This window comes from Maritimibacter alexandrii, from assembly GCF_005871115.1.
Classification (GTDB): Bacteria; Pseudomonadota; Alphaproteobacteria; order Rhodobacterales; family Rhodobacteraceae; genus Maritimibacter; species Maritimibacter alkaliphilus.
In genome coordinates this window covers 1-57,671 of record NZ_SWKQ01000020.1, presented here as the reverse complement: position 1 = coordinate 57,671, position 57,671 = coordinate 1, and the positions used below count along the sequence as shown (strand labels likewise).

Genomic DNA, 57,671 nt, shown 5'->3' with positions numbered 1-57,671 from the left:
GATCAGGTGCTCAAGGCCTATGCCTATGAGATTTCCAAGACGCTTTCGGTCTTCGTCGGCCTCATCATCACGAACTGCATCGTGATGGGCCGCGCCGAGGCGTTTGCGATGAAGAACCCGCCGATCGCCTCCTTCGTCGATGGCGTCGGCAACGGGCTGGGCTACGGCCTGATCCTGATGATGGTCGGCTTCATCCGCGAACTGCTGGGGTCGGGCAGCCTGTTCGGCGTCACCATCCTGCCGACCGTGAACAACGGCGGCTGGTATGTGCCCAACGGCCTTCTCCTCCTGCCGCCCTCGGCCTTCTTCGTGATCGGTCTTCTGATCTGGGGCTTCCGGTCGTGGAAACCCGAGCAGGTGGAAGAGCGTGAGTACCGCATTCAGACGGTGGAGGCGCACTGATGGAAGCCCTGCTTTCCCTCGCCGTAAAGGCCATCTTCGTCGAGAACATGGCGCTCGCCTTCTTCCTCGGCATGTGCACCTTCCTCGCCGTGTCGAAAAAGATCTCGACCGCCATCGGTCTGGGCATCTCGGTCACGCTGGTTCAGGCCATCACCGTGCCCGCGAACAACCTGATCCTGACCTACCTGCTCGCCCCCGGCGCACTGGCATGGGCGGGGTTCCCGGACGTGGACCTCACCTTCCTCGGCCTCATCAGCTACATCGGCGTCATCGCGGCCATCGTGCAGATCCTCGAAATGGTGCTCGATAAATATTTCCCGCCGCTCTACAACGCTCTGGGCATCTTCCTTCCGCTCATCACGGTGAACTGCGCCATCCTCGGCGGGTCGCTGTTCATGGTGGAACGCGACTACAGCTTCTCCGAGGCGAGCGTCTACGGCGTGTCCTCGGGCCTCGGCTGGGCGCTGGCGATCACCGCCATGGCGGGCGTTCGCGAGAAGCTGAAATACTCCGACATCCCGGACGGGCTTCAGGGTCTTGGCATCACCTTCATCAGCGCGGGGCTCATGGCCATGGCCTTCATGTCCTTCTCCGGCGTGAAACTCTGAGGGGGCAGGCGATATGGAAACCTTCGGACTTGGCGTCGCGCTGTTTTCGGTAATCGTCCTCGCGCTCGTGTCGCTCATCATGGCGGCGCGCTCGCGGCTCGTATCCACCGGCAACGTCAACATCACCATCAACGGCGAACGCACGATTTCCGTGCCGGCCGGTGGCAAGTTGCTCCAGACCCTCGCAGCGGAAAAGCTGTTCGTCCCGTCGGCCTGTGGCGGCGGCGGCACCTGTGCCCAGTGCCGGGTGCGCATCCACGAAGGCGGCGGGTCGATCCTGCCGACCGAGGAAAGCCATATCACGAAACGTGAGGCGGCGTGCGGCGACCGCCTGTCCTGTCAGGTGGCCGTGAAGCAGGACATGCAAGTCGAAGTCCCCGAAGAGGTGTTCGGGGTGAAGAAGTGGGAGTGCACGGTGCGCTCCAACGACAACGTCGCGACCTTCATCAAGAATCTCGTGCTGGAACTGCCCGAAGGCGAAGACGTGAACTTCCGCGCCGGTGGCTACATCCAGATCGAAGCGCCCGCGCATCACGTCAAATACACCGATTTCGACGTGGCCGAGGAATACCGCGAGGACTGGGACAAGTTCGACATCTGGCAGTATGAATCGACCTGCGACGAGCCGATCGAGCGGGCGTATTCCATGGCGAACTACCCGGACGAAAAGGGCCTCATCATGCTCAACGTCCGTATCGCGACCCCGCCGCCGCGCACCCAAGGCATCCCGCCGGGCAAGATGTCGTCCTACATCTTCAACCTGAAGCCGGGCGACAAGGTGACGATCTCCGGCCCGTTCGGCGAGTTCTTCGCCCGCGATACGCCCAAGGAAATGGTGTTCGTCGGCGGCGGTGCGGGCATGGCGCCCATGCGCAGCCACATCTTCGACCAGCTCAAGCGGCTGGAGAACCGCGACCGCAAGATCACCTTCTGGTACGGTGCGCGGTCCAAGCGCGAGATGTTCTTTGTCGAAGATTTCGACCAGCTCGCCCAAGAATTCGACAACTTCGAATGGCACGTGGCCCTGTCCGATGCGCTGCCGGAGGATGACTGGGGCGGCTACACCGGGTTCATTCACAACGTGCTCTTTGAGGAATACCTCAAGAACCACCCGGCGCCGGAAGACTGCGAATACTACATGTGCGGCCCGCCCATCATGAACCAGTCGGTCATCAACATGCTCTTGGAGCTTGGGGTGGACCGCGAGGATATCATGCTCGACGATTTCGGCGGTTGACCGACGCCTGTCACACACGAAACGCCGCCCAACACCGGGCGGCGTTTTCCGTTCGTGCGCCACAGCCGCCTGTGCCGCGCATCCTTGAACAGCGGCGGCTCTGGCCTTTGTCGCCGCACACCCTTAGGGTCACCACCGACGGCGCCCATTTGTTGCGCCCGGACGAGCCAGGCCGCCGACGGCCCAGCCAGCACTCCACACGAAAAGAAAGGGTCGCCCCGATGGCAAACCCAGCAAGCCGTATTCCCCGCCTCATGTCCGTGACCGCGAAAACGTGGATCACGCCGAACATGATCCGCGTCACCTGCGCCGCCGACTGGATCAAGACGATGGAAGCCGGGATCGAAGGCGCACATTTCAAACTGTTCATGCCCAAGCCGGGCCAGACACCCGACGCATTCCAGCGTCAGCTCGAAGATGGCCCGCGCCCTGACGTGCGGACCTACACGATTCGCTTCATCCGCGTGGATGCGGGCGAGATCGACATCGACTTCGTCGACCACGGCGACAGCGGCCCGGCCTCGGCTTGGGCACGGCGGTGCGAACCGGGTGACGTGGCCGCATTCGCCGGGCCGGGCCCGGTGAAGATCAAGGAATTCCACGCCGATACCTATGTCGTCGCCGCCGATATGTCGGCCATCCCCGTTGCCGCTGCGACGCTCGAAGCGATGCCGCGCGACGCCAAGGGCACCGCGTTCTTCGAGATCACGAGCCAGGACGACCGGCAGGAGATCGACGCGCCCGAGGGGATCGACCTCAACTGGCTTATCCACCCGGACCCGAGCGCGCCGCTGACCCAGAGCATCGACCGCATCGGCGCGATGCCCGCGTTTCACGGCACCGTTCAGACCTGCATCGCGGGCGAGAGCGGCATGATAAAAGCCCTGCGGGAAGAGATCGTGAACCGGCGCGGCGTGCCCAAGGGCGACGCTTATATCTCGGGCTACTGGAAGATCGGCCTCATCGAAGATGAGCACCAGCAGGTCAAGCGGGCCGAAGCCGCGGGCTGACCGCGCGCCCTCAGGTCAGATCGGTGGTCAGGTTGAAGCCCTCGGCGCGAAGCTGGGCGACAATTTCTTCGACGTGCAGCTTGTCACGCGCCTCGATCACCACTTCCAGTTCCGCTTGTTTCAGGGCGACGCTTTGGAACATGCGCTGGTGAATGACCTCGACCACATTTGCGCCTGCATCGCCGATCATGCGGGAAATGACGGCGAGTTGGCCGGGCGTGTCGTCGATCTCGAACGTGAGCCGCGCGATGCGCCCGTCGCGCACAAGCCCGCGCAGGATGAGCGTCGACAGGATGCGGCTGTCGATGTTGCCGCCGCAGACCACCAGCCCGACCTTTTTGCCCTGAAGCTCGCCCGCCAGTTTCTGCACCACCGCAAGTCCCGCGCCCGCAGCGCCCTCGGCCACGATTTTTTCGTGGGACAAGAGGTCGAACACCGCCGCCTCGATCTGCTCCTCGGTGACGCTTTCGATCCGGTCGACCCTGCGCCGGATGACCTCGACGTTCGCGGGCGAGGGGGCTTTGACCGCGATCCCTTCGGCCAGTGACGCGCCCTTGAAATGGGGGGCCGTGCCGTCGATGGCCGATTTCACCGCGTCGAACAGCTCCGCCTGCGCGCCGATCACCTGCACGTCCGGCTTGATCGCCTTGGCCGCCGTGGCAATCCCCGCGATCAGCCCGCCGCCGCCGATGGGCACCACGATCACGTCGAGGTCGGGTTCCTGTTCCAGCATTTCGCAGGCCACGGTGCCTTGGCCCGCCACCACCACCGGGTCGTCGAAGGGATGGATCAGCACAAGCCCGTCCCGCGCCATCATCTCGCGCGTGGCCTCCATTGCCTCCTCGAAGGTCTTACCGTGCAGCTCGACCGTCGCGCCGAAATCCTGCGTGCGCTTGATCTTGTTGAAGGGCGTGCCATGCGGCATCACGATCACCGAGGCAATCCCCAGCCGCGTCGCGTGATAGGCCACGCCCTGCGCGTGGTTGCCCGCACTGCACGCGATCACCCCGGCCCTGCGTTCTTCGTCCGTCAGGCTCAGAAGCTTCGCCAGCGCCCCGCGTGCCTTGAAGGCGTTGGTGTGTTGCAGGTTCTCGAGCTTCAGATGTAGGTCGATGCCAAGCTGGAGCGACAGGCGCGTGGCGGGCACGGTCGGCGTGAGCAGGGTGGCATCCGCAATCGCGGCGCGGGCGGTGAGAACATCGTCATAGGTGAGGGTCATGCGGGCCTCCGGATCAAGGCACCCGTCTGAACCCGCCCGCGCGCCGGGTCAAGCCACGTCCGAGCAAAAGAAAACGGCAGCCCCCGGTCAGGGACTGCGGCGCGTGTTCATAAAGTCCGGTCTCAGAAGTGGACCGACAGGCCCATCTGACCCACGTTCTGCGGCGGCGCGAACTTGGTCAGGTTGATGCCTTTCACGGCCTTCTTGTACTCGTCCAGCGTCGGTGTGCGGCCAAGGATGGCGGACAGCACCACGACCGGGGTCGAGGCCAGCAGGCTCTCGCCCTTCTTGTCCTCGGCATCGGCCACGACACGGCCCTGGAACAGGCGGGTCGAGGTGGCGAGCACGGTGTCGCCCTTCGCGGCCTTTTCCTGGTTCCCCATGCACAGGTTACAGCCCGGGCGTTCGAGGTAGAGGATGTTCTCATACTCGGTGCGCGCAGTGGCTTTCGGGGCCAGATCGTCGAACTCGAAGCCCGAGTATTTCTGGAGGATCTCCCAGTCGCCCTCTTCCTTGAGCTCGTCGATGATATTGTAGGTCGGGGCCGACAGCACCAGCGGCGCCTTGAACTCGACCTTGCCGGTTTCCTCTTCGAGGTTCTTGAGCATGTGGGCCACGATCTTCACGTCGCCCTTGTGCACCATGCACGAGCCGACAAAGCCCAGATCGACCTTCTTTTCCGCCCCGTAGTAGGAGATCGGGCGAATGGTGTCGTGGGTGTAACGCTTGGACACGTCCGCGTTGTAGACGTCCGGGTCCGCGATCATCGGCTCGACGATGGCGTCGAGGTCCACGACCACTTCGGCAAAGTATTTGGCGTTGTCGTCGGGCTTCAGCGCAGGCTTGGTGCCCGAACGGATTTCTTCGATCCGGCGCTCGGCGATCCCGATCAGCTTGGCGAGCATGCCGTTTTCATGCTCCATGCCCTTGTCGATCATGATCTGGATGCGGTCGCGCGCAATCTCAAGCGACTCGATCAGCGTCTCGTCTTCGGAGATACAGATCGACGCCTTCGCCTTCATCTCGGCGGTCCAGTCGGTGAAGGTGAACGCCTGGTCGGCCAGAAGCGTGCCGATGTGAACCTCGATGATCCGGCCTTGGAAGACGTTGTCGCCGCACTGTTTCAGCATCTGCTGCTGGGTGGCGTGGACCACGTCGCGGAAGTCCATGTGATCGGCCATTTCGCCTTTGAACGTGACCTTGACCGACTCCGGGATCGGCATCGCCGCCTCGCCGGTGGCAAGCGCCAGCGCCACGGTGCCCGAGTCAGCCCCGAACGCTACACCTTTGGACATGCGGGTGTGGCTGTCGCCGCCGATGATGATCGACCAGTCGTCCACGGTGATGTCGTTCAGCACCTTGTGGATCACGTCCGTCATCGCGTGGTATTCGCCCTTGGGGTCACGCGCGGTGACAAGGCCGAATTTGTTCATGAACGCCATCAGGCGCGGGGTGTTGGCCTGCGCCTTGGCATCCCACACCGACGCGGTGTGACAGCCCGACTGATAGGCCCCATCGACCGAGGGCGACAGGACGGTAGCCGCCATGGCCTCCAGTTCCTGCGAGGTCATGAGGCCGGTGGTGTCCTGCGAGCCGACGATGTTCACCTTCACCCGCACGTCCGATCCGGCGTGAAGCGGCTTGCCCGGCGTGGTGCCGCGCGCATTGGCGTTGAAGATCTTTTCGACGGCGGTCAGACCCTGACCTTCGTGCGACACCTCTTTCGACGGCGCGAACACCTCGGGCATCTCGACGCCCAGCGTTTCGGCCGCGAAGGATTGCAGCATCTTGCCGAAGACGATGGCATAGCTGCTGCCCGCCTTCATGAATTCGACCTTCTGCGGTGTGAAGGCCGAGGAGATGTCGACCAGCTCGTTCCCGTCCGCATCGCGCAGCTTGCGGTTCTTGGTGTCGATCTTCAGCACCGTGCCGGTCTCGACCGAGTACTTCTGTTCGAGCACCGGGTTCCCGTCATTGTTCAGGATCGGCTTGCCGTCGGCGTCCACCTTCTTGACCCAGTTCTTGAGGTCGAGGCCGATGCCACCCGTCACGCCCACGGTCGTCAGGAAGATCGGGGAAATGCCGTTGGTGCCCGCGACGACGGGGGCGTAGTTCACGAACGGCACGTAAGGAGAGGCTTGCTTGCCGGTCCAGAGCGCCACGTTGTTCACGCCGGACATGCGCGACGACCCCACGCCCATCGTGCCTTTCTCGGCGATCAGCATCACACGCTTGCCGGGGTGCTGAAGCTTGAGTTCCTCGATGTGCTTCTGCGCGGCCTCGTCGATCATGCACTTGCCGTGCAGTTCCCGGTCGGACCTCGAGTGCGCCTGATTGCCGGGCGAGAGAAGGTCGGTCGAAATGTCACCCTCGGCAGCGACGTAGGTGACGACTTCGATCTCGTCCTCGATGTCGGGCAGCTTGGTGAAGAATTCGGCATTGGCGTAGCTGTGCAGGATGTCGGTCGCCACGGCGTTCCCGGCTTCATGCGCCTCTTTCAGGCGGGCGGTGTCGGCTTCATATAGGAACACCTGCGTTTTCAGGACTTCGGCGGCCTGCGCGGCGATGTCCGCGTCGTCGCCCAGGGCGAGGTCCAGCAGAACCTCGACCGAGGGGCCGCCCTTCATGTGCGACAAGAGCTCGAACGCGAATTCCGGGGTGATCTCGGCCACCTTGGCTTCGCCCAGAATGATCTTCTTGAGGAACGCCGCTTTCACGCCAGCCGCCGCCGTGGTGCCGGGGAGCGTGTTGTAGATGAAGAAATTGAGCGAATCCGCGCGGTGTTCGTGACCTTCGTCCTCGATCTGCGCGATGATTTCGGCAGCCAATTCCGCGCTGTCGATGGGCTTGGGGTGCAGGCCCTGTGCCTTGCGGGTTTCGATTTCTTCAAGGTAGCTGGCGTAATGGCTCATAAAGGTATCCGCTGGTTGGCTGACGGGTTTCAGTGGGCGAGGCGATCGTCGTCGAACTGCGCGAGTCCTTAGCAGATCGCATTTGTATGCGGTCGTATACATTTCGGATTTCCGGCGCAAGTCCCTTGCACGCGGACCAGTGCCTGCCCCGCGTTCACGCCGCGACCCGTGTGGGCTTTAATTGTGCGGAACTAAACCCGTCCGTCGGGTCAGGCAGCCACCGACCGGCGCGATACCACAGCGTTCCATGCGAGCAGAGCGACGATGACCGCCGCCCCCGTGGCCTCGACCCTGAGGTCGGGCCAGAACACCGCGATGATCGCCGGGGCGAGCGCCACGCGCTGCCAAATCGGGATCGGGGCGAAGAGGAACCCTTCGAGCATCGCCGCAAAGGCCGTCAGGGCCACGATGGCCAGCGCACCATTCCAGATCACGAGGGGCAGGGGGCCGCCCACGATGATGACCTCGTTGAACACCATGAACATGGGGATGAGGTATAGCCCCTTGGCATATTTCCACGCCTGAAAGCTGGTCTCCATCGGTGTGGACCCCGCGATGGCCGCACCCGCGAACCCCGCGAGCGCCACGGGGGGCGTCACGTTACTGTCCTGTGAATACCAGAACACGACGAGGTGGGCGATCAGGATCGGCACGCCGAACTCTTCGGTCAGGGCGGGACCGACGAGGATGATAAGCACGATATAGGCCGCCGTGACCGGCAGACCCATGCCGAGGATCAGGCTCGCGATGATGACGAGGAGCAGGGCGAGGATCATGTTGCCGCCCGAGAACGCCAGCATCATGGCCGAGAATTTCAGCCCCAGCCCGGTCAGACCCACGACCCCCACGATGATCCCTGCCACGGCGCAGGCCATGGACACGGCGACGGCGTTGCGCGCGCCCAGTTCCAATGCCCGAAGCGTCATGTCCCATCCGCGTCCGAGCAGGGCGATGAATCCGTCGAACGAGGGCGAATGACGGAAGAAATCCCACAACGCCCGCGCCACGGCGGCCAGCGCGACCGAGACGACGGCGAAGTAGCCGACCCTGAGCGGCGAATATCCGGCGGTCAGGAAATAGACCAGCACGACCAGTGGGAGCAGGAAATGCCAGCCCTCTTTCAACACGTCGCGCACGCGCGGCAGATCGGCGGCGGGGATACCCTTGAGCCCCAGCTTCACGGCGGCGATATGGACCAGCAGATAGACCGATCCGAAATAGAGCAGGGCCGGAAAGATCGAGACCAGAACGATCTCGATATACGGAACCTGCGTGAACTCGCTCATCAGGAACGCGCCCGCGCCCATGAGCGGCGGCATGATCTGCCCGCCGGTCGAAGCCGCGGCTTCGATCCCGCCTGCCTGCGCGGGGCGGTAGCCGAGCCGTTTCATGAGCGGAATGGTAAAGGCCCCCGTGGTCACCACGTTGGCGATGGCCGAGCCCGAGATCGACCCCATCCCGGCGGAGGCGATGACGGCAGCCTTGGCGGGACCGCCGCGCTGGCGGCCCGTCGCGGCATAGGCGAGGTCGATGAAGAACTTGCCCGCGCCCGTGACCTCCAGAAGCGCGCCGAACAGCACGAAGATGAAGATGAAGGTGGCCGCGACCCCCAGCGGGATACCGAACAGCCCCTCGGCCCCAAGGGTCAACTGGCTTGCCAGTCGGTCGATGGAATAGCCGCGATGATTGAGGATGCCGGGCATGAAATCGGCAAGCCACGGCAACTCGCCCCGCACACCTGCGAAGGAATAGACGATGAAGACCGCGCCGATGATGGTCAGCACGCCGCCCACGGCGCGGCGCGCGGCCTCCAGCACCACGAGGACCGAGATGATGCCCACGACCACGTCGATCTGGCGCGGGATGATCGCGTTGGCGATGATGTCGATATGCGCGGGCACCCAATAGCCGACCAGCACGCCGCACAGGATCAGAGGCCCGTCGATCAGCCAACCGACCACGCCGCGCGGGCGGTGCTTGCCGAAGACCGGGTAAATCAGGAAACACAGGACGAGGATGAAACCCAGATGGATCGGGCGCTGATAGAACAGCCCGAGCGGCTGGATACCCGCCGCGTAAAGCTGGAACAGCGACAGCGCGATCCCGACGACGGTGATCGCCTTCAACACGATCCAGGGTTGTTTCAGGTCCGGCGTCGTGGCCTCGGTCGTGTCCGTCATCGTGCCTCGTCAGGGGTCAGCGCGATGCGCACCCGTTCATGTTCTGCCAGTGCGGAGAGCGAGATTTCGCGGTCGCCGATCCGTAGGCGGTGGTCCACCTTCATCGAACCGGGGCGCAGGATATAGGCGTTGCCGGGAACCGGCTCGTCCAGATCCTCGATCCAATAGCCGCCTTGCCCGTCCGCGATTTGCGTGCCGCGACCGGGGATATGGTCAAGCCCGGCGGCGAAATCGGGCAGGTGGGAGCGGTCCAGCACCATCCTCCCTTCGCGGTTCACGTAGCAATCCGACACTTCGAACCCCTGCACGGAATGGCGCCACAACACGCACCAGCCGTCGCCGGGGGCGACCTGTGCTTCCGTCAGAACCTCTCCGGTGCCCGCAAGCGATGCGGTGAGCGTCCCGGCGGCAGCGGTCATGGAAAAAGAGGAGAGGAGGAGCGCCAGAAGCGCCCCTCCAGAGTGCGCCGTCACGGGCGCAGCTTTTCCGGAATCTCGGCGCCCGCTTCTTCGTAGTAGCGGATCGCACCGGGATGCAGCGGGATCGGCGTGGCCGACAGGGTGAACTCGACCGTGGTCTGGTTCGCCGCCGGGTGGACCGCCTGCATGTCCGCGATATTGTCGAACATCGCCTTGGTGATCGCATAGGCCAGATCGTCGGACATTTCCGACGAGGCGACCAGCACGTTCGGCACGCCCAGAACGGTCGTGTCTTCGTCCACGCCTTCGTAGATGCCGCCCGCAAGGGTGGTCTTGGCGAAGAGCGGCTGGATTTCCTGCGCCGCCGCGATCTGTTCGTCCGTCAATTCGATCACGACGATGTCCTGCGTCGTGGCGAGGTTGAGGATGGACGAGGTCGGGGCACCCACGCTCCAGAAGCCCGCGTCGATGTCGCCGTTTGCCAGCGCGTCGGCGGTTTCGTTGAAGTTCAGGCGCTGCTCGTCGATGTCGTCATAGGTGATTCCGGCGGCGGTCAGCACCTGCTCGGCGTTCACCTCGGTCCCGGACCCCGGCGCACCGATGGACACGCGCTTGCCCTTGAGATCGTCGAGCGACGTGATCCCGCTGTCGGCCAGCGTCACGATCTGGATCATGTTGGCGTAAAGCGACGCGACGCCGCGCACCATTTCAAGCTGCTGCCCTTCGAAGCGGCCGGTCCCGGTCTGCGCCTGATACACCGTGTCGGCCAGACCGATGGCGAGGTCCGCGTCACCCGTGGCGACAAGCCCCATGTTTTCGACCGAAGCGCCGGTGACTTCCGCCGTCGCGGTGTAGCCTTCGACATGGTTGTTGATGACTTCGGCCAGACCGCCGCCCATCGGGTAATACACGCCGCCGGTGCCGCCGGTCGCGACCGACAAAGGCGTCTGCGCCATGACGGGGGCAGCAAAAAGCATCGCAGAGGCCAGAGTGGCCTTGAACATATTCATGGATTTCCTCCCAGTTGGTGGGTCTCGTTCGGACCCGTCGTTCCGCAAGTCGGTTATTCCGACCGGACAGATGCATGAAAACCCGAGCGCGGGGCGGGCGTCAACACAAGTGGTTGCGGTAACGGAAATGAATGGGCGTCGGGGCGTGGTCCGGCGCCCTCGTCGGCACCGGGCGACCGCGCTGTTTTCACTCCTGAAGACGCCGGTGCCGGAAGGCCGGACACGGGCGTATCTGGCCCAGATCGTACCCGACCGGATCGTGTTTCGGACCAACGGCGACCTGACCCGGTTTCACCTCCGCACCTTGACGCGGGGGCCGGAAGGTGGCGACTACGGCACGGAGCTTTGCGCCAAATCTGAGGACACACATGAAATTCGCGACAATCGAACACGACGGCCAACTGCGTTTCGGGCTGGTCGAAGGCGACGCCATTCACCTTGCACCGGAAGGCGACCGCCTGCGCGCGCATCTGGACGGCGACCTCGCGGCACTAGCGACGCGTCTGCGGGGCGAGCCGGCCCTGTCGCTTGCGGGCGTGACCTATGCGCCGGTCGTTCCCGATGCGCAGCAGGTGCTTTGTATCGGCCTGAACTACAAGGATCACAGGGCCGAGACGAAAGGCGAAGTCGGCACGACATACCCCGACAACCCCATCGTTTTCATGCGGTTCGCGACATCTTTGGCCGCGAACGGGGAATCGCTCCCGATCCCCAAGGTGTCCGAGGTGGTCGATTACGAGGCGGAGCTGGCCGTCATCATCGGCAGGGGCGGGCGCTACATCGAAAAAGCCGACGCCATGAGCCACGTGGCGGGCTACGCGCCGTTCAACGATATTTCGATGCGCGACTGGCAGATGAAGGGCGAACAGTGGGGGCCGGGCAAGAACTTTCCAAAATCCGGGCCGTTCGGACCCGTCATGGTGACGCCTGACGAGGTCGGCGATCTGGGTGAGACGGGCATCCGCCTTATCCTCGACGGCGAGGTGCTTCAGGAAAGCTGGATCAAGCACCTGATCTTCGACATCCCGACGCTCATCTCCTATTGCTCGAATTTCGTGGAGTTGAGGCCGGGGGATGTGATCGTCACCGGCACGCCGGGCGGTGTCGGTTTCGTGCGCAAACCGCCGATCTTGCTGGCGCCCGGCAAGACCTGCGTGGTCGAGATCGACGGGATCGGTCGGCTGGAAAACACCTTCCACGCGGAATAAGCTTTGGGGCTGTCGAACGGGTCGGCTGTGGGCCCGTCCTGCGGGGTATCGGTGGGTCCGAATGCCGAGCGGCCCAATGCGGGCGGAGGCGCATGTGGGCGACGCCATTGCACAGCGAACGCTCTGCCGAATAAACCACCGCCCGATCCCCCGAAACCCAACGAAAAAGCGCGACCCCGAGGGGCCGCGCTTTCGGTTTGGCAGCATGCTGGATCACTGGCGGATCGCGCCGCTCCAGATGTATTCGTCCGGCGTCGGTTTGCGCGAGATGAAGCCATATTTGGCGAGGTATTCGTTCTCCGCATCCCACGCCTCGGCGTCGAACCCCGTCATGAACGGCGCGATTTCGCGGGTGTCGAGGTATTCCGGCGGCAGTTGCGTCTGGGCCTTGTCGACCGCACGCACCGCATCCGGGTTCGCGTTGGCATAGTCGTTGGCTTTCTGCATCGCCATGATGAAGCGGTTCATCAGATCCGCGTTCTCATCGGCCCAGTTCTTGTTGGCGGCGAACAGCACCGCAGGGAACCCGAAGGTCGAGTTGTCGAAAACCTCTTTCAACTCGCGCAGACCCTTCTGGACGGACAGGTTGTAAAACAGACCGATGGGCAGGCCCGCATCGACCGACCCGGCTTCGATGGCCTGAAGCACGCCGGGGAAGGGCAGGTTGACCAGTTCCACGTCGTCACGGGTCATGCCGTTCTGCTCCAGCGTCCGGATAAGCGCCGAACCTTGCGGGCTGGCGATGCCCGGCAGGCCGATCTTCTTGCCCTTCAGGTCCGCGATGGACTGGATGTCGCTGTCGGCGGGCACCATCAGGCCGTAGGTGGCGATGGGGTTCTGATCCTGCGCGTTGACCACCGCGACGATCGGAAGCCCGTTGGCGACGGCCGCCGTCAGGGGCACCGCGCCGGTCATGGCGACGTGACGATCCCCGTTCATGAGCTGGGCGATGGCGCCGTCCGGGCTGGCCCCGATCGCGATGTCCAACTCGATGTTCTGCTCGGCGAAATAGCCCTGCTCCATGCCGATGAAGAGGGCTTCGAATTGGCCGACCGGCGAGCGTTCGACCTTGACGATGTCCTGTGCCGCCGCAGGCAGCGCGAGGGCGCTGGCCAGCGCCACGGCCATGCCGCGTGAGGCTTGGGTGAGTTTGGTGATGATGGTCATGTGTTCCTCCCTGAAATACGCCGATCCGACCCAGAGCGGCGCGTCTTTAGCGCATGATGTGGTCCATCACGCGGTTTCTGTATTCGAAGAATTTCGGGTCCGACTTGGTCCTGATCTGGTCGCGATCCGGGCCGAGATCGACGTCCACCGTATCCACGATGGTCGACGGTTTGCCCGACAGCACCACAACCCGGTCCGCCAAATACACCGCCTCGTCGATGTCGTGGGTCACGACGATCACGCTGATCTTCAGCCGCCTGCGAAGGTCGAGCACAAGATCCTCGAGCCCCATTTTCGTCTGCGCGTCGAGCGAGCCGAAAGGCTCGTCCATCAACAGAATATGCGCGTCATAGGCCAGCGCGCGCGCAATCGCGACACGCTGCTGCATGCCGCCCGACAGTTCCCACGGATATTGATGCGCCGCGTTTTCGAGTCCCACGTCCGCCAGACATTTGCGCGCGCGTTCCTCGCGTTCCGCCTTGGGCACGCCGCGCCCCTGAAGCGGAAAGGCCACGTTGTCCAGCGTGCGCATCCACGGCATCAGCGACCCGCGATAATCCTGAAACACGACCCCGATCTCGGCCAGCGGCTCGGTCAGCACCTTGCCCCCGACCCGAACCTCGCCCGAGGTCGCGGGCATCAGGCCGGACAGGCAGCGAAGCAGCGTCGTCTTGCCCGCGCCGGACGGGCCGACGATGCAGACGAAATCCCCCGGATCGACATGCATGTCGAGTTTCTCGATCACCTTCACCGGCCCATAGCTTTTGGACAGGCCATTCACCTGCATGGGTTGCGCGAGAGAGGTGGTCATGTTGCTTCCGTCCATTGTCGTCATCCCGTCTGCGCCCCGGCCTCGCGGAAATACCAGCGAAGCGTCACGCGCTCGATTTGCAGAAACACCGCGCTCAAGACGTAGCCGAGCACGCCGATCAGGATCGTGCCCGCCCAAGTCTCGACCATGGCGAAACGCTGCTTGTTTTCGTTGATGTAGAAGCCAAGGCCCGCCGAGGCCCCGAAGAATTCCGAGATCACCATGAGCACCAGCGCCACGGCGATGGCGACCCGAATGCCGGCCATGATCTGCGGCAGCGACGCCATGAGCAGCACGCGCCGATAGGTCAGCCCGCGCGGAATGCGAAACGCGCGCGCCGTGTCCGACAACTCCTCGGGCATCCCGCGCACGCCGTCGATGGTGTTGAGCAGGATGGGCCAGAGACAGGTGAAGGCGATGATGAAAATCTTGGGCGCGGCGCCGATCCCCAGCGCGATGATGACGATGGGCACGATGGCGGCGGGGGGCACGGACCGCAGGAAATTGAGCATCGGCATCGCCGCCTGCCGCACCTTGGCGTGATCGCCGATGTAAAGCCCGGTGCCGACCCCGATCAGGATCGCGAGGGCAAGGCCCACGGCCATGTTGGACAGGCTGACGAACATATACCCCAAAAGCGGCCCGTCCGTCAGATCGCGCCACAGCACGGCGAGGATTTTGGACAAGGGCGGAAAGTAGAACGATGTGGACGAGGCCGACAGCACATACCACGCCACGACCGCCAGAACCGGCAGCCACCACGCCATGAGGAAACCCCGGAAAGCGTGGGCGCGAAGGGCGGCTTTTTGGGGAGATTTCGCCATCTTCACCGCTCCAGATGCCACGGCAGCAGCCGCCTTTCCAAAAGCTCCCACCCAAGGGTCAGGAGCACGCCCAGAAGCCCCGCGTAGATCACATAGGCAAAGGCCTCCGGCACCCGGTTGGCGATGCGGCTCAGGTTGATCTGATAGCCCAGACCGTCGATCGGCAGGATCACCTCGGTGCCGACCGCGACGAGGATCGAAACCGTCGTCGCGATGCGCAGTCCGGTCGCGATATAGGGCAGGGCCGAGGGCAGGATGACCCGGAAGAACCGCAGACCGAAAGGAATGCGAAAGATCCGCACGGTATCGAGGATCGTCGGGTCCAGCCGCCGTGCGCCATAGACGGTCTGCACGAGGATCGGGAAGAAACAGGCGATGGCGATGGCCAGCACCTTCATCTGCGAATTCGCCCCGATGATAAGGACGAACAGCGGCAGAAGCGCCACCACTGGAAAGGCCCGCCCGAAGTCGAGGATCTTGCGCGTGGACAGCTCGAACGCCGGGAAGATACCGATGAGCAGGCCAAGGGGAATGGCCACGACCGCCGCAGCGACCGCACCCAGAAAACCGTCCCGCAGGGTGGCCCAGAGCGCGCCCTTGAAGGCCGGGGTGCTCCACAGCGCGACCATCTCGCGCGCGACGTCCGGCACCGGGGGCAGGACGTCAGGGTTGAACACCCCGGTCACGCTCCCAAGCGCCCAGACGAAGATCACGCCAATGACGACGGCGGCTTGTCGGAATGCCAAGCTCAAGACGTCCTCCCATCGCTTGTGCCTAACTATTTGGTCGGGCGTTCAAGCAGTTTCAGCTAACGGCAAGCGGCACGGGTCTGTCAATGCCGCAGGCCACCTTGGATGAGGGGGGCGCACGCATCGCGCCCGTCCAGCGTCGTTCAGTAACCGATGGTAAACCGCTCGCCGGTGTGCTCCGGCTTTTCCAGTTCGTCGACAAGGGCGAGCGCGAAATCCTCGAACGAGATCGAGGTGGGCGCGCCGTCCTTCATCAGCATGTCGTCCTTGCCGTAACGAAACGTCCCGGTCCGCTCGCCGGGAACGAACATTCGCGGCGGCGAAAGGTACGTCCAATCAAGGCCTTCCGAGGCTTTGAGCTGGTCGAGCAGATAGCCGCCCCGGATCGAATTCGGTTTGGCGACATCAGGAAAACCCGGCTGTTCGACTTCGATCACCCCGTCCGGGTGCATCAGGCTGCCCGCGCCCCCGACGACGAGGTAGCGTTTCACGCCCGACGCCTTGATGGCGGGCAACAGCACGTCCGGGTCCAGGTCCACGAAGCGAACCGACGAAATCACTGCGTCGTGTCCCGCGATCTTGTCGGCAAGGTCGCTGCCGTCCCCGGACACCGCCACCGCGCTGACGCCGGGCAGGTCCGCGACGTTGTCGGGATTGCGCACCAGCGCCGTCACCTCGTGTCCGCGATCCACCAGTTCCTTCAAGACCCGCGACCCGGCCTTGCCGCTCGCGCCGATCAGGGCAACTTTCATCTCATCCTCCATCCATTCGCTGTGCCGGTATCGGTCAAAGACCGAAGACCCGTCGCGCATTGTCCTCGCCGATCCGTTTGCGTTCATCCGGTGTCAGGTCGAGGGCCGCGAACTTGGCGACCTCCTCGTCCTGCCGTTCCATCGGGTAATCGGCCGCGAACATCACCTTGTCCGCGCCGAGCACCTCGATCGCCGCGCGCATCGGCGCGTTGAAATTCATTCCGCTGGTGGCGACCGTCACGTGGTCGCGAAAGTAGTCGCTGGGCTTGCGGGCGAGCGGTTTGTCCCCGGTCACCCCCATCTCGAACGGATAGCGATTGTCGATCCGGTCGAGCATGAAGGGGATCATTTCGCCCAGATGCCCCAGAACGACCCTGAGCTTCGGGAACCTATCGAACACGCCCGCCGCGATCATGTGCAGCAGGTGCGTGCCGGTTTCGACGGCATAGGCCCAGCCGACCGTGAACCCGGTCATCGCCATCAGGCCGTCCTCGATCCCCGCGGCTGGTTCGCGCGGGTGCAGATAGACGGGCACGTCCAGCGCCTCGGCGGCCTCCAGCAGCGGCCAGAACGACGGGTCGTCGAGATACAGGTCGTTGGTGTGGGAATTGACGATCAGACCGTTCAGGCCGAGCGTCGTGATCGCCCGGTCGAGTTCCTTGGACCCCTCACGCGCGGCCTGTGGCGGCGCGGCGGCAAGACCGCCGAACCGGGCGGGGTGGGCGGCAATCGCCTCGGCCAGCCGGTCGTTGGTCAGCCGGGACAGCGCCAAGGCGGTGTCCGGGTCGAACTTCTGCACGCCGGGTGCGGCAAGGGCGAGGATCTGGACCGCGACACCATCGGCATCCATCCGGGCCACCCGGCCCTCACCGATGTCGAGCAGATCGTCCATGAACGGCCCGGCGATGGGCCCGGACTTCATGCTCGGGACGCCGCCTGCGATCCGCGACAGCTCGGCCACGACCTCAGGAATCATGAAGCCTTCTTCGACCGAGATGAGGCCCGGTTTTCGATCCGCCATTTGTCCTCCCTGGGGCCCTGTTCTCGCGCCCTCGGATCGAACGCTAGGTCAGCGAAATTCCCGACGCAAGAAATTAATTGGTCGCCTAACCAAATAAAAATTCCCGCCGGAAAGCCCTGAGAAACAGGGGTAATCGGGGGAACGTCTTGACATAATTGGTCAAATGACCAAACAAAATGGGGTAACGCCGGCCTCAGTCATGGGGTGGGATCAGGCACGGATCGCGAGGCACCGATGCGGAAAATCCACGCTGACCAGACGTTCCGTCCCCCTTTGCGGTCCTGCGACTGACACGGCGATTCGCGGGTCTCGCGCCCGGCGCTATCGAAACCTGAACCGGAGGACGACATGACACCCGACGACATCCAGACCATCACGCAGGGCTTCATGAAAAAGATCATGTGGGTCGTGGTGACCGAGCCGGTGGGGCCGGAGGACGAGATTCAGGCGATGATGGCCGAACATCTGCGCCATCAGGTCGAGCTCGAGAACCGGGGCGTCCTGTTCGCGGCCGGACCGCTTTTCGATGGCGACGGACCGCCGGTCGCGGGCATGTTCATCCTGCGCGCCGAGGACGAGGCCGCGGCCCGCGCCATCGCGGACCTCGACCCGATGCACCGCGCCGGTCTGCGCAGATACACGCTTCGGCGCTGGATGATGAACGAAGGGCGCATTACCGTCACCGTGAACCTGTCCAACAGCACGCCGGAGCTTCCCTGATGTCCCAGTCCAGACCCGTCATTCACGTCATCCTCGCCAGTGTCCGCGAAGTCCGGCTGGGGGCCGCAATCGCGGATTGGGTGATGACGCAGGCCCGGACACAGACCGGACTGTCGGTCGAACTGGTCGACCTCAGGGATCATCCCCTGCCGTTGTTCGACGAGCCGCACCATCCGCGCAGCGGCAAGTACACGCGGGAGACGACGAAAAACTGGTCCGCGAAGGTGAGCGAGGCCGACGGGTTCGTTTTCATCACGCCGGAATACAACCACGCCTATCCCGCGAGCCTCAAGAACGCGCTCGACCACCTGAGCGCCGAATGGTCTGGCAAGCCGGTCGGCTTCGTCAGCTACGGGGGCGTCGCGGCAGGCACCCGTGCGGTCGAGGCGCTGTTGCCGGTGATCGCCTGTTTCGAGATGAAGCCGATCATGCAGCAGGTGAACATCCCCTTCGTCGGCGCCGCCGTCGTCGACGGGGTGTTCAGGGCGGGCGATGTGCAGGTGCAGGCGGCCGAGGCGATGTTCGCTTCCTTGGGCAAGGCGCTGGGTGCGGCCTCAGACTGAGGCGACGAGGGCTTTCGCGGCTTCGGCCAGCGTGGCGTCGGTCAGGTCTGCAAGATCCAGAACCCGCTCCGGTTCGGCCTCGCGCCGGATGCGCTTGTAGCGCGGGTCGTAATGCGTCTGGACCAGATCGGCAGCCAGCCCCGCCCAGTTCCCGTCTTGGGCCAGCTCGTGCCAGCCCCCCACGACCTCGCGCCCGTGGTATTTCACCAGCCGGTCGAGCGTTCGCGCCAAGCGGTCGGCGTCGTCCACGATATCCGGGTAGCTCGTCACCAGATGCTCGGCGCGGGCGGCGATCGGGGCGGTGACCTCGACATAGGGCGAGGCGAGCATGGCCTTCCACAACGCGGGCGGCACCAGAAGATCGCCGACCTTGCTGCTTTCGGCCTCCACGAAGGTCACACGCTTCGGGTCCAGCCGGGTCAGCGCCATGGCGATCCCGCTTTCGAACGCCTTCTGGCTGGGCTGTTCCTCACCCACCATCCCGAACAGCGACCCGCGATGCGAGGCGAGGCCTTCGAGGTCCAGTACCTGACCGCCCGCCGCCGCGATATGATGCAGAAGCCGGGTCTTGGCCGTGCCCGTGCCACCGTCGATCAGCATCAGCCGATGGGGCAGGGGCGCGCGATGCAGCATGTCCACCACAAGCCGCCGATAGGTGCGGTATCCACCCTCGATCACATCGGCGCGCCAGCCGATCTGGCTGAGGATCGACGCGAAAGAATTGGACCGCTGCCCGCCGCGCCAGCAATAGACCAAGGGCTTCCAACCGCCTTCGCGGTCGGCCAGCGGCCCCTGAATGTGGGCCGCGGCATTGCGCGCGACCAGCGCCGCGCCGATCTTGCGGGCCTTGAACGGGTCTTCCTGCACATAGATCGTGCCGACCTGCGCGCGTTCCTCGTCGTTCAGCACCGGCAGGCTGATGGCGCCGGGGATGCGGTCTTCGGCGTATTCCGAGGGCGAGCGCGCGTCGATGATGTCGTCGAACCCTAGGGCTGCGAGGTCTGAAAGCGAGGTGATCCTGACGGACATGGGGTCTCCGGTCCTGACGCGGGCGCGTCGCACGGATGTAACGGATCGCGCCGCGCAAGGCCAGCCGCCGCACTTGCCTTTGCAGCGCCGCCGGAGGACAAAATCGGGCATGAGCGCCGACGCCCCCATCCTGATCTATTGCCGCTGGGAGGCCGCGGGCGGGATCGAACGTGTCAGCCTGCGGCTTCGCGATTTCCTGAGCCGCAACGGCGTGGCGGCCGAACTGGTCTCGCGCGAGGGGCATCCGGTCTTCGGGGCGGAGGTGCGCCAGCTCGCCGAAACCGATCTTGGCGGACGAACGCTCGTTTTCTCACGCAAGCGCGACCTCCTGCACATCGGCTGGCGCGGCCTCGGCGCGCGGCTCGTCTACTGGCGGCATGTGCCGGTGATTGGGTCTTTAACGAACCGACTGGTGGATACGGTGTTCATCGTGGCGATGAGCTGGCGGGCACCCGTCCTGTGCGTGTGCGATGAATTGGCCGAGCACCTTGCCCGACTGCCCCTTCTGCGCCGCGCCGCGCTTACCGTCGCCTATGCCCCGGTCGCGCCGGATGTGCCCGCCGCCGCGCCAATCCGGCGGACGGATCAGCCGAAACACCTTCTCTATGTCGGACGTCCCGGTGCGCAGAAACGGCTCGACAAGGTGCTTGCCGTGGTGGCCGAAGCGCGGGATGCCGGGCATCCGGTTCGACTGCACGTCCACGGCTACGCGCCGCCGAAGGATGAGCCGGATGACGTGACCTTCGCCCCCCTGGGGTCCGACCCGCAGGCGTCGTTCGCGGATGCCGACGCCCTGATCGTCTGGTCGGAATACGAGGGCTTCCCGACCGTCATGGTCGAAGCCGCCCGCTCGGGCCTGCCGATCATCGCGAATGCCTTCGCCACCGGGCTCAGGGACTTCGAGCGGCGGATCGGTCCGACCGCGCGGATCGAGGACCGGCCCGAGGCCCTGATGCGGGCCTTTACGCGCCTGCCACGCGGGTCGTATGATCTGAGCGGGGTACGGGACGAAGCACTGTGGCCGGTCTGGGCAAAGGTGCTGGGAGTTTCGATGCGGGACGAATGTTCGATAAGTGACATTCCGTCGCGCGAAAGTGCCGGTCTGCGGACATCGGATGTGTAATTAATGCTATACAGCGCCACCGCCGTCACCGGCCGTTCCCGCCTGATCCGCCGCCAAGCCGACCTATTGCACTGGCTGACTGCGCCGCGGCCCGGCCCCGAAGTGCTCTGGTATTTGAACCCGCACACGTTGTCGCACCATCGCGCGGGACATTTCGCGACGAGCGGCGACGATCACGTGGTCATCGACGGTGGCACCACCGCCCGGATCGTGTCGAAGCTGACGGGCGTGCCCTGCGAAAGCCTGTCGTTCGACTACGCGGGAGTGGCCTGTGCGGCGATGGACAGGCTTGCGCAACGCAAGGCGCGGCTGGGCCTGATCGGCGGCACGTCCGAGGAAGTGTCGCGCGTCGCAACCTTTCTGCGCGATCGGCACCCCGGCCTTCGCGTCGTGCTGGCGGCATCGGGGTATCACCCGTCCCATCGTCAATTGATGAGCGATGTGGCGGTCGCCAGACCTGACGTTCTGCTCGTGTCGATGGGTAGCCCCCGGCAGGAGGCGCTGGCGCTCGCCCTCAAGGCGCGGCTCGACCATCCGACCGCCATTGTGACCTGCGGCGCCTTTGTGCATCAGACCGCGCGTCACCCGTATTATCCCGAGGTCTACACCCGCAGAAACCTGCGCTGGCTCTACCGCGCTTTGAACACGCCGCATATCGCGCCGCGCATCCTGCGCCACTACCTTCCGTTCCTTGCCCGCGCCGCGTTGCGCCGACCGCAGCTTCCCTTGCGGGACTAAAGGAACTCCGCCTGATCCTCGCGCGCCGCGATCTGAAGATCCTTCAGGAAATGCGGGTCCGCCGCATGAACCCGGTTCCACGTCGGGATGAACGGCGTCTCATGCGGGTTGTCGAGAAACACGTTGCCGGCGCGGATGATGTTCTCGGCGAACATCTCGATCGATTTCTCTTCCGCATGGCGGTCGATGACCAGCCCGTTCATCTTGGCATCGTTGTAATACCCGTCGAGCAGATCGAGCGCCGAGCGGTAATAGGTTGCCTTGAGCGTGCGGAACACGTTGGGCGTGAACACCGTCCCGTCCGCCGCCAGCTTGCGGAAGATCGCCTTGCAGATGTCGGTCGACATGCGCGACAGACCGGTCGAGGCGTCTTGGGCGGACAGATCCTGATGCTTGTGATCGTAAGCGTCCGAGATTTCGACCTGACAGACCGACTTCGGCGCAAGGTTGCGCCAGGCTTCGGACAGCACGCCGATTTCCAGCCCCCAGTCCGACGGAATGCGCAGATCCGGCAGGATCGCGGTGCGCATCGCGAATTCGCCGGACAGCGGGTAGCGGAACGACCGCAGGTAGTCGAGGTAATCGCGATCCCCGATCACCCGTTTCAGCGCGATCAGGAGCGGCGACACCAAAAGCCGCGTGACACGCCCGTTCAGCTTGCCTTCGCCGACGCGCGGGTAATAGCCCTTGGCGACCTGATAGGGGAACGTCGGGTTCGCGACCGGATAGACCAGCCGCGCCAGCATCTCGTTCTCATAGGTCAGGATATCGCAATCGTGGATCGCCATGACGGCGCTGTCGGCACAGCCGATGAGGTAGCCGATGCAGGACCAGACGTTCTTGCCCTTGCCCGGTTCCTGCGGCGCGAGGCCGAGGTTTTCCAGCCGGGCCTGCATTTCAAGCATCCGGGGGCTGTCGTTCCAGATCACGATATGATCCTGCGGCAGGCTCGAGAAAAACGCCCGCGCCTGCCGGAACTGCGCTTCCGTCGCGCGGTCGAGGCCGATGACGATGCGGTGCAGATACGGCACTTTGCCCAGCTCTTCCACGATATGCGGCAAAGCCTCGCCCTCGAGCTCCGAGAACAGCGACGGCAGGATCAGGCTGATCTTGCGGGTCTGGGCGAAGGCCGACAACTCGTAGTTCAATTCCTCTACGCCGCGTGTGCGCAGATTGTGGAGCGTCGTGATGTTGCCGTTCTGGTGGAAATCAGCCATGCCGCGAAGCTCCTCGGGAAAGTTCCAACTCGTCAATAACTTGGCCCACCGACAAGTTCCAGCCTTCGGGGCCGGGGTGGGCCGCGCGGGTGATGCGACCCTCCGCCTCGCCCATCAGCGGGGGAAGCGGCGCGCCGTGCGGATTGGGAATGATGACGCCGAAATCGGCGGCCTCGATCATTTCGGCATCGTTCGGCGCATCGCCCAAGGCCATCGTGTGCCGCGGCGCGAAACGGTCGACCAACTCGGCCATCGCATCGGCCTTGGTCCGCCCGAACGACAGCGTCAGGAACCGCCCGCCCATGCGTGCCGTGATCCCGCGTTCGCCCAGAGCCGCGACGAAGGCCTCGCGGCCCGGTTCGTCCCCCGTCCAGATGCCCGGCTCGGAAAAGGCGCGCGCTTTCGCCAGTTCCGCCTTGTCGGTGGGCAGTCCGGTGATCCCGGCCACGCCCGCCGCGTCCAGATCGCCGAACCCGGTATAGGCCTTACGCAGATCGCTCGGCAGATCGTCCAGAACGGCGCGCAATCTGGCGTAATCGCCCGCGACCGCAGGACGCGCCCCCGGCTCCAGAAGCCCGGCGCCGTTTTCGACGATGGCGGGCCAGGCCGACAGGCCCAGTTCGTCGCGCAGGGGACCAACTTCGGCTGCCGTCTTGGACGTGGCCAGAACCACGCCGCCGCCCAGACGCGCCAGTCGGTCAAGCGCAGGGCGGGCGGGGGACCAGTCGTAGGTGTCGTGATCCAGAAGCGTGCCGTCGAGGTCGGAAAATATCAGGAGCGGCGGGTGAACCTGCGTCATGCCGGCCTCCGAGTCGGTTCAATGCGTCAACCGATTGGACAATACCCGCGCAATGGCCGCAACGTCGAACTCGGCGCCCATCGCGTCGAACACAGGGCGCAACGTCTCGGGATCGGCGATCGTGTCCTCATGCCGCAGGTGAAAGCACCGCTCCGGGTGATCCTTGGCGATCGCGGCGAAGATGCCATCCATCCGCGCGATCAAGTCACGCACCTCGGCCTCCGGCTGGCTCGCCCACCACCGCGATTGCGCGACGGCGCCGGCATCGCGTGAATTGAACACGATGACCGGGTTTGGGAAACTCCGCAGCACCATGGCGACGAGGGCCGGAAGCGTCTCGGCCCGCTGCGGATAGCGGATTTCCTTGGTGCCGATCCAAGTCGCATCGGTCGGAGGGCAGATGACGCGGGTCGCATAGGCGAGGGCGAGGTCCCGCTCCAATCCGATTTCGTCGATGTTCTGCGCATTGAACCACGGATGATCCACGCCGCGCGGCTCGTCCCCCCAACGACGGTGGGCGCGCGTGGCGCGGGCGGTCGCATCGAACAGAACGCCGAGGGTATCGAAGGTCTCGCCGCCGATATGGCTTCCCGGTGCGGTGTTCAGAAGCCCTTGCAGAAGCGTCGAACCGGACCGGCCATAGGTGATGATGAACACTGTGCCGCGCAGGTTCGGATATCGCCTGCGAAAGCGCCTGAGCGGGTCCGTATCCCGCCGTGCGATGGCCGCGCGCAGCCTTGCGAGCATGAGCCGGGGGGTCATGCGATGCCCCGCTGCGGCGTGGCGGATTGCGATCGTTCGATGTGGCCTGCGATGCGGAGGAGCGTATCACGGAGGGCGCCGTCGCCCGCATCCTGCGCCAGATCACGCATCGCTACGGCTTCGCGCGGGTCGAGCGGCATCCGGTCTGCCGCCGGTGCGATCAGGTCATGGTAGTGGCGCGCGAGGGCAACGAGGCTCAAGGCGCTCGGGTCGGTGGTGAGGTGTCGTGTCAATTTGGCGTAGCCTGCGTTAATCCGGTCGATCTGCGCTTGCAGCGTTTCAAGCGTCGCCCTTGTCACGGTGAATGCCGCCGCGTCGGGTGGCAGTTTGCCCAACCGCTCCTCTTCCAGCGTGTCGAGTCCCGGTGTCACGTTCGCGATGGGAGGATGCGCGCGGCTATAGGGCACTGTGCGTGTCGACCACAACATGCGGCGTTTCAGCCACGGTCCTTGGCCCGCATAACGTAAGAGCCTGACGTGACCTGCGCCGAAGGTCCGGGCGAACCGCGCCCGGATCGGGTCTTGCGACAGAAAATCCGGGTTCATCGTCGCGGCGAAGTCGAGGAAGGTGCCGCGCGGCGTCGCGCCACGGCTCACCTGTGCATACCACGAGGTCAAAAGCGCCAAGGGCTCGCGCACCGTGAAGATGACTTTGACGGAATAGGGCTCCAGCCGACGGCGCAGGGCGGCCAGCGCCAAATCGGGGTCTTCGCACAAGGCAAGTTGAACGAATTCCTCGCTTGATATCAGGGCCTTGCGCTGCCGTTTTGAACCAAGTTCGGCATGAAGCGCGCCGAACGCCTCGTCGGTGCTCGGCCCGGTTCCGAACCAGCGCGGCGGGTGGAAGCCATGCTCTGCGGCCAGCGGGATCGCCAGCCCGGCATGGCTTGTCGGTGCCGAAACACCACGCCCGGCCTTAGGGTACAGGAGGCCCCGCCGCGCCAGCCCGGCGGCGTTGTCGGCGCAGTAGCTTTGGAAGGCCGAGGTGCCCGTCTTGTAATGGCCGATATGCAGATAGAGCTTTTTCACGGGCTAGTTGATCCAGTGAAATCGGCCGAGCGCCCAGCGGTAGATGCGCAAAAGCCACGGTGTCAGCGACGGAAACCGCCGCCCCAACCGCCGTCCGGCAATGACCACGCCGTGTTTCCAGGTATCGGGCCGCGACAGGCGCGCGCGCAGGCTTCGGTGTCGTCGTGTCGCCTCCAGCACCTCGAACCAGAACGGGGTCTGGGCGAGCGTCGACCAGAACAGGCCCGCGAATTCGACATCCGGTTCGCGCCAAGGCTTCTGATGCGCGGCGGCGAAATGAACGATGAACGGGTCGGCCTTGGCGGCGAGCGCATCGTTGCGGATCGGCACCGGCACGTTGTCATATGCGCCACGGTCGGAGTTGTGGACGTTGAACCGCGCAGGCAGCGTGAGGAACCGACCACGGAAATAGACGTTCAGAATGTCCTGATCCCGAAAGAAGTAGCGGTTTCCCGCGACCATCTCACGCAGCTCTCGCCCGACCTTCGCCACGTCCATCGCAGCGAAGTTCATCACCATGACGCCTGCGTTGAAATACCTGGAAATCTGGTCGTCGGTCAGCCCCAGATCGTCCGAGAGGTAGGCATACAAGTCCGGCACCTCCGGGTCGCGCGTCCGCACCCGCGTGGCCAGAACCCGCGTCATCAGCGCATCGGTCACGGCGGCCAGCGGCGCGTCGTTCATCTCGGTGTCGAACAGCTCCGCGACATCGCCACACAGCACGAGATCGACGTCGAGATAGACGAGCCGCTCCACGTCGGGCAGCAGGTCGAACAGCAGGAACCTGTTGTAGGTCGCGTTGCTCGGCGCATGATGGCGGGCGCGATATTCCCGTGAGAATGCCGCCCCCACGTTGATCGCATGAAGCGTGACATTGCCATGCGCAACCGCGAGGGATCGTAGCAGGTCGAGATCCCGATCGCCGATATTTTCGTGCAGATAGAACAGGTTATAAGCCCGGTCCGGCGCCGCATGTTCGATGAGCGAGGCCACCATCGCCGCAGTCTGGGGCAGGTAGGCCCGGTCCGAGGCGAAGGCCACGTTGACTGCACCGTCATTGAAGCGTGCGCCGCGTGCGAAGGGCACGACGAGCGACCGTCCGAGGTTCAGGATGTTGACCCGCTCGACCCGCGTCTCCGGGTGGTCGCGCAGATATTTGCGCATGAACGTGGTGAAAAGCCGCTCCGCCACGAAGCCGAGGTAGCGGGCATTGTAGGGGCTGACATGGGGGCGCGGTATGTCGGCGGACCGCAAGGCTTCGAGCAGGTCGAAGGCCCAGCGGCAATAGGCATCGACAATCTCGCGCCGCGCCAGAAAAACGTTGGCCAGCAACAGCTCGCGCCCGGCCCGGACGGCGCGAAAATCGGCCAGATAGGCGGGCGACACCTGCGCCATGCGCGCCTCGACGAAATCCAGATCGCGCGGGTCGTGTTGATCGGCGTAGTTCTCATCCACCGTCATCGGCATCCGGTGCGCGACGGGCAGCACGAGGTCGATCTCGGCGTTGCGCTGAAGCCACGTTTCGGTCGCCGCGGCGTAGTCGTCCAACCGGACGGCCTCGGGCCAGACCTCGGCGGCGGGGGAGGGGTGAGTGCCACTGAAATCCAGAAGCCGCCGGTAGTGCATCAGGCCCACATGCGTGGCATCCATGTCGTTCTTCCAGGCCCAGTAGAGCGCCGTCAATTCGCTGTATGCGCCGTTATAGGGCGACAGCGTGTCGCCGGTATCGTCCCCGATCATCCCGTCGAGAGGGGCATCCGCCACAGCGCGCCCCACATGGATCGGAATGATCGAAGCACTCGCCACGACGGGCGAGGGAGTGTGAAAGGCCATATAGATCGAGGCTTTCATCGCGGGCTCCGGGGCAGGCTTCGGTCTGTCTACACGGCACACGCGGTGCGGGTAAACCTAGGCCGTTTCGCGACCCACCTCATCGCGCGCCATCGATGCCTTTTTCAAAAGCCGCACCAGCGTTTCCGCTTCGTCCACGGACAGCCCCGTCAGGATTTCGTCCTGAAGTACGCGGACCTGCGGGCGCAACCGGTCGAGCATGACCACACCGTTCTGAGTCAGCCGCAATGCCTTGGCCCGCCGGTCGGTGGTCGAAGGCCGGCGATCCACCAGCCCCTTGGCGACCAGCCGGTCAATCACGCCGCCGATGGTGACCTTGTCATAGGCGACCGTCGTCGCGAGCGTCGCCTGATCTATGTCCGGCGCATCCGACAGGGCCGCCAGAACCGCGAACTGGACCGGGGTCACATCCAGCCCGATCTCCGCCATATGCTCGCGAAACAGCCCCGTCGCGATCTGGTTCAGGCGTCGGATCAGGTGACCCGGCATGTCGAAAAAGATGGGGTTCGGTTCGCTCATGGCCGAAACGCTAAACCCCGATGCATCATTTGACAAGTATACTAATGATACGTATACGAACTACATCGAAGCATGGATCAGGGAGGATATCATGTCGCAACAGCTTGGAACGCTCGAAGACCTGCCCGAAGAGTACCGCGCCGCGATGACCGAGGCGGGGGTCGCGCCGCTCTGGCCGATGATGCGCAACGTGCTCCCGCATGGGGCACCGAACCCGATCACGAAACCCGGATACTGGAATTACGACGCGATCCGCCCACTCCTCATCCAGGCGGGCGAACTGACCCCGGTCGAAAAGGCCGAACGCCGGGTGCTCGTCCTGTCCGATCCGGGGCGCGGGGCGGGGGCGATGCAGGCGACGGCCTCGATCTACCTCGGGCTTCAGTTGCTTCTGCCCGGCGAAACCGCGCCGGCCCATGTCCACACCCCGTCCGCCGTGCGCATCGTGGTCGAGGGCAAGGGGGGCTTTACCGTCGTCGATGGCGAAAAGCTCCCGATGGAGGAGGGCGATCTGGTCCTGACCCCCGGCGGCGAATGGCACGATCACGGGCATGAGGGGAGCGAACCCGTGGTCTGGCTCGACGCGCTCGACCTGCCGCTGTTCGTCTATCTGGAAGGGTCTTACGCCGAAGAAGGCCCGCTTCAATCCCAGCGCAACCGGCCCGATGCCAGTCAGGTGGAATACCTGTCCTCGGGCCTCGCTCCCGTGCGCCGCCCCGGCGAGAGCGCGCGCAAGTATCCGATGATGCGCTATCCGTGGGGCCGCACCGAACAGGCCCTGCGTCAGATGGCGGCCTATACCGACGGGCCCATAGAACTGGATTACGTGAACCCGGAAACCGGCGAGGCGGTTCTGCCCACGATGGGGTTCACCGCCATGATGATCGGCGCGGGCGATACGCTGGAACCCGTGCTGAAGTCGTCGTCTGCGGCATTTCACGTCATCAAGGGGTCGGGCCAAGTCACGATCAACGGCGAAACCCTGACCTACGGGCCGAAGGATACCTTCACGGCCCCGGTCTTCGCCAACATGAGCTTCAGCGCGGCGGACGAGACCTTCATGGTCCGTGTCCACGACCGCCCGCTTCAGGAAAAACTGGGATATTACGAGGAACGCGCGAGATGACCACCTACCTGTTCGAACCCCCGGCAACACCGTCGATTCCGGTCAAGGGCGAGGCCGCCGGATACCCGGTCGTCCGCATTTTCTGCGTCGGCCGCAACTACGCCGCCCACGCCGCCGAAATGGGGGTGGAAGTGGACCGCGAAGCGCCGTTCTACTTCACCAAGAACCCGCAGCATACGCTCCACACCGGATCGACGCTGCCCTATCCGCCGGGGACCGAGAACTTCCATTACGAGATGGAATTGGCGCTCACCATCGGCAAGCCGGTGTTCCGCGCTTCTCGCGAAGAGGCCGCCGCCGCGATCCATTCCTATGGCTGCGCGCTCGACATGACGCGGCGCGACCTGCAACTCGTCGCGCGGGAAAAGCAGCGCCCTTGGGATCTGGGCAAGGATGTCGAGGGCACGGCGGTCTTCGCCGAACTCACACCGGCCGCCGAGATGGGCGCACTTGGCCCGCAACGCATCCACCTCGAGGTGAATGGCGAGGTCAGGCAGGACGCGACGCTTGCCGATCTGATCCATAGCTGCGTCGAGGTGGTGATGGACCTGTCCAAATTCTACCACCTCGCGCCCGGTGACGTCATCATGACCGGCACGCCCGCGGGCGTCGGCCCGGTGGTTGCGGGCGACCGGATCACGGGCGGAATCGACGGGCTGGCCCCCATCGCGCTCACCATCGGCGAACCAGAGTGATGCGCCGGTAACCTGCGCGCCCGCGCCATATTGTTGGACGCCCCGCTGCCCGCTAGCATCGGGGCGTTCGTGTTCGGAGGTCGGGGAATGTGGGGGACTGCGCGCAAGCGGGCGGGATGGGCTGCCGTCACGGCGCTTGGCCTCGTCTTGCTTGCGGCCTGCACCTCGCACCTGCCGGATCGGCAAACCGCCGACGGTCGCCGGGTGGACGGTGCGATCTTTCTTGCGCCCACCGGGCCGGAGCAGGCGGACGCGCGGTTCGACCTGCCGACCGGGTTCTGGCAGACAGCGCGCGTGACGTTGCAGTCCACGACCTTTCGCGATCAGGCCGCCCGCGTGACCTGCGACGCGCCAGCGGTCGTCTATGGCCCCGAGGGCCGAAAATGGCTCCGTCCGGGCGGGCATCAGCGCGTGACCGTTCCGGCGAAAGGGCAGGTGCCCGCGCGGCTTGAGCTGACCTCCGGCGTCACGACCTGCCGCGTAACTTGGGCGGATCATGTCATCACGATCGCCCGTCCCGAGGTCGTGGCGCCATCCGTCGCAGCCGTGGACCGGGCGCGCGGCGCCTGCGTCTCGCCGCCGGCCGGCACGCTCGACCCGCTGGCACAGGCGTTCTACGCCCACACCGCCCTGTCGCGCACCTGCGCCCTGCGCCCCGGACCCGTCGAGATCGTCGAGACGCCGATAGATGCCCTCGCCGCGCGTTTGCAGGCGCTGACCGGCGCCACGTTACGCTGTGCCCATTTGGCCGAGGGCAATCCCGACATCCGGCTCGATTTCTCGAACGCACCGAAGCTCGACCTGATCGTGCTGGCCTCGCTCCACGTCAGGGCCGACTACTGCGGCGCGCTCATGCAGCAGGCGATGACATGGCACGCGGCGCGCGGGACGCCCGTGCGCATTCTCGCGACCGCCGCGCTGCAAACCGGCAAGGATCGCGATTTCTGGAACGCCCTGGCGGCGCGCTATCCGAACGTCCAGATCCAGTATTACCGCTGGCAACCGCGCGGGATCGCCACGCCCGCGACCGAATTCGCCGCCTTTCACCGGGCGAACCACGTGAAGCTTCTGATCGCGCTGTCGTCCGAACCGGGGCGCTCGCGCCTCATCATGGGCGGGCGCAACCTGCATGACGGGTTCTTCTTCGCCGAACCGTTCGAGATCGAGGATCACCCGGAACTTCGCAGCTACGATGACGAATGGCGCGACGGGCTGGCCTGGTTCGCCACGTTCGAGGACGTCGACCTCGTGATCCGCGACAATGCGACCGTCCGGCAGATCGCGGCGCATTTCGGCAAGCTTTGGCGGCGGGACGCGCCCGGACAGGTGCTTCGCCCCGCCTCGGAACCCGGCCGGGTCGGGCCGGTTCCGACCGATGGAGTGATGCGTCACTTCATCTCGCAGCCCTGGGCCGACGACCGCGCGCTGGAAGTGGATTTCGTCCGCATGATCGACGCGGCCCGCCGCGAGGTGACGATCGTGACGCCCTTCCTTTATCCGCCGCCTGCGGTCGATGCGGCGCTGGCGCGGGCGCAGGCCCGTGGGGTCGAGGTCACGCTGATCGCGCGGCTCGATTCGACCGAGCCCTCGGCCCCGGTGACGCGAGCGCTGGCCAAGGATTACATGAACCGGCGCTACCGGGACTTCGCGATCTTCGACTACGTGCCGACCGAACGGATGATCCACACCAAGATTCTGGTGATCGACGGGCGGCTCGCCATGTCGTCTTCGGTCAACATGAATGCGCGCAGCTTCGGGCAGGACACCGAGAACGGTTTGATTTTCCTCGACCGGGCGATGGCCGCCCGGCTTGGCGCATTGGCCGAAACCTATCGCCAGCGCGCGCGCCGGATCAACGCGCCTCTGCCGCTCACGCCGCTCGAACGCACGCTGGCCGCGATCCCCGCGATCCGTCCGCTGTTCTGACCGTCAGGCCTTTTTCTTGGCGGGCTTCTTCTTGCCTTTGCCGCCCTTGGCGGCCTTTTCGGCAATCAGGTTCACGGCCATTTCCATGGTCACGTCTTCCGGCTTCACGTCCTTGGGCAAGGTCGCATTGACCTTGGCCCATTTGACGTAAGGCCCGTAGCGCCCATCCATGACGTTCACCGGCCCGCCCTCGTCGGGGTGTTCCCCCAACTCCTTCAACGCCTTGGCGGCCGCCTGCCGTCCGCGCCCGGGATTGGCCCGCTTTTCCGCCAGCATTTCGACCGCGCGGTTCATGCCGATCTCGAACACGTCCTGCGGGTCCTTGAGGTTGGCGTAAACCGGCTTCGCCTCGTCCGGGAGCTGGTGCATGACATAGGGGCCGAACCGGCCGAAGTTCGACTTGATCTCTCCCCCTTCCGGGTGCTGCCCGATGAGACGGGGCAGGGACAGAAGCGTCAGCGCCTTTTCCAGATCCATGTCATCGGCGGACCAGCCTTTCGGAAGGCTCGCGCGATCCGGCTTCTTGTTCTCTTCGCTTACCTCGCCGCGCTGGACATAGGGGCCGAACCGCCCGGACCGGAGCGAGATTTCCTCGCCGTTCTCATCTTCGCCCAGAATCCGGTCGCCCTGCGTTTCCTCGCCACCGCCGATGGGCCGGGTGTAGCGGCATTCCGGGTAGTTCGAGCAGCCGACGAACCCGCCGGAGCGCGAGGTTTTCAGATGCAGATCGCCCGTGCCGCAGAGCGGGCACTTGCGCGGGTCCGACCCGTCCTCACGCGGCGGATAAAGCTGCTTTTCCAGCGCCTTGTCGAGTTTGTCGAGCACTTCCGAGATGCGCAGTTCGCTCGTCTCGGCGATGGCGGCCGAGAAATCGCGCCAGAACCGGGCGAGCAGTTTCTTGTATTCGATCTCGCCCGCCGAAACCTTGTCGAGTTCTTCTTCCAGATCGGCGGTGAACTCATACCCCACGTATTGCCGGAAGAAGTTCAGCAGGAACATCGTGACGATGCGCCCCTTGTCCTCGGGGATCAGGCGGCCCTTGTCCTTGCGGACATATTCCCGGTCCTGAATCGTCGTGACGATCGAGGCATAGGTGGACGGTCGCCCGATGCCCAGCTCTTCCATCTTCTTGACCAGCGTCGCCTCGGTATAGCGCGGCGGGGGCTGGGTGAAATGCTGTTCGGGCGTGACGCTGTCCTTATTGGTCGCGTCGCCCTCAGTCATCTGGGGCAGGCGGTTCGCGTCATCCTCGTCATCGATGACCACATCGTCGCGGCCCTCTTCATAGACCTTGAGGAAACCGTCGAAGAGCACGACCTGACCGGTCGCGCGCAGGCCGACCTGACCATCGGACGACCCGATTTCGACAGCCGTGCGTTCAAGCCGCGCCCCGGTCATTTGGCAGGCGATGGTCCGCTTCCAGATCAGGTCGTAAAGCTTGCGTTGGTCGGGCTCCAGCCGCGCGATGTCGTTGGCCGAGGGATCGCGGCTCATCTCGGTCGGGCGGATACATTCGTGCGCTTCCTGCGCGTTCTTGGCCTTGTTCTTGTAGACCCGCGGTTCGGCCGGCACGTAATCCTTGCCGTAGCGCGTCGCGATCTCCTCGCGCGCGGCGGTCACGGCCTCGGGCGCCATGTCGATGCCGTCGGTCCGCATGTAGGTGATGTAGCCCGCCTCATACAGACGTTGCGCGGTCGACATGGTCTGACGCGCGCCGAAGCCGAATTTGCGGCTGGCTTCCTGTTGCAGCGTCGAGGTCATGAACGGCGCGGACGGGTTGCGGGAGGCAGGCTTGGCCTCGACCGACAGAACGCTCAGGTCCCGCGCCTCGATGGCGGCGACGGCAAGCCCGGCCTGTTGTTCGTTTTCAAGGTCGTAACGGTCGAGCTTCTTACCCGCATAGCTGACCAGCCGCGCTTCGAACTGCTGTCCACGCGGGGTCTGGAGCAGGGCCTTCACCGACCAGTATTCGCGCGGGTTGAACGCCTCGATCTCCATCTCGCGCTCGACGATCAGGCGCAGGCAGACCGATTGCACCCGCCCCGCAGACCGTGCGCCCGGCAGCTTGCGCCACAGGACGGGCGACAGGTTGAACCCGACGAGGTAGTCCAGCGCGCGCCGCGCCAGATAGGCCTCGACCAGATCGCCATCGACATCGCGCGGATTTTTCATCGCCTCAGTCACGGCGGACTTGGTGATCGCGTTGAACACCACGCGGCTGACCGGCGTGTCCTTCTTGATCGCCTTGCGTTTGCGCAGGGCTTCCTCGAGGTGCCACGAAATCGCTTCCCCCTCGCGGTCGGGGTCGGTCGCGAGGATCAGATTGTTGTCTTCCTTGAGCGCGTCGGCGATGGCCTTCACATGCTTTCGGCTGTCGTTCCCGACCTCCCACAGCATCTCGAAATCGTTGTCGGGGATGACCGAACCGTCCTTGGGCGGCAGGTCACGCACGTGTCCGTAGGAGGCGAGCACGGTGTAGTCGCTACCAAGATATTTGTTGATTGTCTTGGCCTTAGCAGGGCTTTCCACGACGACAACGGGCATCAAAATCCTCTCGACTCGAATAAGGCGCTTGGGGGCGTTAGATGGGTCGCGGTCCGGGGGCTTGTCAATGGCGCCCCGTTGGCAGGGTCGTGAACGACGCGGCGTCGGGCCTTTACCCGGTCCGCGAAATCAAGCCGCCGGGGGCACGCGAGACATGCCCTTCGAGTTCGAGATCGGTCAGTTCCGAGGCGACGTCGCCCGCGGGCATGGCGAGGTCGCGGACAAGCTGATCCTCCGACACCGGCGAGGGGCCGAGACGGTCGAGGATAAGCTGGTGCAGCGCGGCGGTTTCGGCCAGCGTGCGCGTCTCGGTCGGTGCCGGCGGGATGTCCACCGGCGCCACCTTGGCGATCGGGGCCGGGGCCGGGGCCGGATCGGCGGCGGCTGCCCGTGGTTCCGGCGCGGCGTGCTCGACACCCCCGCCGATCACGTCCAGCACATCCTGCGCCCCGCGCAAAAGCGTCGCGCCGTCCCGGATCAGCCGATTGCAGCCCGTGGCGCGCGCGTCGAAGGGGTGACCGGGAACGGCAAGGACCTCTCGCCCCTGTTCCAGCGCCATCTCGGCGGTGATGAGCGAGCCGGATTTGGCCGCCGCCTCGACCACGACCACCGCGCGCGACAGGCCGGATATGATGCGGTTGCGCCGCGGAAAATGCCGGGCCTGCGGGGTCAGCGACATCGGCGCCTCCGACAGGCGCAGCCCCTCGCGCCCGATTTCCTCACCCAGAACCGCGTTCTCGGACGGATAGATCACATCGACCCCGCCGGCCATGACGGCGATCGTCCCGGTTTTCAGCGCGGCGGTGTGGGCCGCCGTATCCACCCCGCGGGCCAGACCCGACACGACGACCTGCCCGGCCGCCCCGAGATCGCCCGCGAGCTTGCGGGCCATCCGGGTGCCAAGCGACGAGGCATTGCGCGCGCCGACGACACCGACCGTGGGTCGTGCGAGCAGGTCGAGGTTGCCGATCGCCCAGAGGATCGGGGGCGGATCGGGGATTTCGGCCAACAGGGCAGGGTAGTCGGGTGCGCCGAAACACAGCATCTCGGCCCCGCATTTCACGGCCCAGTCGATCTCCTTTTCCACGACGGGAAGCGGGCAGACGCTGTAATCATCGACGCCCGCAGTCCTCGCGACCTCGGGCAGGGCGTCGAGCGCGGCCTGCGCCGATCCGTGTTCGCCCATGAGCCTGAAGAAGGTGGTCACGCCGACGCGGCGTGAGCGCAAGAGGCGAAGCCAGGCCACCCGATCTTCCGTGCTTTGGGGTGGGGTGAGGGGGTGGTTGGAAGGGGATTGCTCCAAGGGTCACCTGATTCCGTCTCTTGCCCTCCCACCATGCGACTCAAATGGTTAACGGCAGGTTACCGCCGCCAAGATCGCATGTGGTCCCGGTCCCCACATGACCCCGCCCGCTTCGGCACGTGACAAAAGCCCCGGCCCGACCCCGCGTCCTCTTCTCTGTTTCAAAATACTTCGGGAGGTCTGGAGGGCTGGCCCTCCAGAGCCGCCAACGGCGGCTCCCCCTCGCGACGCGCCGAAGCGCGGCGCAACCTCAGCCGGTCTGCGACCCGCCCACGGTCAAGCCGCCGATGCGCAGGGTCGGCTGCCCCACGCCCACGGGCACCCACTGGCCTGCCTTGCCGCAATTCCCGATACCGGGGTCCAGCGCCATGTCGTTGCCGACCGCTTGGATGCGCTTCATCGCCTTGGGGCCGTCGCCGATCAGGGTGGCGCCCTTCACCGGGGCGCCGACCTTGCCGTTCTTCACGCGGTAGGCCTCGGTGCAGGAAAACACGAATTTGCCGTTGGTGATGTCGACCTGACCGCCGCCGAAGCCGACGGCGTAAATACCGTCCTCCAGACCCGCGACGATCTCTTCGGGGCTGGCATCGCCGCCTTCCATGATCGTGTTGGTCATGCGCGGCATCGGCGCATGGGCATAGCTTTCGCGCCGCCCGTTGCCGGTGGCCTCCACCCCCATGAGCCGCGCGTTCTGGCGGTCCTGCATGTAGCCGACGAGCACGCCGTCCTCGATGAGGACGGTGCGCGAGGAGGGGGTGCCTTCGTCATCCACCGTCAGCGACCCGCGTCGGTCGGGGATGGTGCCGTCATCGACGACCGTGACACCCTTGGCCGCGACCTGCTGGCCGATCAGGCCCGAAAACGCGCTCGACCCCTTGCGGTTGAAGTCGCCCTCGAGCCCGTGCCCGACCGCCTCGTGCAGCAGGATGCCCGGCCAGCCGTTGCCCAGCACCACGTCCATCTGCCCGGCGGGGGCCGCTTCGGCTTCGAGATTGACCAGCGCGATGCGCAGCGCCTCGTCCACGCTTTTCTTCCAGTGGCCCGGCTCGATCAGGGCCGTGAGACCCGCGCGTCCGCCGCCGCCGTGGCTGCCGCTTTCGCGCCGTCCGTCTTTCTCGACGATCACGCTCACGTTCACGCGGGACATCGGGCGGGTGTCGGCGACCAGCGTGCCGTCGGGGCGCAGGATCACGACCTCCTGCAAACTGGCGGCGATGGTGGCGCTGACCTGAACCACGCGGGGATCGCGGTCGCGGGCATATGCGTCAATTTCGCGCAGGGTCTCGACCTTCACCGGGAACGCGGCGTCGGTCATCGGGTCGTTGTCGGTGTAGAGTTTCACGTTGGTGCGGGCCGGGCCATCGGCCAGCGTCCCGCCCCCGGCACCGACCGCGAGCCGCGCGGTTTCCGACGCGCGCAGAAGCGAGGCTTCCGAGATTTCGGTCGAATGCGCATAGCCCGCCGTTTCGCCGCGAACCGCCCGCAAACCAAAGCCTTCGGACGCATCATAGCTGGCGTTGCGCAGCCGACCGTCGTCGAAAACCAGCGCCTCGGAGCGGCGCCGTTCGAGGAAAAGCTCGCCGTCGTCGGCCCCGTCCGTGGCCGCGCGCAGGATCTGCAAGGCGCGGGCGTCGTCGAGTTGATCGTCGAACGGGCGGAAGGGCGTCTGGTCGGTCATGGGGTCCTTTTCTTCCTGCATTGATCTGCATCAATCGCATGTGAGATCATGCATATGTGCGACCTTGGGTAGCAGGATTTGTCTTGTTCCTAACACCCTAATATGGTTTTAGACGCGCGGGAGACAACGGGATTCCCGACAGCGTTCGCGGAAGACCCAATATTGTGACGCACCCCATGCGTCGAGACAGGAAGATAGGGAAGCAAAGAATGACCAAGACCCTGCGGCCTCTGGCCCTTCTGGCGGCAGTTTTCACCGGCACGGCGGCAATGGCCCAGGACCTCGAGGTCATCGGCAGACCCACGCCCGGCGGCACCGGGTTCCAGCCGGCGGCGACCGACATTTCGCAGGCGACCTTCGCTCTGGACAACCTGCTCCACATCATCTCGATCCTGATCGCGGGCTTCGTCGCCCTGCTGATTATCTGGGTGATCGTCCGTTACAACAAGCGTGCGAACAAGACGCCGGGCACCTTCACCCACAACACCGGGGTCGAAATCGCCTGGACCCTGATCCCGATCGTGATCCTCGTCTTCATCGGCGCGCAGTCGCTGCCGGTTCTGTTCAAGCAGCAGGAAATCCCCGAAGGCGATGTCGTCATCAAGGTCACCGGCTACCAGTGGTATTGGGGCTATGAGTATGTGGACGAGGAATTCGGCTTCGAAGGCTTCCTTCTCGGCAAGGACGAACTGGCCGAATACGGCTACGACGAAGACCTTTACCTTCTCGCCACCGACACCGCGGTCGTCGTGCCCACCGGCCAGAAGATCGTCATGCAGGTCACCGGCGCCGACGTGATCCATTCGTGGACCATCCCGGCTTTCGGCGTGAAGCAGGATGCGGTCCCCGGTCGTCTGGCGGAGCTGTGGTTCACCGTCGAGCCGGGCATGGAAGGCGTCTACTTCGGCCAGTGCTCGGAACTGTGCGGCAAGGACCACGCCTACATGCCGATCACGGTCAAGGCCGTGACCCCGGAAGAATACGAAGCCTGGCTGGAAGAGGCGCGCGAAGAATACGCGGGCATTCCCCAGACCGTGAAAGTGGCTTCGGCCGAGTAAGCGGGCAGGGGCCGCACTGAAGCGGCCCCGACCGACACCCAGCGGGCCCGCCCGTGGCGGCGCGGCCTCCGAGGCAAGACGACCATGACTGACACCACCATTCTCGATCAGGATCGCGACGCAGGCTTCGGCGATTACTTCGCCCTCCTGAAACCGCGTGTCATGTCGCTGGTCGTGTTCACCGCTCTGGTCGGCCTGCTGGTCGCCCCCGGTCAGATCAATCCCTTCGTCGGCCTCTGCGCGATCCTGTTCATCGCCGTGGGCGGCGGCGCGTCCGGCGCGCTGAACATGTGGTGGGACGCCGACATCGACGCCCGCATGAAGCGCACGATCAAGCGCCCGATCCCGGCCGGCAAGGTCGAGCCGGGCGAGGCGCTGGGGCTTGGCGTGGCACTCACCGGCTTTTCGGTGATCCTGCTGTTCCTCGCGACCAACTGGGTCGCCGGCGCGCTGCTGGCCTTCACCATCTTCTTCTACGTCGTGATCTACACGATGTGGCTCAAACGCTGGACGCCCCAGAACATCGTCATCGGCGGCGCGGCGGGCGCGTTCCCTCCGATGATCGGCTGGGCGGCTGTCACCGGCGACATTACCATTGAATCGATCCTGATGTTCGCGCTGACCTTCGCCTGGACGCCGCCGCATTTCTGGTCGCTCGCCCTGTTCGTCAAGAGCGACTACAAGGACGCGGGCGTGCCGATGCTGACCGTTACCCACGGTCGCCGGGTGACGCGCAACCATATCCTCGGCTATACCTTCGTGCTGGCCGCCGTGGCGCTGGGCCTCGGCCTGACCTCGATCGGCGGACCTGCCTACATGGCCGTCGCCGTGATCCTGAACGGCTGGTTCATCAAAGGCGCCATCGACATCTGGCGCCGCACGGATGCGGACAGCGAGGCGGACAGCCACCTCGTCGAGCGGAAGTTCTTCAAGTTCTCGCTGTTCTATCTGTTCATTCACTTCGGGATGCTGCTGGTGGAAACCTCGCTCGCACCCCTCGGGCTGGGAGGCTGGTAATGGCTGGTCAACTGCGCGCAACACATGAACTGCACAACCGTCGCCTGTCGCGCAACGTGGGTCTGGGCATCGTGCTCGTCCTGTTCGTGGGGCTCGTCTACGGGCTGACCATCGCCAAGGTCGGCACCGACCCTAACGACGAACTGGGCGCGCCCTGGGCGCAGGCGCAGGAGAAGGCGGCGAGATGAGCGATCGGGACGAGAAACCGAAAAACCCGCTGAAGTCGGCGCTGATGCTGTCGGGCGTCGTCGTGTTCATGGGCGCGATGGCCTGGGCCGCGGTGCCGTTTTACGACTGGTTCTGCCGCGTGACCGGGTTCGGTGGCACGACGGGCGTGGCCGCACAGGCCTCGGACACGATCCTCGACAAGACCATCAAGATCCGCTTCGACGGCTCGGTCGAGCGCGATTTCCCGTGGGAGTTCAAGCCGGTACAGCGCACGATGGAAGTGCGGCTGGGTGAGACCGGCCTTGCGTTCTACGAGGCGACGAACACCTCCGACCGGCCCATCGCGGGCACGGCCAGCTATAACGTCGCCCCCTATTCGGCAGGCGGCTATTTCACCAAGATCGACTGCTTCTGCTTCGAATTGCAGGTGCTCGAACCCGGCGAAAGCGTGATGATGCCCGTCACCTTCTACGTCGATCCGGAAATCACCGAAGACCTTGACGCGAAGTTTGCCAAGGTCATCACGCTCTCCTATACATTCCACGAAACCGATCTGCCCGAGGAATACGCCGCATTGGATGCGACCGTAGCCCCCGAGGCGGATCAGAACTAAAAGTCAGGGACGGAAGACATGGCCCACGCCAAGAACCACGATTACCACATCCTGCCCCCGTCGATTAACCCGCTTTTGGCGGCGGCTGGTGCGTTCGTCATGCTCTTCGGAGCCGTGAAATGGATGCACGACTCCGGTCCGTGGATCTTCCTCGCGGGCCTGCTGGTCGTGCTCTACACCATGTTCTCGTGGTGGTCGGACGTGGTCGACGAGGGCCAGTCGGGCGACCATACCCCGGTGGTGCGGATCGGCCTGAAATACGGCTTCATCCTGTTCATCATGTCCGAGGTCATGTTCTTCGCGGCGTGGTTCTGGAACTTCTTCAAGCACGCCATGTACCCGATGGGCCCGGAAAGCCCGGCGGTCGACGGCGTCTGGCCCCCGGCGGGGATCGAGACCTTCGATCCGTGGCACCTGCCGCTCATCAACACGCTGATCCTGCTTCTCTCCGGGGCGGCGGCGACCTGGGCGCACCACGCGCTCGTGCATGAGAACAACCGCAAGGACATGAAGACCGGCCTGATTATCGCGATCCTTCTGGGCCTGCTCTTCACCTTCTTCCAGGCCTATGAATACTCGCACGCCGCCTTCGGCCTGTCGGGCAACATCTACGGCGCGACCTTCTTCATGGCGACCGGCTTCCACGGCTTCCACGTCATCATCGGCACGATCTTCCTGTTCGTCTGCCTGATGCGCGCCTATGCCGGGCACTTCACGCAGGAACAGCACGTCGGGTTCGAGGCCGCTGCATGGTACTGGCACTTCGTCGACGTCGTGTGGCTCTTCCTCTTCGCCGCGGTCTACATCTGGGGCGGCTGAACGGCCTGACGGTTTTGATTGCGAACGGGCGGGGGAAACCTCGCCCGTTTTTCTATGGGGCAGGGGACACGCCGCGAAATCGCAGTGTCTTGTCTAGAGCCTCGACCGGACCGGTGCTAAAGCCTCGCCATGTTCAAACAGATACTCGCCGCCATCCTCCTTTTCGCCGGCCTCGCGGTGTTCGTCAGCCTCGGGGTGTGGCAGCTCCAGCGGCTCGAATGGAAACAGGCCATCATCGCCGAGATCGAAAGCCAGATCGGCGGCGATCCGGTGGCGCTGCCCGCGACCCCCGATCCGGGGGCGGACCGTTATCTGCCCGTCGAAATCTCGGGCACCTTCGGCGCGGGCGAAATCCACGTGCTCGTCTCGCACCGCGACTATGGCGCCGGGTTCCGGGTCATCGCGCCCTTCACCACGGACGACGGGCGCGCGATCATGGTGGATCGCGGTTTCATCCCGACCGCGAGGAAAGAGGACCGGCACAACCTCAGCGGCGCGACCGTTCAGGGCAACCTTCATTGGCCGGACGAACGCGACCAGTTCACGCCGGAGGACGACGAGGCCGGCAACTGGTGGTATGCCCGCGACGTGGACAAGATGGCCGGGGTGCTGGGCACCGAGCCCCTGCTCGTGATCGCCCGCAACGAGACCGATCCGGCGATCCTGCCGATGCCGGTGACGACCGAGGCGATCCGAAACAAGCACTTCGAATACGCGATGACGTGGTTCCTGTTCGCCGTGACCTGGGTGGTGATGACAGGCTTCGCACTTTGGCGTATACGGCGCCGGAACCACGAACAGGCCATTCAGCCGTGACCCACGCCGCCTTGCGACTTGCAGGATTTTCACCCGATCCCCTCGAAAAGGGACATGACCCTGCGCAAATCGGCTGGCACCGGGCGGCGAATTCCTTCAAGGACTTCGCAGCGGATTTCCAAGGGAATTCCGCCACGGCGGACGATGAGGACAAGAGCAGATGAAATATGTCTCGACGCGCGGCACCGCGCCGGAACTGACATTCGAAGAAGCCATGCTGACCGGGCTTGCCCGTGACGGCGGACTCTACGTTCCCGAAACCGTGCCGACCATGAGCCATGACGAGATCGCGGCCCTCGCGGGCCAGTCATACGAGGATGTGGCTTACACCGTGATGCGCCCGTTCATCGGCACGGAATTCCCGGACGGGCAGCTCAAGTCCTGCATCCGCCACGCCTATGAGGGCTTCGGCCACAGCGTGCGCGCGCCGATGGTGCAACTTGGCCCGAACCACTTCCTGCTGGAACTGTTCCACGGCCCCACGCTCGCCTTCAAGGATTTCGCGATGCAGCTTATCGGCCAGCTCTTTCAGGGCGCGCTGGAGCGGCGGGGCGAAAAGGTCACCATCGTCGGTGCCACGTCCGGCGACACCGGATCGGCCGCGATCGAGGCCTTCCGGGGCTTGGACAACGTCGACGTCTTCATCCTCTTCCCCGATGGCCGGGTGTCCGAGGTGCAGCGCCGCCAGATGACCACCCCGTCCGAGGGCAACGTCCATGCGCTCGCCGTCGAGGGCGACTTCGACGATTGTCAGGCCAAGCTCAAGGATATGTTCAACGATTTCGACTTCCGCGACGAAGTGCGGCTCGCGGGCGTGAACTCGATCAACTGGGCGCGGGTGCTGGCGCAGGTCGTGTATTACTTCACATCCGCCGTGGCGCTGGGTGCGCCGCATCGCGAGGTGTCGTTCACCGTGCCCACGGGCAACTTCGGTGACATCTTCGCGGGCTATATCGCGCGGGCGATGGGCCTGCCGATCCGCGACCTCGTGATCGCGACGAACCAGAACGACATTCTGCACCGCACGCTGGAAACCGGGGCCTATACCAAGGCGGGCGTCACGCCGTCGATCAGCCCGTCGATGGACATTCAGGTTTCGTCGAATTTCGAGCGCGTGCTGTTCGATGCCTACGGGCGCGATGGCGCGGTCGTGGCCGAGCAGATGGCGGACCTTGCAAGCGGCGGCTTCACCATCAGTCAGGGGGCCATCGACTTTCTGCGCGGTCAGTTCAAATCGGGCCGTGCGTCCGAGGACGAGACGATGGCCACGATCAAAACGACCTACGACACGACGGGCGAGGTGATCTGCCCCCACACAGCCGTGGGCGTGAAGGTCGCGAACGAGCATCTGTCGGAGGTGCCGATGGTGACGCTCGCCACCGCGCACCCCGCCAAATTCCCGGCTGCGGTCAAGGACGCCTGCGGGCGCGACGCCGCCCTGCCGCCGCGCATGTCGGACCTGTTCGAACGCGAAGAACGCGTGACGAAGGTGCCCAACGACCTCGTCGCACTGGAAACACTGATCCGGAGCAAACGCCGCGCATGACCATCAACTACGACACCCTCCCCAACGGATTCCGCGTCGTGACCGAGCATATGCCGGGCATCGAAAGCGTGAGCCTTGGCGTGTGGATCACCGCCGGGGGGCGGCACGAACGCGTCGAGCAGAACGGGATCGCGCATTTCCTCGAACACATGGCCTTCAAAGGCACCAAGACGCGCACGCCGCTTCAGATCGCGGAAGAGATCGAGGATGTGGGCGGCTATCTCAACGCCTACACGGGCCGCGAAGTCACCGCCTATTACGCGCGGGTGCTGCGCGAAGATACCGCGCTTGCCATCGACGTCGTGTCCGACATCCTGCTGAACCCGGTGTTCGACCCGCATGAGATCGAGGTCGAGCGGGGCGTGATCCTGCAAGAGATCGGTCAGGCGCTCGACACCCCTGACGACGTGATCTTCGACTGGTTGCAGGAAGTGGCCTATCCGGGTCAGGCCATCGGCCGCCCGATCCTCGGTCCCGCCGAACGGGTGCAGGCCTTCGCCCAAGGCGACCTCGCGGGCTTCGTGGATGAGCATTACGGCCCCGACCGGATGATCTTCGCCGCCGCGGGGGCCGTCGACCATGACGAGATCATGCGCCTGTGCGAACAGGCCTTCGGCGGGCTTCAGCGCCCGTCATCCACGCTGATCCAGCCGGCGGGTTTCGTCGGCGGCGAGCGGTCCGAGATCAAGAAGCTCGAACAGGTGCATTTCGCGCTGGCGCTCGAAGGGCCGGGGTATCGCGACGACGCGATCTACACCGCGCAGGTCTATGCCAATGCGCTGGGTGGCGGCATGTCCTCGCGCCTGTTCCAGGAGGCGAGGGAAAAGCGCGGGCTGTGTTACACGATCTTTTCGCAGGCGGGTGCGTGGTCTGACACCGGCCTCATCACGATCTACGCGGGCACCTCGGCGGGCGAGATCAAGGGGCTGGCCGAACTGACCATCGACGAGCTGCGCCGCGCCACGTCGGACATGACCGAAGCCGAAGTCGCCCGTGCCCGCGCCCAGATGCGCGCCGGGATGCTGATGGGGCTGGAAAGCGCCTCGTCGCGGGCCGAACGGCTGGCGCGTCAGGTTGCGATCTGGAACCGCGTGGTCCCGGTCGAGGAAACGGTGGAGCGGCTGGATGCGGTCACGCTGGAAGGTGTCACCGATTTCGCGTCTCAGGTGGCAGGCGATCCGCGTGCCGCGCTCGCGATCTATGGCCCCGGCAAGACCGCGCCGAGCCTCGCCCAACTGACAGAACGGCTCGCCGCCTGATGCTCAGACGCCCGCGCAAGGTTCGGATCGACACCGAGAGGCTGACCTTGCGCCCGCTGACCCATGGCGATTTCAACGCGTGGACGGAACTGCGGGCGGCCAGCCGGGATTTCCTGACGCCGTGGGAGCCGACTTGGGCCGCCGATCATTTGACGCGTAAGGGCTTCACCAACCGGGTCTACTGGGTCAATCGCTCGGTCGCGCAGGGGTCCGCCCTGCCGCTGCTCATTATCCGCCGCGCCGACAACGTGCTGGTGGGCGCGATCACGCTCGACAACATCCGGCGCGGCCCGGCGCAAAGCGCCACCTGCGGCTACTGGATCGGACAGCCCTTCGCGCGCTACGGCTACATGCGCGAGGCATTGACGGCGGTGGTGCATCACGCCTTCACCGAACTGGACCTGTCCCGGCTCGAGGCCGGGTGCCTGCCCGAAAACACCCCGTCGCGGGGCGTGCTGGAAAAATGCGGCTTCAAATACGAGGGCGTCGCGCAAAGCTACCTTCAGATCAACGGGCGCTGGCGCAATCACGTGCTGTATTCGGCGCTGCGATCCGACCGGCGCGGGCGCACCGACGCGGGGTGACCCCCGGTTTTCCGACCGCACAAGCCTTGGGCAGAACCGCATCCGGACCCGCCGATCTTGCGCCCGATGTCGCGTTCCGCTTGCCATTCACGTCAGCAAAGCTTTCCTAATCGACAGAGGGCAGCGTTCTGTCCCGAGTCACGTCACGTTTTCCGAGGCCCCCCATGACGACCCCTTCCTTCCGCGAGTCCATCCTGCGTCACCTCACCTATTCCTTCGGCAAGGATCCGGACCACGCAATTCTTGAGGACTGGCGCATGGCGTTGAGCCTTGGCGTGCGCGACCGGATCGTGGACGCGTGGTTCAAATCCACCAAGCGCACCTACGAGACCGGGGCCAAGCGGGTTTATTACCTGTCGATGGAATATCTGATCGGGCGGTTGTTGGAGGACGGTCTGGTCAACCTCGAGCTTGTCGACGAGGCGCGCGAGGTTCTGGCGGAGTTCGGCTACGACTACGACACCGTTCTGGCCGACGAGCCTGACGCGGCGCTGGGGAACGGCGGTCTGGGGCGGCTCGCGGCCTGTTTCATGGAGAGCCTGTCGACCATCGGCTGCCCGGCGCATGGCTATGGCATTCGCTATGAACACGGGCTGTTTCGCCAGAGCTTCGTGGACGGGCGGCAGATCGAACAGCCGGAGTTGTGGCTCGGCCAGCGTCACGCGTGGGAATTCGAGCGGCCCGAGGTGCGCTATCGCATCGGCTTCGGCGGCCATGTCGATGTGCGCGACGGCCACTACCGCTGGCATCCCGGCGAAGAGGTCGAGGCCGAGGCGTTCGACACGCCCACGGTCGGCTGGAAGGGGCGCTGGGCCAACACCCTGCGCCTGTGGTCTGGCCGCGCGATCCACCCCTTCGACCTCGACGCCTTCAACCACGGCGATTTCGCACGTGCCGCCGCGCCCGAGGCGCTGGCGCGCACCATCTCCCGCGTGCTCTATCCCGACGACACCACCGAGCAGGGGCGCGAGTTGCGGCTGAAGCAGGAGTATTTCCTGACCGCCTCGGCCCTGCGCGACATCCTGCGCCGGTTCTCCAACCAGTTCGACGATCTGCGCAAGCTTCCCGAAAAGGTCGCGATCCAGCTGAACGACACGCATCCGGCCATCGCGGGGCCGGAGCTGATCCGCATTCTGGTGGACGAGAAAGGCTTCGACTTCGACGAGGCGATGGAGATCGCCCAAGGCTGCCTGTCCTACACCAACCACACGCTTCTGCCCGAGGCGCTCGAGGCGTGGGGCGAGCAGCTTTTCGGCCGCCTCCTGCCACGCCACATCGGCATCATCGACCGGATCGACGCCACGCACGCTGGCCGCAACCCCAGCCGCACCCAATCCATGCGCGCCGACCAGTCGGTCAAAATGGGGCAGCTGTCCTTCGTCATGGCGCACAAGGTGAACGGGGTCTCGGCGCTGCACACCGACCTGATGAAAACCACCGTGTTTTCCGAACTTCACGGCCTGCACCCCGACCGGATCGTGAACCAGACCAACGGGGTCACGCCGCGCCGCTGGCTTCTGTCCTGCAACCCCGGCCTCGCGGGAATCATCACCGACAGCATCGGCGACGGCTGGGTTGACGATCTGGAGCAGCTGTCGAAGCTGGAGCCGTTCATCGACGATGCCGGGTGGCTGCAAAAATTCGACGCCGTGAAACGCGACAACAAAGTGTGGCTGTCGAACTGGATGCGGGACACCTACGGGATGCACGCCGACCCGGACGCGCTCTTCGACGTGCAGATCAAGCGCATCCACGAGTACAAACGCCAGCACCTGAATATTCTCGAAACCATCGCGCTCTGGCAGGAGATGCGCGAGAACCCGAACGCGGACTGGACCCCTCGTCTGAAGCTCTTCGGGGGCAAGGCCGCGCCGGGGTATTTCTTCGCCAAGGACATCATCCGGCTCATCAACGACGCGGCCAGCGTCATCAACAACGATCCGGTGACGCAAGGGATGCTCAAGATCGCCTTCCTGCCGAACTACAACGTCTCGCTCGCCGAGCGGATGATCCCGGCGGCGGACCTGTCGGAACAGGTCTCGACGGCGGGGAAAGAGGCGTCCGGCACGGGCAACATGAAGCTTGCGCTGAACGGCGCGCCCACCATCGGCACGCTCGACGGCGCCAACGTGGAAATCCGCGAACGCGTGGGGGCGGACAACTTTTTCCTCTTTGGGATGACGGCACAGGAGGTCGAGGATCGGCGGCGTGTCGAGGGGCACGCGGGCTTGGCCGTCGCGGCGGACGACCGGCTCAAAGGGGCGCTCGACCTGATCCGCGACGGGCGGTTCTCGCCGGGTGAAACGGACAGGTATCGCGGCATCGTCGAGAACCTCGAAGGGCCGGATTATTTCCTCGTCTGTTCCGACTTCACCGACTACTGGCGTGCGCAGCGCGAGGTGGACGTCGTGTTCCGGGACGACAAGGCGTGGGACCGGATGGCGGCGCTCAACACTGCCCGCTCCGGCTGGTTCTCGTCCGACCGGACGATCCGGGGCTACATGTCCGACATCTGGAACGCGGAAAGCCTGTTGTGAGCGGAATTTGACCGGGGTCATTGATCCATGCGGCGAAGCGGTTAGGGTCGGACTATGGGCGCTAACATGACATCCCCGACCGACGTGCAGCGTCTGCTCGACGCCGATCACGACGACCCCTTTTCGGTGCTGGGGCCACATAAGGCCGGGGACGGCCGCGTCGTGACGGCTTTCGATCCCGGTGCGGCGCGGGTGTCGGCGCTGGTCGGTGATCAGACCTTTCCACTGGACCCCGTCGAAGGCGCGCCGGGCCTGTTCCGTGGGCCGGTGGCCGGGACCGATCCCTATACCTTGCGCGGCGAAACGGACGAGGCCGCGTGGGACTGGGACGACCCCTACCGCTTCGGCCCCGTGCTGGGCGAGATCGACGAATACCTCTTGGGCGAGGGCAATCACCTCAGGCTGTGGGAGGCGCTGGGCGCCCACGTCACCGAACATGAAGGCACCCGAGGCACGCATTTCGCGGTCTGGGCGCCGAACGCGCGGCGGGTGTCTCTGGTCGGTGACTTCAACCTTTGGGACGAGCGCCGCACGCCGATGCGCAGACGCGGCGGAACGGGGGTGTGGGAGATTTTCGTGCCGGGCTTGGGCGACGGGGCGCTCTACCGCTACGACATCAAGGGCGCGGACGGCACCACCCAGCCGCGCAAGGCCGACCCGGTCGGCTTTGGCTCGGAACATCCACCCGCGAACGCCAGCGTCGTGCGCGACATCTCGGGCTATGGCTGGTCCGACGATCTGTGGATGCACACCCGCCCCGAACGCCACGACCGCCGCGCCCCGATCTCGATCTACGAGGTGCATCTGCCGTCATGGCGCCGAAAGGACGGGGGGCGGCCGATTTCCTACGTCGAGGCGGCGGACGAACTGGTGGCTTACGTCAAGGACATGGGCTTTACCCATATCGAGCTGATGCCAGTGTCCGAATATCCCTTCGACGGCTCATGGGGCTATCAGCCCATCGGGCTGTTCGCACCGACGATCCGCTGCGGCCTGCCGCACGAATTTCGCGATCTGGTGAACGCCGCGCACCGCGCCGGGATCGGCGTTCTGCTTGATTGGGTGCCGGGGCATTTCCCGACCGACGCGCATGGGTTGGGTCGCTTCGACGGCACGCCGCTTTACGAACATGCCGACCCGAAAGAGGGATTTCACCACGACTGGAACACCCTGATCTACAACTACGGGCGGCGCGAGGTTTCGAACTACCTGATCGCCAACGCCTTGTATTGGTTGGAGGAATACCACGCCGACGGGCTGCGCGTGGATGCCGTCGCCTCGATGCTCTACCGCGACTACTCGCGTCCCCAAGGTGAATGGGTGCCGAACAAGGACGGCGGGCGCGAGAATTACGAAGCCATCGACATGCTGCGCCGGATGAACACCGCGACCTATGGCCACGACACGGGCATCATGACGGTGGCCGAGGAAAGCACGGCCTATCCGGGCGTCTCGGCCCCGGTCGATGCGGGCGGTCTGGGCTTTGGCTTCAAGTGGAACATGGGCTGGATGAACGACACGCTCGAATACATCCGCAAAGACCCGATCTACCGCGCCCATCATCACCACCAGATGACCTTCGGCATGAACTACGCCTTTTCCGAGAACTTCATCCTGCCGATCAGCCATGATGAGGTGGTGCACGGCAAAGGCTCGATGATCGGCAAGATGCCGGGGACCGGGTGGGAGAAATTCGCGAACCTGCGCGCCTATTACGGCTTCATGTGGGGCCACCCCGGCAAGAAGCTTTTGTTCATGGGGCAGGAGATCGCGCAATGGGCCGAGTGGAACCATGACGGCGAGGTCGATTGGGCCTGTCTGGGCGATGACAACCACGCCGGGATGCAGGCGCTCGTTCGTGACCTTAATCGGCTCTACACCTCCACCCCCGCGCTTTACGCCCGCGACGCCGACCCCGAGGGGTTCCAGTGGATCGAAGGCGGGGACACGCGCAATTCGGTGTTTTCATGGATCCGGCGGGGCGAAGCGGGCGATCCGCCCGTCGCAGTGATCTGTAATTTCACGCCGCAGGAACAGACGGGCTATCGCATCGGTTTGCCCCATACGGGCCTCTGGCGCGAGGCGCTGAATACCGATGCGGCGATCTACGGCGGGGGCAACCGGGGCAACCTCGGCGGCGTCACCGCGACCGAAGGCGCCAGCCACGGCTTGCCGGCCATCGCGGAACTGACCGTGCCGCCGCTGTCGGCGGTCTATCTCGTGCATGAGGGGTAACGGCGGCCCGGCCGCCATCAGGGAGGAGAGGAAAGCCAATGCCGAACAGGAACCAGAGACTGGCCGCGCGAAGCATGGCCTTCGTCCTTGCCGGGGGGCGCGGCTCGCGCCTGCATGAACTGACGTCGAGCCGGGTGAAACCGGCGGTCTATTTCGGCGGCAAGAGCCGGATCATCGACTTCGCGCTGTCGAACGCGCTGAACTCCGGCATCCGCAAGATCGCGCTTGCCACGCAATACAAGGCCCATTCGCTGATCCGCCATTGTCAGCGCGGCTGGAACTTCTTTCGGGCCGAGCGCAACGAGTTTCTCGATATTCTACCCGCCTCGCAACGCTACAACGAACAGACGTGGTATCGCGGCACGGTGGATGCGGTCGCGCAGAACATCGACATCATCGACAGCTACGACGTGGACTACATCGTGATCCTCGCGGGCGACCACATCTACAAGATGGATTACGAGGTGATGATCCGGCAGCACGTCGAAACCGGGGCCGAGGTGACCGTGGGTTGCCTGACCGTCGACCGGCACGAGGCGAGCGCATTCGGCTGCATGGCGGTGGATGAGGGCGACCGGATCACATCGTTCCTGGAAAAGCCCGCCGACCCGCCGGGGCTGCCGGGCGACCCCGACCACACGCTCGTCAGCATGGGCATCTACGTGTTCAGTTGGAAATACCTGCGCGAGCGCCTGCTGGCCGATATCGAGGACGAGGGTTCGAGCCACGATTTCGGCAACGACATGATCCCCGACATCGTGCGAACCGGCCACGCGCAGGCGCACCGCTTCGGTGACAGTTGCGTGCGCGCACCGGGCGCGCCCGCCTATTGGCGCGACGTGGGCACGGTGGACGCGTTCTGGCGGGCGAACATCGACCTCACGACCTTCGACCCCGAGCTTGACCTTTGGGACACCGACTGGCCGATCTGGACCTATTCCGAGCTGACCCCGCCCGCCAAGTTCATCCATGACGAAAAGGATCGGCGCGGCTCGGCGGTCAGCTCGATGATCGCCGGGGGCTGCATCGTGTCGGGCACCGAAATTCGTGAATCTCTGCTCTTTACCCAGTGCCACACCAATTCCTATTCCTCGCTCGAACGGGTCGTGGCGCTCCCGCGTGTCTATGTCTCGCGCCATGCTCGTCTGACGGACGTCGTTGTGAACCGGGGCGTCCATATCCCCGAGGGGCTGGTGGTGGGCGAAGACCCGGAGGAGGATGCCAGGTGGTTCCGTGTGACCCCCGGCGGCGTCACGCTGATCACGCAGGATATGCTGGACAGGCGGGCGGCCAGCCTATGACCAAGGTGCTCTCGGTCGCCTCGGAATGCGTGCCGCTGATCAAGACCGGGGGGCTGGCCGACGTGGTCGGCGCGCTGCCTGCCGCGCTTGCGGGGCAGGGCGTCGAGATGCGCGTTCTGGTGCCGGGCTATCCCAAGGTGATGGCCGCGCTGGGCAAGGCCAAGGCGGTGATGACGTGGGACGATCTGTTCGGCGGCCCGGCCAGCCTGCGGGCGGGCAAGCTGGGTGACGGGGTGCTCTACGCGCTCGATGCGCCGCACCTATTCGACCGGGAGGGCGGGCCTTACAACGACGCCTCCGGGGCCGATTGGCCCGACAATCCGCAACGCTTCGCGGCCCTGTCGCTCGCAGGCGCGCGGGTGGCGGCGGAGGGGGTCAAGGGGTGGTCGCCCGATGTACTTCATTGCCACGACTGGCAAGCAGGCCTCGCGCCGCTTTACCTGCGCGAAATGGGGGCGGGCGACCGGGTGGCCAGCGTCATCACGATCCATAACATCGCGTTTCAGGGCATGGCACCGGGCGCCATGGTGGGCACCCTTGGCCTGCCGCCGGGCGAGTTCACGCAGGACGGGTACGAGTTCTGGGGCGATATCTCGGCGCTGAAGGCCGGGCTGGTCTATGCCGACAAAATCACCACGGTCTCGCCCACATATGCGGCCGAGATCATGACGCCGGACTATGGTGTGGGGATGGACGGGCTGTTGCGGGCGCGGCAGGCCGACGTTGTGGGCATCCTGAACGGGATCGACGGCGAGGCGTGGAAACCGCCCTTCACCAAGCCCGCGGGCAAGGCCAAGCACCGGGCCGCGCTGCGCCGCGAATTCGACCTGCCCGATTGGGATGGCCCGGTCTGCGTCGTCGTCTCGCGCCTGACCGAACAAAAGGGTCTGGACCTTCTGCTCATGGCGCTGCCTGCGCTTTTGGACAACGGCGGGCAACTGATCCTGCTCGGCACTGGCGAGCCGGGGCTCGAGGCCGCCTACCGCGACTTCGCCGCACAGCATCCGGGCGTGGCGGTGACCATCGGGTATGACGAAGACCTCGCCCACCGGATGATCGTCGGCGGCGACGCGATCCTCGTCCCGTCGCGATTCGAACCGTGCGGACTGACGCAGCTTTACGGTCTGCACCACGGAACGCTGCCCGTCGTGGCCCTTACGGGTGGTCTGGCCGATACCGTAATAAACGCATCGCCTGCCGGATTGGCAGCGGGGGCCGCCACGGGCATTCAATTCAACCCCGTCACCGCGCAGGCCCTTGCGCAGGCGCTGATGAAACTGGTCAATCTGTATCACGATCAACCGACCTGGACGCAGATGATGAAAAACGCGATGGCCGCCCCGGTCGACTGGGGCCATTCCGCCGCCCAATACGCGGCGCTCTATGCGGGGATGGTCAAGGCCGGATGAGCGACAGACAGGTGTATGCCGGGGACCCGACCCGGCTTGGCGCGCATGTCGTGGGGGATGGCGTCAGCTTTTCGGTGTTTTCCGAGAATGCCGAGGCGATGCATCTCTGCCTGTTCGACGCGGACGGGCGCGAGACGCGCATCGCGCTGCCGGAGCGTGACGGCGACGTCTGGCACGTCCATGTGCCGGGCATCGGGGTGGGCCAGCACTATGGCTTTCGGGCCGAGGGTCCGTTCGACCCGAAAGCCGGGCATTGCTTCAATCCCGCGAAACTGCTGATCGACCCCTACGCGCGCCAATTGACCGGCCAGCCCGAATGGAACGACGCGCTGTTCGGCGGGGCCGAGGCGCCCGACGACCGCGACAGTGCGCCGTTCGCCACCAAAAGCATCGTCGCCGACCCGACCTTCGACTGGGGCGGGGGCCACGCGCCCGTGACGGCGCTCGATCAGACAGTGATCTACGAGGCGCATGTCAAAGGGTTCACGCAACTCATGCCGGGGGTGGATGCGCCGGGAAGCTTTGCCGCCATGGCCTCGGACCCCGCGCTCGACCATCTGGGGAAGCTGGGTGTGACCGCGGTGGAGCTTCTGCCGGTCCATGCCTTTCTCAACGACCGGTTCCTCGTCGAAAAGGGGCTGGTGAACTACTGGGGCTATCAGACCGTCGGCTTCTTCGCCCCCGCGCCGCGTTACCTGTCCACGGGCCGGATCGACGAGTTTCAACAGATGGTCGCGCGCTTCCACGCCGCCGGGATCGAGGTCATCCTCGACGTGGTCTACAACCACACCGGCGAAGGCGACGAACTTGGTCCGACGCTCGGTTTCCGCGGGCTCGACAACGCGAGCTACTATCGACTCGCCGAAGATCCGAGTCAGTATGTGAACGACACCGGCACCGGAAATACGCTCAACCTCGAACATCCCATGGTTCTGCGCATGGTGCTGGACAGCTTGCGCTATTGGGCGGGCACGATGGGGGTGGACGGGTTCCGGTTCGACCTGTGCTCGACACTTGGGCGTACGGCGGAGGGGTTCGACCGGAACGCCGCGTTCTTCAAGGCGCTCAGACAAGACCCGTTGCTCGCCACGAAAAAGCTGATCGCCGAGCCGTGGGACATCGGGCCGGGGGGCTATCAGCTTGGCGCCTATCCGCCGCCCTTCGCCGAATGGAACGACCAGTATCGCGACGGCGTGCGCCGGTTCTGGCGCGGCGATCTGGGGCACGTCCCGGTGCTTGCGGACAGGATCACCGGGTCGGCGGGCCAGTTCGACCATTCCGGCCGGGCCGCCACATCCTCGGTCAACCTGCTGACCGCGCATGACGGCTTCACGCTGACGGACGTGGTGAGCTACGCCGAAAAGCACAACGAGGCCAACGGGGAAGACAACCGCGACGGGCATGGCGAGAACCATTCCGACAACATGGGGATCGAAGGGCCGACCAAGGACAAGCAGATCGTCGCGGCGCGGGCGCTGAGGCGGCGCAACATGATGGCGACGCTGCTTCTGTCGCAAGGCACGCCGATGATCCTTGGCGGTGACGAGATCGGGCACAGCCAGAACGGCAACAATAACGCCTATGCGCAGGACAACGACGTGACGTGGATCGACTGGGCACGCGCGGACGAGGCGTTTCGCGCCTTCACCGCGCGCCTCATCGCGTTCCGCAAGCGCCACCCGATCCTGCGCCAGAAACGGTTCCTGCACTCGGTGCCGCGCAAGGTCGACGGGGTGATCGACCTGTTCTGGTGGCGTCCGGACGGGCAGGAAATGACACGCTCGGACTGGACCAACGGTCACAACCAGACACTGTGCGCCGAGTTGCGGATCGCCTCGGGCACGCCGTCCTACGCACAGCGCGAGGATGCGATCTACCTTGCCTTCAACGCGGGCGATGCGGTGGCGCTGCAACTGCCCGCCTGCCCGGACGGCTTCCATTGGGTGCGCCACATCGACACCGCGCAGCCTCTGGCCGAACCCGCGGCGGTGTCCGGCGCATACGATCTGGCCGAGACCGCCGTGGCGGCTCTGTGCATGGAGCGGGTATGAGCGCGCTCGACGACCGCGCCGCGCGGGCGGGCATCCTGAGCGAATACCGTGACTTGTTCGGGGTCTGGCGAGAGACGTCGACGGAGACCAAGGCGGCCTTGCTGGCCGCGCTGGGCCTGAGCGAAACCGACGCGCCCGAGCCGGAGCGCGCCCTGCCGCGCTGGCATATCTGCGAACCGGGTGACGCCCCCGAGCTGACAGCGGTCCCGTGGTCCCTCACCTATGAGGACGGCACCGAGGGCGAGGGGCAGGGGCCGTTGCCGCCATTGCCCCTTGGTCGGCATCGGCTGGCGGCGGACGGCGCGGTCTGCTGGCTGCTCGTCGCGCCCGCGCGGCTGCCGCTTCCCGCGCGCAGTTGGGGCCTGATGGTCCCGCTGGCCGGGCTCAGGCCCACGACCGTCGGCGGGATCGGGGGCTACGGCGACCTTGCCCGCATGGCCGAAGGGGCCGCCCGGCAGGGTGCGGCCTTTCTCGGGATCAACCCGATCCACGCGGGCTTCCCCGCCGATCCGGGCGCGTTCAGCCCTTATACACCGTCGCACCGCCGCCGCTTTGCCTCGGTCTACCTCGACACCGACGGGGCGCCGGGGGGCGAACTGATCGATTTCGGGGCCGAAACCCCGGCGCGCATGGCCGCGCTCGAGGTTCGGTTCGCGGCACAGGGCGACGATCCGGCGTTTGCGGCGTGGCGGGCCGAACAGGGCGCCGGGCTTGACCGTTTCGCGACGTATCAGGCGCTGTCCGAACGCTTCGGCGCCTATTGGGATACGTGGCCGGTGGCCTATCAGACCCCGGACGATCCCAAGGTCGCGCAGGCCGCGCGCGAGATGGCGGATCGCGTCGATTTCCACGCTTGGCTTCAGTTTCAGGCCGAGACCGCGCTGAGTTCTGCACGTGACCGGGCGGCGGGCGCGGGCATGGCGCTGGGCCTCTACCTCGACCTCGCCGTCGGCACGCATCCTCACGGGGCCGAAACGTGGGAGGATCGGGACACCTTCGCTTTCGGGGCGAGCCTTGGTGCGCCGCCCGATGCCTTCGCGCCGCAGGGCCAGAACTGGCAACTGGCGCCTTTCAACCCCGTGAAGCTGATCGACACCGGGTTCGAGGCGCTTGCCGCCACCCTGCGCCAGCAATTGCGGTTCGCAGGCGCGCTCAGGATCGACCACATCCTCGGGTTCGAGCGCGCCTATCTGGTCCCCGATGGCCTACCGGGGGCCTATGTCCAGATGCCCCGCGACGCGATGCTCGCCGTCGCCCGGATCGAGGCCGCGCGCGCCGGGGCGGTGATCGTGGGCGAAGACCTTGGCGTGATCCCAGATGGGCTGCAACAGGCATTGCAAGACAGCGGCATTCTGGGATGCCGCCTTGCCTGTTTCGAACATCGTGAAGATCCCCCGGTGTTCAAACGGCCCGAAAACTACGACGAATCGGTCATCGCGAGCTTCACGACCCATGACCTGCCGACGTGGAAAGGCTGGCGCGAAGGGCGCGAGATTTCGGTGCGACGCGACATTGGTCTGACCCCGCCCGAGCACGCGCAGGGCATGTTCGACTGGCGTGGGCGCGAAGTGTCGGGGTTCGACTGGCTGTCGGGCCAGTTCCGGGGCGACGCGCCCCCGGAAAGCGCCGAGGCGATGTGGTCGGTTCTGGCCGCCACGCGGTCCCGGCTGGTGTCGGTGCAGGTCGAGGACGTGCTCGGCCTGTCGGCCCAGCCCAACCTGCCCGGAACCGTAACGGAATACCCGAACTGGCGCCAACGCCTGCCCGCCGGACCGGACGAGATCGCGGCGAGCGAGGGCCTGTCTTCGGCGGCCCGGATCATGGGCGACGCGGGCCGGACAGGCACCTGAGCGGCGCGGCGCACCGCCGCCCGCACCCTCGGCAGGCCGAAACAGGGTTGCCGGATCGGATTTTCCCCCTAAAAATAAGTGAGTTTCGACTTTCGATATTGTGCCGCCCACCGCGCGCGGCGTTTCGGATTGCTTAGAATGTATTGGTTCGGGGGGACCGCCTTATGTCTGCACGCGTTATCGACCTTTCTTTTCTGACCACGTCACAGGGCGTCATCATTCAGGGCGACGCGGCGGGAGACCAAGCCGGCTACAGCGTGTCCAACGCAGGTGACGTGAACGGCGACGGGCTGGACGACGTGGTGGTCGGCGCGCGTTACAACGACGAAAATGGCACGTTCTCGGGCGCGGCCTACATCGTCTATGGCCGCTCCACGCCCGTTTCGACCATCGCGGCGGGCAGCCTGACCGCGAGCGAGGGGTTCATCGTCTATGGCGGGGCGACGCAGGACTATGCGGGTCTGGCGATCGCGATCGTGGGCGACATGAACGGCGACGGGCTGTCCGAAGTCCTCGTCACCGCGCATGGTCAGGACGACTCCGCCGTGGGCGCAGGCGCGGCCTATGTGATCTACGGGTCGACCACCGGGCCCGGCACGGTCAATCTCGACGACCTCTCTCCCGCCGTTGGCTTCGCGATGAACGGCGAATACGGCGGCGACAATTTCGGCATCGCGGCGGCGGCGGCCGGCGACGTGAACGGGGATGGGCTTGCCGATATCATGATCGGCGCCAACCTGAACGACGACATCGCGGCCAGTTCCGGCAAGGCCTATATCGTCTACGGTCGCGGCCCCTCGTCGCCGGTCGACCGCAGTGGATCGGCCGATCCGAACACGCTTTTGGGCAGCCCGTTCGGCGACATCCTGAACGGTCTCGGGGGCGAGGACGATCTTCAGGGGGGGGGACGGGGACGACACGCTCGATGGTGGGGATGACGACGACCGGGTGCTGGGGGGCACGGGTTCCGACACGCTTAGGGGCGGGGCCGGGCGCGACTGGGTGCGCGGCGGCGACGACGGCGACATGGTCGAGGGCGGGGATGACCGCGACTGGCTTTTCGGCGACGACGGCGACGACGATCTGGACGGTGGCGAGGGCGCGGACCGGCTCGAGGGCGGGGCTGGCTCGGATGACCTCGACGGCGGGGTCGGGGGCGCGGATCTGGCGGTCTACAAGAAGTCCGCGGCGGGCGTGACCGTCGATCTCGGCGCGGGCACCGGCACGGGCGGCGATGCGCAGGGCGATACGCTCACCG

General features: G+C 65.2%; 49 protein-coding genes and 1 pseudogene (1 of these 50 running past the window's edge). 29 read left to right on the top strand and 21 right to left on the bottom strand.

Features of this window, described 5'->3' with window-relative positions; all coding sequences use genetic code 11:
• From FCT00_RS21315 to FCT00_RS21300, 4 genes are all read left to right on the top strand, one after another.
• Positions 1-402, top strand: the 3' portion of a protein-coding gene (locus FCT00_RS21315) for an NADH:ubiquinone reductase (Na(+)-transporting) subunit D (protein WP_138424597.1). Its footprint begins 252 nt before the window's first position; the window shows 402 of its 654 coding nt (coding positions 253-654); its start codon lies beyond the left edge, outside the window; its stop codon occupies positions 400-402.
• The gene (nqrE, locus tag FCT00_RS21310; protein ID WP_008329942.1) at positions 402-1,010 is read left to right on the top strand and encodes an NADH:ubiquinone reductase (Na(+)-transporting) subunit E; all 609 of its coding nucleotides are present in this window, start codon (positions 402-404) and stop codon (positions 1,008-1,010) included. The genes FCT00_RS21315 and nqrE overlap by 1 nt, the downstream gene beginning before the upstream one ends.
• A 13-nt stretch (positions 1,011-1,023) precedes the next feature.
• Complete coding sequence (nqrF, locus tag FCT00_RS21305) at positions 1,024-2,247, top strand: NADH:ubiquinone reductase (Na(+)-transporting) subunit F (RefSeq protein ID WP_138424596.1); 1,224 nt, start codon at positions 1,024-1,026, stop codon at positions 2,245-2,247.
• A 221-nt stretch (positions 2,248-2,468) separates the two neighbouring features.
• Positions 2,469-3,257, top strand: a complete 789-nt coding sequence (locus FCT00_RS21300) for a siderophore-interacting protein (protein WP_235889258.1) — start codon at positions 2,469-2,471, stop codon at positions 3,255-3,257.
• A gap of 10 nt (positions 3,258-3,267) precedes the next feature.
• Here the strand turns inward: FCT00_RS21300 and FCT00_RS21295 are convergent, their stop codons facing one another.
• The 5 genes from FCT00_RS21295 to FCT00_RS21275 all read right to left on the bottom strand — a co-directional run bounded on the left by FCT00_RS21295 (position 3,268) and on the right by FCT00_RS21275 (position 10,997).
• Positions 3,268-4,476: a threonine ammonia-lyase gene (locus FCT00_RS21295; protein WP_138424595.1), complete on the bottom strand. Its 1,209-nt coding sequence runs from the start codon at positions 4,474-4,476 to the stop codon at positions 3,268-3,270.
• A 122-nt stretch (positions 4,477-4,598) separates the two neighbouring features.
• A complete protein-coding gene (locus FCT00_RS21290; RefSeq protein WP_138424594.1) occupies positions 4,599-7,388 on the bottom strand; it encodes a bifunctional aconitate hydratase 2/2-methylisocitrate dehydratase in 2,790 nt (929 codons plus the stop codon).
• Between the two features lie 209 nt (positions 7,389-7,597).
• Entirely contained in the window at positions 7,598-9,568 is a 1,971-nt protein-coding gene (locus FCT00_RS21285; RefSeq protein WP_138424593.1) for a TRAP transporter permease, read from the bottom strand.
• Positions 9,565-9,987: a DUF1850 domain-containing protein gene (locus FCT00_RS21280; RefSeq protein ID WP_138424592.1), complete on the bottom strand. Its 423-nt coding sequence runs from the start codon at positions 9,985-9,987 to the stop codon at positions 9,565-9,567. Before FCT00_RS21280 ends, FCT00_RS21285 begins: the two co-directional genes overlap by 4 nt.
• A gap of 50 nt (positions 9,988-10,037) precedes the next feature.
• The gene (locus FCT00_RS21275) at positions 10,038-10,997 is read right to left on the bottom strand and encodes a TAXI family TRAP transporter solute-binding subunit (protein WP_008329933.1); all 960 of its coding nucleotides are present in this window, start codon (positions 10,995-10,997) and stop codon (positions 10,038-10,040) included.
• Between the two features lie 368 nt (positions 10,998-11,365).
• On the opposite strand from FCT00_RS21275, the gene FCT00_RS21270 reads away from it, so the two are divergent.
• Entirely contained in the window at positions 11,366-12,205 is an 840-nt protein-coding gene (locus tag FCT00_RS21270; RefSeq protein WP_138424591.1) for a fumarylacetoacetate hydrolase family protein, read from the top strand.
• 213 nt (positions 12,206-12,418) lie between these two features.
• Here the strand turns inward: FCT00_RS21270 and FCT00_RS21265 are convergent, their stop codons facing one another.
• From FCT00_RS21265 to FCT00_RS21240, 6 genes are all read right to left on the bottom strand, one after another.
• The gene (locus FCT00_RS21265) at positions 12,419-13,372 is read right to left on the bottom strand and encodes an ABC transporter substrate-binding protein (protein ID WP_138424590.1); all 954 of its coding nucleotides are present in this window, start codon (positions 13,370-13,372) and stop codon (positions 12,419-12,421) included.
• Between the two features lie 46 nt (positions 13,373-13,418).
• Entirely contained in the window at positions 13,419-14,183 is a 765-nt protein-coding gene (locus FCT00_RS21260; protein WP_235889257.1) for an ABC transporter ATP-binding protein, read from the bottom strand.
• A gap of 20 nt (positions 14,184-14,203) precedes the next feature.
• Complete coding sequence (locus tag FCT00_RS21255) at positions 14,204-15,007, bottom strand: ABC transporter permease (protein ID WP_235889256.1); 804 nt, start codon at positions 15,005-15,007, stop codon at positions 14,204-14,206.
• A gap of 2 nt (positions 15,008-15,009) precedes the next feature.
• Positions 15,010-15,759 carry an ABC transporter permease gene (locus FCT00_RS21250; RefSeq protein WP_235889255.1) on the bottom strand — a complete coding sequence of 250 codons (750 nt, stop codon included), beginning with the start codon at positions 15,757-15,759 and terminating at the stop codon, positions 15,010-15,012.
• 140 nt (positions 15,760-15,899) lie between these two features.
• The gene (locus FCT00_RS21245; protein ID WP_235889254.1) at positions 15,900-16,508 is read right to left on the bottom strand and encodes an NAD(P)-dependent oxidoreductase; all 609 of its coding nucleotides are present in this window, start codon (positions 16,506-16,508) and stop codon (positions 15,900-15,902) included.
• Between the two features lie 34 nt (positions 16,509-16,542).
• On the bottom strand, positions 16,543-17,529 hold the full coding sequence (locus FCT00_RS21240; RefSeq protein WP_138424588.1) for an amidohydrolase family protein: 987 nt from the start codon (positions 17,527-17,529) through the stop codon (positions 16,543-16,545).
• Between the two features lie 348 nt (positions 17,530-17,877).
• On the opposite strand from FCT00_RS21240, the gene FCT00_RS21235 reads away from it, so the two are divergent.
• Both FCT00_RS21235 and FCT00_RS21230 read left to right on the top strand, forming a co-directional pair.
• Complete coding sequence (locus tag FCT00_RS21235; RefSeq protein WP_138424587.1) at positions 17,878-18,249, top strand: YciI family protein; 372 nt, start codon at positions 17,878-17,880, stop codon at positions 18,247-18,249.
• Positions 18,249-18,812, top strand: a complete 564-nt coding sequence (locus FCT00_RS21230) for an NADPH-dependent FMN reductase (protein ID WP_138424586.1) — start codon at positions 18,249-18,251, stop codon at positions 18,810-18,812. Before FCT00_RS21235 ends, FCT00_RS21230 begins: the two co-directional genes overlap by 1 nt.
• On the opposite strand, the gene mnmH is transcribed toward FCT00_RS21230, so the two are convergent.
• The gene (gene mnmH / locus FCT00_RS21225; RefSeq protein ID WP_138424585.1) at positions 18,804-19,841 is read right to left on the bottom strand and encodes a tRNA 2-selenouridine(34) synthase MnmH; all 1,038 of its coding nucleotides are present in this window, start codon (positions 19,839-19,841) and stop codon (positions 18,804-18,806) included. The two genes, FCT00_RS21230 and mnmH, sit on opposite strands and share 9 nt — an antisense overlap.
• Before the next feature lie 109 nt (positions 19,842-19,950).
• On the opposite strand from mnmH, the gene FCT00_RS21220 reads away from it, so the two are divergent.
• Both FCT00_RS21220 and FCT00_RS21215 read left to right on the top strand, forming a co-directional pair.
• Positions 19,951-20,964 carry a glycosyltransferase gene (locus FCT00_RS21220; RefSeq protein WP_171043086.1) on the top strand — a complete coding sequence of 338 codons (1,014 nt, stop codon included), beginning with the start codon at positions 19,951-19,953 and terminating at the stop codon, positions 20,962-20,964.
• A 3-nt stretch (positions 20,965-20,967) separates the two neighbouring features.
• Entirely contained in the window at positions 20,968-21,702 is a 735-nt protein-coding gene (locus FCT00_RS21215; protein WP_138424583.1) for a WecB/TagA/CpsF family glycosyltransferase, read from the top strand.
• Here FCT00_RS21215 and FCT00_RS21210 read toward each other — a convergent pair.
• The 6 genes from FCT00_RS21210 to FCT00_RS21185 are packed head-to-tail and all read right to left on the bottom strand — an operon-like array spanning position 21,699 to position 27,878.
• On the bottom strand, positions 21,699-22,919 hold the full coding sequence (locus FCT00_RS21210) for a glycosyltransferase family protein (protein ID WP_138424582.1): 1,221 nt from the start codon (positions 22,917-22,919) through the stop codon (positions 21,699-21,701). The two genes, FCT00_RS21215 and FCT00_RS21210, sit on opposite strands and share 4 nt — an antisense overlap.
• Positions 22,912-23,718 carry an HAD-IIB family hydrolase gene (locus FCT00_RS21205; protein ID WP_138424581.1) on the bottom strand — a complete coding sequence of 269 codons (807 nt, stop codon included), beginning with the start codon at positions 23,716-23,718 and terminating at the stop codon, positions 22,912-22,914. The genes FCT00_RS21210 and FCT00_RS21205 overlap by 8 nt, the downstream gene beginning before the upstream one ends.
• Before the next feature lie 18 nt (positions 23,719-23,736).
• Positions 23,737-24,480 (bottom strand): sulfotransferase family protein, encoded by a 744-nt coding sequence (locus FCT00_RS21200; protein ID WP_138424580.1) that lies wholly within the window; start codon positions 24,478-24,480, stop codon positions 23,737-23,739.
• Entirely contained in the window at positions 24,477-25,508 is a 1,032-nt protein-coding gene (locus FCT00_RS21195; protein ID WP_138424579.1) for a hypothetical protein, read from the bottom strand. Before FCT00_RS21195 ends, FCT00_RS21200 begins: the two co-directional genes overlap by 4 nt.
• Positions 25,509-25,511: 3 nt before the next feature.
• On the bottom strand, positions 25,512-27,359 hold the full coding sequence (locus FCT00_RS21190) for a DUF4422 domain-containing protein (protein WP_138424578.1): 1,848 nt from the start codon (positions 27,357-27,359) through the stop codon (positions 25,512-25,514).
• A 57-nt stretch (positions 27,360-27,416) separates the two neighbouring features.
• Positions 27,417-27,878 carry a MarR family winged helix-turn-helix transcriptional regulator gene (locus FCT00_RS21185; protein WP_008329907.1) on the bottom strand — a complete coding sequence of 154 codons (462 nt, stop codon included), beginning with the start codon at positions 27,876-27,878 and terminating at the stop codon, positions 27,417-27,419.
• 91 nt (positions 27,879-27,969) lie between these two features.
• Between FCT00_RS21185 and FCT00_RS21180 the strand changes: the two genes are divergently transcribed.
• The 3 genes from FCT00_RS21180 to FCT00_RS21170 all read left to right on the top strand — a co-directional run bounded on the left by FCT00_RS21180 (position 27,970) and on the right by FCT00_RS21170 (position 31,625).
• Positions 27,970-29,004 (top strand): cupin domain-containing protein, encoded by a 1,035-nt coding sequence (locus tag FCT00_RS21180; protein WP_138424577.1) that lies wholly within the window; start codon positions 27,970-27,972, stop codon positions 29,002-29,004.
• On the top strand, positions 29,001-29,699 hold the full coding sequence (locus FCT00_RS21175) for a fumarylacetoacetate hydrolase family protein (RefSeq protein ID WP_138424576.1): 699 nt from the start codon (positions 29,001-29,003) through the stop codon (positions 29,697-29,699). The genes FCT00_RS21180 and FCT00_RS21175 overlap by 4 nt, the downstream gene beginning before the upstream one ends.
• Positions 29,700-29,786: 87 nt before the next feature.
• Positions 29,787-31,625 (top strand): phospholipase D-like domain-containing protein, encoded by a 1,839-nt coding sequence (locus FCT00_RS21170; RefSeq protein ID WP_138424575.1) that lies wholly within the window; start codon positions 29,787-29,789, stop codon positions 31,623-31,625.
• A gap of 3 nt (positions 31,626-31,628) precedes the next feature.
• On the opposite strand, the gene topA is transcribed toward FCT00_RS21170, so the two are convergent.
• The 3 genes from topA to tldD all read right to left on the bottom strand — a co-directional run bounded on the left by topA (position 31,629) and on the right by tldD (position 37,150).
• Positions 31,629-34,169 (bottom strand): type I DNA topoisomerase, encoded by a 2,541-nt coding sequence (gene topA, locus FCT00_RS21165; protein ID WP_138424574.1) that lies wholly within the window; start codon positions 34,167-34,169, stop codon positions 31,629-31,631.
• Positions 34,170-34,281: 112 nt separating this feature from the next.
• Complete coding sequence (gene dprA, locus FCT00_RS21160; protein WP_138424573.1) at positions 34,282-35,415, bottom strand: DNA-processing protein DprA; 1,134 nt, start codon at positions 35,413-35,415, stop codon at positions 34,282-34,284.
• A gap of 307 nt (positions 35,416-35,722) precedes the next feature.
• Positions 35,723-37,150, bottom strand: coding sequence for a metalloprotease TldD (gene tldD, locus FCT00_RS21155; RefSeq protein WP_138424572.1), 1,428 nt, complete (start codon positions 37,148-37,150; stop codon positions 35,723-35,725).
• A gap of 209 nt (positions 37,151-37,359) precedes the next feature.
• On the opposite strand from tldD, the gene coxB reads away from it, so the two are divergent.
• The 17 genes and pseudogenes from coxB to FCT00_RS21715 form a co-directional block, all read left to right on the top strand.
• Positions 37,360-38,208 carry a cytochrome c oxidase subunit II gene (gene coxB / locus FCT00_RS21150; protein WP_171043084.1) on the top strand — a complete coding sequence of 283 codons (849 nt, stop codon included), beginning with the start codon at positions 37,360-37,362 and terminating at the stop codon, positions 38,206-38,208.
• An 84-nt stretch (positions 38,209-38,292) separates the two neighbouring features.
• The gene (gene cyoE, locus FCT00_RS21145; protein WP_008329892.1) at positions 38,293-39,225 is read left to right on the top strand and encodes a heme o synthase; all 933 of its coding nucleotides are present in this window, start codon (positions 38,293-38,295) and stop codon (positions 39,223-39,225) included.
• Positions 39,225-39,413, top strand: a complete 189-nt coding sequence (locus FCT00_RS21140; RefSeq protein WP_138424571.1) for a hypothetical protein — start codon at positions 39,225-39,227, stop codon at positions 39,411-39,413. The genes cyoE and FCT00_RS21140 overlap by 1 nt, the downstream gene beginning before the upstream one ends.
• On the top strand, positions 39,410-40,006 hold the full coding sequence (locus tag FCT00_RS21135; RefSeq protein ID WP_138424570.1) for a cytochrome c oxidase assembly protein: 597 nt from the start codon (positions 39,410-39,412) through the stop codon (positions 40,004-40,006). Before FCT00_RS21140 ends, FCT00_RS21135 begins: the two co-directional genes overlap by 4 nt.
• Positions 40,007-40,024: 18 nt before the next feature.
• Positions 40,025-40,825, top strand: coding sequence for a cytochrome c oxidase subunit 3 (locus FCT00_RS21130; RefSeq protein ID WP_008329887.1), 801 nt, complete (start codon positions 40,025-40,027; stop codon positions 40,823-40,825).
• 129 nt (positions 40,826-40,954) lie between these two features.
• Positions 40,955-41,641 carry an SURF1 family protein gene (locus FCT00_RS21125; RefSeq protein WP_138424569.1) on the top strand — a complete coding sequence of 229 codons (687 nt, stop codon included), beginning with the start codon at positions 40,955-40,957 and terminating at the stop codon, positions 41,639-41,641.
• Positions 41,642-41,801: 160 nt separating this feature from the next.
• Positions 41,802-43,187 carry a threonine synthase gene (gene thrC / locus FCT00_RS21120; protein ID WP_138424568.1) on the top strand — a complete coding sequence of 462 codons (1,386 nt, stop codon included), beginning with the start codon at positions 41,802-41,804 and terminating at the stop codon, positions 43,185-43,187.
• The gene (locus tag FCT00_RS21115; RefSeq protein WP_138424567.1) at positions 43,184-44,446 is read left to right on the top strand and encodes a M16 family metallopeptidase; all 1,263 of its coding nucleotides are present in this window, start codon (positions 43,184-43,186) and stop codon (positions 44,444-44,446) included. The genes thrC and FCT00_RS21115 overlap by 4 nt, the downstream gene beginning before the upstream one ends.
• Complete coding sequence (locus FCT00_RS21110; RefSeq protein WP_008329876.1) at positions 44,446-45,030, top strand: GNAT family N-acetyltransferase; 585 nt, start codon at positions 44,446-44,448, stop codon at positions 45,028-45,030. Before FCT00_RS21115 ends, FCT00_RS21110 begins: the two co-directional genes overlap by 1 nt.
• 164 nt (positions 45,031-45,194) lie before the next feature.
• On the top strand, positions 45,195-47,567 hold the full coding sequence (locus tag FCT00_RS21105) for a glycogen/starch/alpha-glucan phosphorylase (protein ID WP_138424566.1): 2,373 nt from the start codon (positions 45,195-45,197) through the stop codon (positions 47,565-47,567).
• A gap of 66 nt (positions 47,568-47,633) precedes the next feature.
• Entirely contained in the window at positions 47,634-49,802 is a 2,169-nt protein-coding gene (gene glgB, locus FCT00_RS21100; protein ID WP_235889253.1) for a 1,4-alpha-glucan branching protein GlgB, read from the top strand.
• Positions 49,803-49,840: 38 nt separating this feature from the next.
• Positions 49,841-51,103: a glucose-1-phosphate adenylyltransferase gene (gene glgC / locus FCT00_RS21095; RefSeq protein WP_138424564.1), complete on the top strand. Its 1,263-nt coding sequence runs from the start codon at positions 49,841-49,843 to the stop codon at positions 51,101-51,103.
• Positions 51,100-52,512 carry a glycogen synthase GlgA gene (gene glgA, locus FCT00_RS21090; RefSeq protein WP_138424563.1) on the top strand — a complete coding sequence of 471 codons (1,413 nt, stop codon included), beginning with the start codon at positions 51,100-51,102 and terminating at the stop codon, positions 52,510-52,512. Before glgC ends, glgA begins: the two co-directional genes overlap by 4 nt.
• Positions 52,509-54,563 carry a glycogen debranching protein GlgX gene (glgX, locus tag FCT00_RS21085; protein ID WP_138424562.1) on the top strand — a complete coding sequence of 685 codons (2,055 nt, stop codon included), beginning with the start codon at positions 52,509-52,511 and terminating at the stop codon, positions 54,561-54,563. The genes glgA and glgX overlap by 4 nt, the downstream gene beginning before the upstream one ends.
• Complete coding sequence (malQ, locus tag FCT00_RS21080; RefSeq protein ID WP_138424561.1) at positions 54,560-56,413, top strand: 4-alpha-glucanotransferase; 1,854 nt, start codon at positions 54,560-54,562, stop codon at positions 56,411-56,413. Before glgX ends, malQ begins: the two co-directional genes overlap by 4 nt.
• Positions 56,414-56,577: 164 nt before the next feature.
• Entirely contained in the window at positions 56,578-57,351 is a 774-nt protein-coding gene (locus FCT00_RS21075) for an integrin alpha (RefSeq protein WP_235889252.1), read from the top strand.
• Positions 57,305-57,671, top strand: a pseudogene (locus FCT00_RS21715) (hypothetical protein); the annotation flags it as partial. The gene FCT00_RS21075 and the pseudogene FCT00_RS21715, both read left to right, overlap by 47 nt.

Bases quoted from the DNA above. Each gene is read 5' to 3' on its own strand.
- cyoE (WP_008329892.1), top strand. From the start codon at position 38,293: ATGACTGACACCACCATTCTCGATCAGGATCGCGACGCAGGCTTCGGC.
- FCT00_RS21215 (WP_138424583.1), top strand. From the start codon at position 20,968: ATGCTATACAGCGCCACCGCCGTCACCGGCCGTTCCCGCCTGATCCGC.
- FCT00_RS21140 (WP_138424571.1), top strand. From the start codon at position 39,225: ATGGCTGGTCAACTGCGCGCAACACATGAACTGCACAACCGTCGCCTG.
- topA (WP_138424574.1), bottom strand. From the start codon at position 34,169: ATGCCCGTTGTCGTCGTGGAAAGCCCTGCTAAGGCCAAGACAATCAAC.
- FCT00_RS21200 (WP_138424580.1), bottom strand. From the start codon at position 24,480: ATGACCCCCCGGCTCATGCTCGCAAGGCTGCGCGCGGCCATCGCACGG.
- FCT00_RS21260 (WP_235889257.1), bottom strand. From the start codon at position 14,183: ATGACCACCTCTCTCGCGCAACCCATGCAGGTGAATGGCCTGTCCAAA.
- FCT00_RS21285 (WP_138424593.1), bottom strand. From the start codon at position 9,568: ATGACGGACACGACCGAGGCCACGACGCCGGACCTGAAACAACCCTGG.
- FCT00_RS21265 (WP_138424590.1), bottom strand. From the start codon at position 13,372: ATGACCATCATCACCAAACTCACCCAAGCCTCACGCGGCATGGCCGTG.
- FCT00_RS21245 (WP_235889254.1), bottom strand. From the start codon at position 16,508: ATGAAAGTTGCCCTGATCGGCGCGAGCGGCAAGGCCGGGTCGCGGGTC.
- FCT00_RS21135 (WP_138424570.1), top strand. From the start codon at position 39,410: ATGAGCGATCGGGACGAGAAACCGAAAAACCCGCTGAAGTCGGCGCTG.
- FCT00_RS21180 (WP_138424577.1), top strand. From the start codon at position 27,970: ATGTCGCAACAGCTTGGAACGCTCGAAGACCTGCCCGAAGAGTACCGC.
- FCT00_RS21185 (WP_008329907.1), bottom strand. From the start codon at position 27,878: ATGAGCGAACCGAACCCCATCTTTTTCGACATGCCGGGTCACCTGATC.
- FCT00_RS21220 (WP_171043086.1), top strand. From the start codon at position 19,951: ATGAGCGCCGACGCCCCCATCCTGATCTATTGCCGCTGGGAGGCCGCG.
- nqrF (WP_138424596.1), top strand. From the start codon at position 1,024: ATGGAAACCTTCGGACTTGGCGTCGCGCTGTTTTCGGTAATCGTCCTC.
- FCT00_RS21300 (WP_235889258.1), top strand. From the start codon at position 2,469: ATGGCAAACCCAGCAAGCCGTATTCCCCGCCTCATGTCCGTGACCGCG.
- glgC (WP_138424564.1), top strand. From the start codon at position 49,841: ATGCCGAACAGGAACCAGAGACTGGCCGCGCGAAGCATGGCCTTCGTC.
- mnmH (WP_138424585.1), bottom strand. From the start codon at position 19,841: ATGTCCGTCAGGATCACCTCGCTTTCAGACCTCGCAGCCCTAGGGTTC.
- coxB (WP_171043084.1), top strand. From the start codon at position 37,360: ATGACCAAGACCCTGCGGCCTCTGGCCCTTCTGGCGGCAGTTTTCACC.
- FCT00_RS21235 (WP_138424587.1), top strand. From the start codon at position 17,878: ATGACACCCGACGACATCCAGACCATCACGCAGGGCTTCATGAAAAAG.
- FCT00_RS21205 (WP_138424581.1), bottom strand. From the start codon at position 23,718: ATGACGCAGGTTCACCCGCCGCTCCTGATATTTTCCGACCTCGACGGC.
- FCT00_RS21295 (WP_138424595.1), bottom strand. From the start codon at position 4,476: ATGACCCTCACCTATGACGATGTTCTCACCGCCCGCGCCGCGATTGCG.
- FCT00_RS21280 (WP_138424592.1), bottom strand. From the start codon at position 9,987: ATGACCGCTGCCGCCGGGACGCTCACCGCATCGCTTGCGGGCACCGGA.
- FCT00_RS21290 (WP_138424594.1), bottom strand. From the start codon at position 7,388: ATGAGCCATTACGCCAGCTACCTTGAAGAAATCGAAACCCGCAAGGCA.
- FCT00_RS21130 (WP_008329887.1), top strand. From the start codon at position 40,025: ATGGCCCACGCCAAGAACCACGATTACCACATCCTGCCCCCGTCGATT.
- glgX (WP_138424562.1), top strand. From the start codon at position 52,509: ATGAGCGACAGACAGGTGTATGCCGGGGACCCGACCCGGCTTGGCGCG.
- FCT00_RS21210 (WP_138424582.1), bottom strand. From the start codon at position 22,919: ATGGCTGATTTCCACCAGAACGGCAACATCACGACGCTCCACAATCTG.
- FCT00_RS21125 (WP_138424569.1), top strand. From the start codon at position 40,955: ATGTTCAAACAGATACTCGCCGCCATCCTCCTTTTCGCCGGCCTCGCG.
- malQ (WP_138424561.1), top strand. From the start codon at position 54,560: ATGAGCGCGCTCGACGACCGCGCCGCGCGGGCGGGCATCCTGAGCGAA.
- FCT00_RS21115 (WP_138424567.1), top strand. From the start codon at position 43,184: ATGACCATCAACTACGACACCCTCCCCAACGGATTCCGCGTCGTGACC.
- FCT00_RS21170 (WP_138424575.1), top strand. From the start codon at position 29,787: ATGTGGGGGACTGCGCGCAAGCGGGCGGGATGGGCTGCCGTCACGGCG.
- FCT00_RS21075 (WP_235889252.1), top strand. From the start codon at position 56,578: ATGTCTGCACGCGTTATCGACCTTTCTTTTCTGACCACGTCACAGGGC.
- FCT00_RS21175 (WP_138424576.1), top strand. From the start codon at position 29,001: ATGACCACCTACCTGTTCGAACCCCCGGCAACACCGTCGATTCCGGTC.
- glgB (WP_235889253.1), top strand. From the start codon at position 47,634: ATGACATCCCCGACCGACGTGCAGCGTCTGCTCGACGCCGATCACGAC.
- FCT00_RS21105 (WP_138424566.1), top strand. From the start codon at position 45,195: ATGACGACCCCTTCCTTCCGCGAGTCCATCCTGCGTCACCTCACCTAT.
- FCT00_RS21255 (WP_235889256.1), bottom strand. From the start codon at position 15,007: ATGGCGAAATCTCCCCAAAAAGCCGCCCTTCGCGCCCACGCTTTCCGG.
- FCT00_RS21190 (WP_138424578.1), bottom strand. From the start codon at position 27,359: ATGAAAGCCTCGATCTATATGGCCTTTCACACTCCCTCGCCCGTCGTG.
- FCT00_RS21270 (WP_138424591.1), top strand. From the start codon at position 11,366: ATGAAATTCGCGACAATCGAACACGACGGCCAACTGCGTTTCGGGCTG.
- FCT00_RS21230 (WP_138424586.1), top strand. From the start codon at position 18,249: ATGTCCCAGTCCAGACCCGTCATTCACGTCATCCTCGCCAGTGTCCGC.
- thrC (WP_138424568.1), top strand. From the start codon at position 41,802: ATGAAATATGTCTCGACGCGCGGCACCGCGCCGGAACTGACATTCGAA.
- FCT00_RS21275 (WP_008329933.1), bottom strand. From the start codon at position 10,997: ATGAATATGTTCAAGGCCACTCTGGCCTCTGCGATGCTTTTTGCTGCC.
- tldD (WP_138424572.1), bottom strand. From the start codon at position 37,150: ATGACCGACCAGACGCCCTTCCGCCCGTTCGACGATCAACTCGACGAC.
- FCT00_RS21240 (WP_138424588.1), bottom strand. From the start codon at position 17,529: ATGGCGGATCGAAAACCGGGCCTCATCTCGGTCGAAGAAGGCTTCATG.
- nqrE (WP_008329942.1), top strand. From the start codon at position 402: ATGGAAGCCCTGCTTTCCCTCGCCGTAAAGGCCATCTTCGTCGAGAAC.
- glgA (WP_138424563.1), top strand. From the start codon at position 51,100: ATGACCAAGGTGCTCTCGGTCGCCTCGGAATGCGTGCCGCTGATCAAG.
- FCT00_RS21110 (WP_008329876.1), top strand. From the start codon at position 44,446: ATGCTCAGACGCCCGCGCAAGGTTCGGATCGACACCGAGAGGCTGACC.